Source organism: Kitasatospora sp. NPDC094028, from assembly GCF_049543595.1.
Classification (GTDB): Bacteria; Actinomycetota; Actinomycetes; order Streptomycetales; family Streptomycetaceae; genus Kitasatospora.
The window spans coordinates 55,561-113,231 of record NZ_JBMVFA010000014.1 but is presented as its reverse complement, the minus strand read 5'-3'; the positions used below and the strand labels follow the sequence as shown (position 1 = coordinate 113,231).

Below are 57,671 nucleotides of genomic sequence, written 5' to 3'. Positions count from 1 at the left end.
CGGCCCCGGTGGACGCCCGCGCGCTCGCCCGCACGGTCGGACGGCACCTGCGCAACCCGCTGCTGGTCCGGCTTTACGCGCTCGGCATGCTCTTCATGGCCGTCTTCGGCGCGGTCTACAACACCGCCGGCTACCGGCTGATCGCCGCCCCCTTCCACCTGCCGGAGTCGGTCGCCGCCTCGATCTTCGTGGTCTACCTGGTCGGCACCGGCACTTCCGCCGCGGCCGGGCGCCTCTCCGCCCGCCTCGGCCGCCGCGGCGCGCTCTACGTCGCCATCGGCGTCACCACCGCCGGCCTGCTGCTCTCCCTCGCCGACGACCTGCTCTGCGCCGTACTCGGCCTGGTCCTCATCACCGCGGGCTTCTTCGCCGGCCACGCCACCGCCTCGGCCGCGGTCGGCCGCACCGCCACCGAGGGCCGCGCCCAGGCCTCCGCCCTCTACCTGATCGCCTACTACCTCGGCAACAGCCTCGGCGGCACCCTCGGCGCCGACGCCTACCACGCCACCGGCTGGCCCGGCGCCGCCACCGTCGGCCTCACCGCCATGACTCTCGCCGCCACCGTCACCCTCTACGCCACCCACCAGGCCCACACGGCCAGACGGGCGATCGCGGACGCTTGACAGCGGTCGCCGATAAAGTCCGGGATATGAGCATCGATCCTGCTGTGTACGCCCGGTTGCGTGAGATCGCGGATCAGCTGCCGCAGGTGCCGGGGATAGGGAAGGTCGAGATCGCGGACGGCGAGATCGTCATGACGATGTCGCCGGTGAAGCGCCACGAGCTCGCCGTGCTCCGCATCGCCCGGCAGCTCAACGCCCAACTGCCGACCACCCACCCCGGGTTCATCGCGCACCCGGGCGCCGATCTGGAAGACGCCGGTCTGGGCCGGCTCAGGCGGCCGGATCTCATGGTCTTCGCGGAGGAGACGCTGGAGCAGGAAGACGCCTCCCTCCTGCCCCACGAAGTCCTGCTGGTGGTCGAGATCGTCTCGAAGTCCGATCCGGAGAACGACTACGACGACAAGGTCCGCGACTACGCCGCCATGGGCATCCCGCTCTACCTGATCGTCGATCCCCGCACCGGCACCGGCATCGCACACTCCGAGCCCGGTTACGCGTCCCGAGAGAAGTTCGCGTTCGGCGACACCATCACCGTCGGCCCGTGGACCCTCGACACCAGCGTCCTGCGGACGTACGCCTGAGGTGGGAACGCAGAGCCGCCCGCCGGTACCCACCGGCGGGCGGCTCGTTCATGACCGCTGTCAGGCGATGCGGTCGAGCACGATCGGGTTCGGGGCGAACGCCGTGCCCGCCGGGGAGACCTCGATGCCGCCTTCGAGGGCCGCGATGGCGTAGTCGTAGCGGTCCGGGGTGTCGGTGTGCAGGGTCAGCAGGGGCTGGCCGGCCACCACGGTGTCGCCGGGCTTGGCGTGCATCTCGACGCCGGCGCCGGCCTGGACCGGGTCCTCCTTGCGGGCGCGGCCGGCGCCGAGGCGCCAGGCGCAGACGCCGACGGCGTACGCGTCGAGCTCGGTGAGCACGCCGGAGGCGGGCGCGGGGATGACGTGCTGCTCGCGGGCGACGGGCAGCGGGGCGTCGACGTCGCCGCCCTGGGCGGCGATCATGCGGCGCCAGTGGTCCATCGCGGAGCCGTCGCGCAGCGCGTCGGCCGGGTCCTTGCCGTGCACGCCGGCCGCGGCGAGCATCTCGCGGGCGAGCGCGAGGGTGAGTTCGACGACGTCGGCGGGGCCGCCGCCGGCCAGCACCTCGACGGACTCGCGGACCTCCAGCGCGTTGCCCGCGGTGAGGCCGAGCGGGGTGGACATGTCGGTGAGCAGCGCGACGGTGTTGACACCGGCGGTGGTGCCGAGGCCGACCATGGTGCGGGCGAGCTCGCGGGCGTCGTCGAGGTTCTTCATGAAGGCGCCGGAGCCGACCTTCACGTCGAGGACGAGCGCGCCGGTGCCCTCGGCGATCTTCTTGGACATGATCGAGGAGGCAATCAGCGGGATCGCCTCGACGGTGCCGGTGACGTCGCGCAGCGCGTACAGCTTCTTGTCGGCAGGCGCGAGGCCGTCGCCGGCCGCGCAGATGACCGCGCCCGCGTCGCGCAGCACGTCCATCATCTCCTCGTTGGAGAGCAGGGCGCGCCAGCCGGGGATGGACTCCAGCTTGTCGAGGGTGCCGCCGGTGTGGCCGAGGCCGCGGCCGGAGAGCTGCGGGACGGCGGCACCGCAGGCGGCGACGAGCGGGGCGAGCGGGAGGGTGATCTTGTCACCGACGCCGCCGGTGGAGTGCTTGTCGCTGGTGGGCAGCGGCAGCGAGGAGAAGTCCATCCGGACGCCGGAGCGGATCATCGCGTCGGTCCAGCGGCTGATCTCGTGCGGCTTCATGCCGTTCAGCAGGATCGCCATGGCCAGCGCGGACATCTGCTCGTCGGCGACCTCGCCACGGGTGTAGGCGTCGATGACCCAGTCGATCTGAGCGTCGCTCAGCTCGCCGCGGTCGCGCTTGGTCCGGATGACGGAGATGGCGTCCATGCGTGCTCCAAGAGGGGGTTCAGAAAGGCATCAAATGCGAAGAGTGCCGCGAGATGACCGGGTACCGGCCCACTCGCGACACTCTACGCGCGTAACAGAAACAGAGGCTAGAGCCGCTCCGGCCCGAACGCGTCGGGCAGGACCTCGCGCATCGGCTTCACGCCAGAGGCGAGGTCGACCAGCAGCTCCGGCCCGCCGTGCTCGTAGAGCAGCTGGCGGCAGCGCCCGCACGGCATCAGCAGCTCACCCGCGCCGTCGACGCAGGTGAAGGCGACCAGCCGGCCGCCGCCGGTGGCGTGCAGCGCGGACACCAGGCCGCACTCGGCGCACAACCCGAGCCCGTACGAGGCGTTCTCGACGTTGCAGCCGCTGACCAGCCGGCCGTCGTCCACCAGCGCCGCCGCACCGACCGGGAACTTGCTGTACGGGGCGTACGCGCGGCCCATCGCCTCGCGCGCGGCCTCGCGCAGCCGCTCCCAGTCGATCGCGGCGGCCGCCGGGGCGGTCACTTGCCCTGGCCCTTGCGGTAGATCTGGCCGTCAGCCGCCGGCGGCCGCAGTCGCTGCGAGGCCAGCGCGAGCACCACCAGGGTGATCACGTACGGCGTGGCGACGATCAGCGGGCGCTGCACCTGGTCGGTGAGGGCGTACCAGCAGATCAGGCCGACCGACGCCACGGCGGTGATGGCCGCCGCGGTGTACTTGCGGCGGTACAGCTGCCAGAGCGCGAGCAGGGCCATCGCGATGCCGACGATCAGGATCAGCCCGTGCACCGAGTCCGGGTCGCGCAGCTGGAGGCTGTCGGTGAAGCCGAACAGGCCGGCGCCCATGGCGAGGCCGCCGGGCATCCAGTTGCCGAAGATCATCGCGGCGAGGCCGATGAAGCCTCGGCCGACCGTCTGACCGTCCTTGTAGAAGTGCGCCGCGACCAGCGAGAGGTACGCACCGCCGAGGCCGGCGAAGGCGCCGGAGGCGATGACCGCGATGTACTTGTACTTGTAGACGTTGACGCCCAGCGACTCGGCCGCGGTCGGGTTCTCACCGCAGGAGCGCAGCCGCAGGCCGAACACCGTACGCCAGAGCACGAAGTAGCTGGCCACGAGCAGCGCGGCCGCCAGCACCACGACCACCGAGAGGTTGGTGACCAGGCCGCCGAGCACACCGGCGACGTCCGAGACGAAGAACCAGTGGTGGGCCTCGATGTCCTTCAGGCCGGAGGACAACCCGGGGACGGTGATGTACGGCAGCGGATCGGCCGGCGGGGACTGGTTCTGCCCGGCGCCGAAGGCGACGTAGTCCTTGTAGTAGATCCGGTTGACGTACGCGCAGATGCCGGGGATCAGCAGGTTGATGCCGACGCCGGAGACGATGTGGTCGACGCCGAAGGTGACGGTGACGATCGCGTGCAGCAGGCCGCCGGCCGCGCCGCCGGCCATGCCGGCCAGCAGGCCGACCCACGGGTTGACCAGGTAGCCCGCCCAGGCACCGCAGAAGGTGCCGGCGACCATCATGCCTTCGAGGCCGATGTTGACCACGCCGGCCCGCTCGGACCAGAGACCGCCGAGACCGGCCATGCCGATCGGCACGGCGGCGCCGAGCGCGGCGGTGACCTGCCCGGAGGAGGTCAGCGAGTGGTTGCCGGTGTACATACCCACGGCGGCGAACAGGACCAGGGCGCCCGCGATCAGGAGCAGGACGACCGGCCAGGACAGCTTGCGCTTCTTCGCGGGCGCGCCCGGCGCCTTCGGACGGGCAGCAGTTGCCGTGCTCACGCGGACACCTCCTTGGTCTCAGTGGCCGCGGCGGCCTGGGCGGCGAGCTGGGCGCCGACCCGCTTCTGCTGGCGGACCAGGCCGTAGCGGCGGACCAGCTCGTACGCGACGACGACGCAGATGACGATGGTGCCCTTCATGACGTCGACGATCTCGAAGGGGAACTCGCCGTTCAGGGGCAGCGGCAGGACCGAGCCGGCCGCGTCCAGGAAGGCGAACAGCAGCGCCGCGAAGGCGATGCCGATCGGGCTGTTCCGGCCGAGCAGGGCGATCGAGATACCCAGGAAGCCCAGGTTCTGCTGGAAGGTCTGGCCGAAGTTGTACGAGTTCTGCAGCAGCTCGGGCAGGCCGATCAGACCGGCGATCGCGCCGGAGACGACCATCGAGATGACGATCATCTTCTTGACGTTCACGCCGGACGCGGTCGCGGCGGACTCCGAGCGGCCGGTGGCGCGCAGGTCGAAGCCGAAGCGGGTGCGGGTCAGCGTGAACTGGAAGACCACGCCGACCGCGACGGCGACGAACAGGAAGCCCCAGATCTGGTTGCCGTTGACGTCCACCGTGAAGAAGTGGCTGGACTCGGAAACCGGGTTGGTCTGGATCGAGTTGCTGGTGCCGCTGACCTTGGGCGCGAAGATGCCCGGGACCAGCAGCACGCCGACGATCGCGGTCGCGATCGAGTTCAGCATGATGGTCGAGATGACCTCGCTGACGCCGCGGTAGACCTTCAGCAGACCGGCGACGCTCGCGTACAGACCACCGACCAGCATGGCGGTGATCATCAGCAGCGGGATCTGGATGAACGACGGCAGGTCGAGCTGGCCGCCGACGAAGGCCGCGAACAGCGCCGCCAACTTGTACTGGCCCTCGACGCCGATGTTGAACAGGTTCATCCGGAACCCGAACGCGGCGGCCGCCGCGGCCAGGTAGTAGGTGGTGGTCCGGTTGAGGATCAGCACCTGGTGGTCCGACGTGGTGACGAACTGAATCATCACGTTCCACGCGTCGAACGGGTTCTTGCCCGAGGTCGCCAGCAGCACGGAGCAGATCGCGACGGAGAGCACGATCGCGAGCAGCGGCGCCGAGAGGCCGAGCACGATCCGCTCACCGCTGATCCGCTGCGCCAGGCGCGGCTTGGTGCCGGCCGGGGGGTTGGGACTGGTCATGTGGTTACTCCCCCGCCTTCGGGTCTTCGGCGGTGTCGGACGGGGTGGCGTCGGACGGGCCGTCGCCTTCGGCCTCGGTGCCCTCCACGAGGGTCTCGTGGAACTCCTCGACGGCCTCCGGCTCGGACTCCAGGTGGCCGCTGGCGGCACCGGTCATCGCGGTGCCGAGGTCCTCGGCGGTGACGGTGGCCGGGTCGGCGTCGGCGACCAGGCGGCCGCGGTAGATGACCCGGATGGTGTCGGAGAGGCCGATCAGCTCGTCCAGGTCGGCCGAGATCAGCAGGACGGCCAGGCCGGCCCGCTGGGCGACCCGGATGTGCTCCCAGATCTGCGCCTGCGCGCCGACGTCCACACCGCGGGTCGGGTGGGCGGCGATCAGCAGCTTGGGCTCGTGGCTCATCTCGCGGCCGATGATCAGCTTCTGCTGGTTGCCGCCGGAGAGCGAGGCCGCGGTGACCTCGATGCCGGGAGTGCGGACGTCGTACTCCTCGACGATCCGCCAGGTGTCCGCCCGGGCCGCGGTCGGGTCGAGCAGGATGCCCTTGGAGTTGGGCTCCTCGGTGACGTGGCCGAGGATGCGGTTCTCCCAGAGCGGGGCCTCCAGCAGCAGGCCGTGCCGGTGCCGGTCCTCGGGGATGTAGCCGATGCCGGCCTCGCGGCGGGCCCGGGTCTGGGTGCCGGAGAGGTCCTTGCCGTCGAGGGTGACGGCGCCGGCGTCCAGCGGCAGCATGCCCATGATGGCCTCGACGAGCTCGGCCTGGCCGTTGCCCTCGACACCGGCGATGCCCAGGATCTCGCCCTTGCGGATGCGCAGCGAGATGTCGTCGAGGACGACGCGCTCGATGCCCTCGGCGTCGGTCTTGGCGATCCGCAGGCCCTCGACCTTGAGCATCTCGGTCTCGGTGACGGTCGACTCGCGGCTCTCCGGGGAGGGCAGCTCGGCGCCGACCATCAGCTCGGCGAGCTGGCGGGCGGTGACGGCCTTCGGGTCGGCGTCGCCGACCGTGGTGCCGCGGCGGATGACGCTGATCGCGTCGGCGACCGCCAGCACCTCGTGCAGCTTGTGCGAGATGAAGATGACGGTGACGCCCTCGGACTTGAGCTCGCGCAGGTTGTCGAACAGCGCGTCGACCTCCTGCGGGACGAGGACGGCCGTGGGCTCGTCGAGGATCAGGATCTTGGCGCCGCGGTACAGCACCTTGATGATCTCGACGCGCTGCCGGTCGGCGACGCCGAGGTCCTCGACCAGGGCGTCCGGGCGCACGCCCAGGCCGTACTGGTCGGAGATCTCCTTGATCTTCGCCTTCGCCTTGGCGCCGATGCCGTAGAGGCTCTCGCCGCCGAGGACGACGTTCTCCAGCACGGTGAGGTTGTCGGCGAGCATGAAGTGCTGGTGCACCATGCCGATGCCGCGGGCGATGGCGTCGCCGGGGGTGTTGAACTCGCACTGCTCGCCGTTGATCGCGATGGTGCCCTCGTCCGGCTTCTGCATGCCGTAGAGGATCTTCATCAGCGTCGACTTGCCGGCGCCGTTCTCGCCCATCAGGGCGTGCACGGTGCCGGTGCGGACGGTGAGGTTGATGTCGTGGTTGGCCACGACGCCGGGGAAGCGCTTGGTGATGCCGCGCAGTTCGACGGCCGCTGTCGCCGTCCCCGCGCTGGGGGTGCCGTCCTTGCGCAGGGGGACGGGGTCTGATGCGGTGATGGCGATCTCCTGGTGGTCTGGAGGCGCGTCGTTGCGCTCGGAGGGCCAAGGGGGGAAACGGGGGGAGACGGGACGGGGCCCGGGGGTACGCGTTGAGCGCACCCTGCCGGGCCCCTCCCGTGAACTGTGTCGATCATCGCGCTGCCGGGCAGGCGGCAGGCGCCGTGACGTCCGAGACCAGCGGGCCTTACTGGGCCGGGGTGGTCGGGACGGTGATGGTGCCGCCCTTGATGCCGTCGGCGGCGGCCTTCAGCTTGTCCTGGATGTCGTCGATCTTGCCACCGGTGGTGGCGAGGGAGACACCGTCGGCCTTGAGGTCGAACAGCTTGATGCCGGTCGGGCTCTGGCCCTGCTTGACCGACTGGATGTACGAGTACACCGCGTTGTCGACGTTCTTGACCATCGAGGTCAGGATGGCGTCCTTGTACTTCGCCAGGGCCGGCTGGCTGGCCTGGTCGGAGTCGACACCGATGGCGAGCTTCTTGGCGTTGGCGACGGCCTCGATGGCGCCGTTGCCGGAGGAGCCGGCGGCGGAGTAGATGACGTCCGCACCCTTGTCGAGCTGGCCCTGCGCGGCTTCCTTGCCCTTGTCGGGCGAGGCGAAGCCGGTGAAGTCCGGCGGGGTGGTCAGGTAGGTGGTCTCGATCACGATGTTCGGGTCGACGGACTTGGCGCCCGCCTTGTAACCGGCCTCGAACTTCTTGATCAGCTCGGACTGCACACCACCGATGAAACCGATGTGGTGGGCCTTCGACTTGTTCGCCGCGGCGACACCGGCCAGGTACGAACCCTCCTGCTCGGCGAAGAGCAGCGAGGTGACGTTGGACGGCTGGTCCTTGTCGTTCGAGTCGATGATCGCGAACTTGACGTTCGGGTTGTCCTTCGCGACCTTGTTGACCGCCTGCTGGTAGACGAAGCCGACCGCGACGATCGTCTTGTAGCCGCCGTCGACCAGGTTCTTGAGGCGGGTCTCCTTGTCGGCCTCGGCCTCGCCCTGCTTGGCCTCGGCCTCGGTGACCTGGACGCCCAGGTCGGCCTTGGCCTTGTCGAGGCCGCGGGCGGCGGAGTCGTTGAAGGACTGGTCGCCACGACCACCGATGTCGTAGGCCATGCCGACCTTGAGACCGTCGGAGGCGCCACCGGAGGCGGCGGCCGAGCCCGAGGAGCTGGAGTTGTCATTGCTCTTTGCGCCGCAAGCGGCGAGCGAGGCCATGCCCAGGGAACCCGAGAGCACAACCGCGGCGAGCTTCATTGAACGGCGCAAGGGAGTTTCTCCTTCTCACACGCACCCGATTAGCGTGGTCGGACGCCACCGTAACGCGCGTAGAACACGGTTGTGTTACGGGCTGCCGGAGCATTCGGGTTGTTATCAAACCGTGGTCTGAAGGTCTTCCCGAGGCTCTTTTCCCGTGCGCGGACGGTGATCCGAGACTGGTCCGGCCCAGTTTACGGAACCGGACCGGACCCAGGATCTCGACGTCCCCGCCACGTGTCGATCACGCGCCCGTGGAGAACGATCGGAGAACGATCAGTCCCGGTCGTCCTCCAGGGCCAGCGCCGCGAAGAGTTCGACGCCGATGCCGATCGCCCGTTCGTCCACGTCGAACCGCCCCTGGTGCAGGTCCCGGACGGCGGTGTCGCCGGGGGCGCGGACGCCCAGCCGGGCCAGCGCGCCCGGGGCGTGCTCCAGGTACCAGGAGAAGTCCTCGCCGCCCAGGCTCTGTTCGGTGCCCTCCACCACCCGGGCCCCGTCGCGACCGAAACGGTCGTGCATCACCTCGTCCAAGCGGGTGACGGAGACCGCCTCGTTCACCACCGGCGGCACCCCGCGGTGGTAGTCCAGCGTCCACTTGGCCCGGTGGGTCTCGGCGAGCTTGGCGATCAGCTCGTGCAGCAGGTCCGGCGCCTCGCGCCAGCCGTCCAGCTCCAGGCAGCGGACGGTGCCCTCCAGTTCGGCGTGCTGCGGGATGACGTTGGGCGCGGAGCCGGCGGCGATCCGGCCGAAGACCAGGCTGACGCCCCAGCGCGGGTCCATCCGGCGGGCCAGCGCGCCCGGCAGGTCGGCCGCCATCCGGGCGACCGCGGTCACCAGGTCGGTGGTCAGGTGCGGGCGGGCGGTGTGCCCGCCGGGGCCGTCCAGGTGCAGCACCAGGCGGTCGCAGGCCGAGGTGATCGCGCCGACCCGCAGGGCGATCCGGCCGACCTCCACCTTCGGGTCGCAGTGCACCGCGAAGATCCGGCCCACGCCGTCCATCCCGCCGGCCTTGATCACGTCCAGCGCGCCGCCCGGCATGACCTCCTCGGCCGGCTGGAACACCAGCCGGACGGGCCGGCGCAGTTCGCCGGCGCGGGCGGCCTCGGCCAGTACCAGGCCGGTGCCGAGGACGACGGCGGTGTGCACGTCGTGGCCGCAGGCGTGGGCCCGGCCGGGGACGGTGGAGCGGTACGGGACGTCGGTCTTGGCGTCGTCGATGGGCAGCGCGTCGATGTCGGCCCGGAAGGCCAGGAGTTCGGTGCCGGGGGCGGTGCCGGGCGGGACGATGTCGACCAGCAGGCCGGTGCCGCCCGGCAGCACCCGGGGGTTCAGACCCGCGGCCACCAGCCGGTCGCGGAGCAGCCCGGTGGTGCGGAATTCCTGGCGCCCCAGCTCGGGGTGCCGGTGCAGATCACGGCGGAAGGCGATCAGTTCCGGCTCCAGCGCGCCTACTCGGGCGCGCAGGTCGGCGGCAGGGCGTGCGACGGCGAGAGTGGCACCCGACTGAGCGGGCTCAGGACGGTTCATCTCCCCAAGCGTAGGCCTGTCGGAGGGTTTTGGCCCGACTTCCGGAAAATCAATCCCCGGATGGGCGCATACCGGCCGGACAGGTGGGTATGACATCTCGTTTCAGCCGCCTTCCCGGGTTATCTACCTTGTGCAACGATCACCCGGGCCGGTGGTCACGGATACCTCGCCCTTGACGTCCTCGGGTGATTGACGACGACTCAGAAACGGTCGACCGGCGTGTACGTGCCCCACACCTCGCGCAGCGCGTCGCAGACCTCGCCGACGGTGGCCCGCGCGGCCAGCGCCTCCTTCATCGGCGGGAGCACGTTCCCCGGCCCCTCCGCGGTGCGGCGCAGCGCGTCCAGCCCTCGGGTGACGGCGGCTCGGGAGCGCTCCGCCCGCAGCCGGGCCAGCCGTTCGGCCTGCCGCCGCTCGATCGCCGGGTCCACCCGCAGCGGCCGGTAGGGCTCCTCGGCGTCCAGCCGGTAGCGGTTCACGCCGACCACCGTCCGCGTGCCCGCTTCGGTCTCCCGCTGGATCCGGTAGGCGGTGCGCTCGATCTCGGCCTTCTGGAAGCCCTGCCGGATCGCAGCCACCGCGCCGCCGCGCTCCTCGACCCGGGCCATCAGCGCCAGCGCGGCCTCCTCCACGGCGTCGGTGAGCGACTCGACGGCGTAGGAGCCGGCGAACGGGTCGACGGTGGCGGTCACGTCGGTCTCGTGGGCGAGCACCTGCTGGGTGCGCAGCGCGAGCCGGGCCGCCTTCTCGGTGGGCAGCGCGATCGCCTCGTCGAAGCTGTTGGTGTGCAGCGACTGGGTGCCGCCGAACACCGCGGCGAGCGCCTGCACGGTGACCCGGGCCAGGTTCACCTCGGGCTGCTGGGCGGTGAGCTGCACCCCGGCGGTCTGGGTGTGGAAGCGCAGCTTCTGCGAGCGCGGGTCCCGCGCGCCGAACTCCTCGCGCATGATCCTGGCCCAGATCCGGCGGGCGGCCCGGAACTTGGCCACCTCCTCCAGCAGGGTGGTGCGGGCCACGAAGAAGAAGGAGAGCCGGGGGGCGAAGTCGTCCACCGCCATTCCGGCGGCCAGCGCGGTGCGGACGTAGGCGACGGCGTTGGCCAGGGTGAAGGCGATCTCCTGCGCCGGATCGGCGCCGGCCTCGGCCATGTGGTAGCCGGAGATGGAGATGGTGTTCCAGCGCGGGATCTCGGCCCGGCAGTACCGGAACACGTCCGCGACCAGCCGCAGCGAGGGCTCCGGCGGGAAGATGTACGTACCGCGGGCGATGTACTCCTTCAGCACGTCGTTCTGCACCGTGCCGGTGAGCGCGGCGGGCGCGACCCCCTGGGCCTCGCCGACCAGCTGGTAGAGCAACAGGAGCAGCGCGGCGGGCGCGTTGATGGTCATCGATGTGGAGACGCCGCCGAGCGGGATGCCGTCGAACAGCACCGCCATGTCCTCGACGCTGTCCACGGCCACGCCCACCTTGCCGACCTCCCCGGCGGCGAGCGGCGCGTCCGAGTCGTAGCCCATCTGAGTGGGCAGGTCGAAGGCCACCGAGAGGCCGGTGCCGCCGCCCGCGATCAGCTGCCGGTAGCGGGCGTTGGACTCGGCGGCGGTGCCGAAGCCCGCGTACTGGCGCATCGTCCACGGGCGTCCGGTGTACATCGTCGGATAGACGCCCCGGGTGTACGGGTACTCCCCCGGCCGGCCGAGCCACCGCTCCGGATCGCGGCCGGCCGACGCCTCGGGGCCGTACACCGGCTCGATCTCGAAGCCCGACTCGGCGCGGCGCGGTTCGACTGCCATGGGTTCCTCCAGCGAGGACGGCACGGGGGCGGTCCTCGCAATGTAGAACGCCACCGGGCGGCGGGCGCGCGGACGCGGTTGAGATGATCGGGTGAACGACCGACGAGCCCCAGGGAGTGGCGATGACCGAGCAGAAGGTGGCCGTGGTCACCGGTGCCAGCAGCGGAATCGGCGCGGCGACCGCCCGCCGGCTGGCCGCCGAAGGCTTCGAGGTGGTGCTGACCGCGCGCCGGACGGACCGGATCGAGGCGCTGGCCAAGGAGATCGGCGGCCGCGCCCGCACGCTGGACGTGACCGACCGGGCCGCGGTGGACGCCTTCGCGGCCGAGGTGGGCCGGGTCGACGTGCTGGTGAACAACGCCGGCGGGGCGATCGGCGCCGAGACGGTCGAGCACGGCGACCCGGCCGACTGGCGGGCCATGTACGAGGTGAACGTGCTCGGCGTGCTGCACGTGACGCAGGCGCTGCTGCCCGCCCTGCGGGCGACCGGCGACGGCACCGTCCTGGTGATGTCCTCCACCGCCGCGCTGGCCGCGTACGAGGGCGGCGGCGGGTACGTCGCCGCCAAGCACGCCGCGCACACCATCGCGGCGACGCTGCGGCTGGAGCTGTGCGGGGAGCCGATCCGGGTGATCGAGATCGCCCCCGGCATGGTGAAGTCCGAGGGCTTCGCGATCACCCGCTTCCGCGGCGACGAGGACAAGGCCGCGGCCGTGTACGCGGGCGTGGCCGAGCCGCTGACCTCGGAGGACATCGCGGACACCGTCGCCTGGGCGGTCACCCGGCCGCCGCACGTCAACATCGACCTGCTGGTGGTCCGCCCCCGGGCGCAGGCCGCCAACCACAAGGTCCACCGCGGCTGATCCGGCCGGGCGGTCGGCCCGGGGGGCCATGATCGAACGCGTCACCCACCAGTGGTACACACGTGCGATGAAAACCTTTCGGGCCGCCCGCCCACGCGTCCTGCTGACCGCCGTGGCGGCGGGCACGCTCCTCCTCGCCACCGCGTGCACCGACGACCACGCGTCGTCCCAGGACAAGGCCGCCGCACCCGCGGCCACCGGCACCGCGAGCCCCACGGCCACCCCGGCGCCGACCGCGAAGCCCGCTGGCGAGGCCGACCCGGCCCTCAAGCCCTTCTACGGCCAGCAGATCGCCTGGGCCGACTGCCCGGCCGACCCCAAGGCCGAGAAGGCCAAGGTCGACACCAGCGGCATGAAGTGCGGCAAGCTGCACGTCCCGCTGGACTACGCCAACCCGGCCACCGACGCCATCGACCTCGCCCTGATCAAGCACCCGGCCGCCAAGCCTGACCAGCGGGTCGGCTCGCTGATGGTCAACCCCGGCGGCCCCGGCGCCTCCGGCGTCGAGATGGTCGAGTTCGGCGCCAAGGACTTCGAGGGCACCCTGCACGACCGCTTCGACGTGATCGGCTTCGACCCCCGCGGCACCGGCGCCAGCGCGCCGGTCGTCTGCTACGACGACCAGCAGCACGACGCCCTCAACCAGGAGGACGAGCCGATCGACCCGGCCGCGCGCAAGGCCGCCCGGGTCAAGCAGAGCACCGACCACGCCGCCGCCTGCCAGGCGAAGTCCGGCAAGCTGCTGCCCTTCGTCGGCACCCGCAACACCGCCCGCGACCTGGACGTGCTGCGCGCCGTCGTCGGCGACAGGAAGCTCAACTACCTCGGCATCTCCTACGGCACCTACCTCGGCGCCCTCTACGCCGAGGAGTTCCCGAAGAACACCGGCCGGCTGATCCTCGACGGCGCCGTCGACCCCGCCGAGGACACCCTGGACCACGGCGTCGACCAGCAGGTCGGCTTCGAGAAGTCCTTCGAGCGCTTCGCCGCCGACTGCGTGGAGAACCACGCCGACGAGTGCCCGCTCGGCAAGGACAAGGACCAGGCCGCCAAGAAGGCCGCCGACTTCCTCGACGGCCTGCGCGACCACCCGCTGACCGTCAAGGACGGCCGCAAGCTCGGCCGCGACCAGGCGTGGACCGGCGTCATCTCGATGCTGTACGGCGACGAGAAGACCTCCTGGAAGTACCTGCGCGCCTCCCTCGGCTGGGCGATGGCCCGCGACAAGGGCGACTTCCTGATGGCCTTCGCCGACGACTACAACGGCCGCGACGAGCAGGGCCACTACAGCCCGCTGGACGAGGCCCACACCGCGATCGCCTGCGCCGACGCCGCCCGCCCCGCGCCCACCCCCGAGCACGCCAAGGCCGCCGTCGACCGGCTGCTCGCCGAGGCGCCGCTGCTGTCCAAGGGCGTCACGGTGGACGACTACACCGAGCCGGGCTGCGCCCACTGGCCGTTCAAGACCCCGGAGAAGCCGCACACCATCCGGGCCGAGGGCTCCGCGCCCATCCTCGTGGTCGGCAGCACCGGCGACCCGGCCACCCCGTACGCCTCGGCCGAGGCGCTGGCCAAGGGCTTCGCGAACGCCACCCTGCTCACCCGGGTGGGCGAGGGCCACGGCGCCTTCGGCAAGGGCAACGCCTGCATCGACAAGGCCATGGCGGCCTACCTGACCGAGGGCACGATGCCGGCCGCCGGGACCCGCTGCGAATAGCCGGAGGCCGCGACTACCGGGAGAAAGGGGGAGGGCGCTGACGAAACGGTGTCAACGTCACAACTTGATAGCTCGTCCGGATGAATTCGGCGCGCGCCCTCCCCAACTGATGACCGCTCAACTACCTTTGAGGAGCTGCCAGACCGGCGTCGACCGCCGCCCGCGGCCCCCATACTTCAGCTGTTCCACCACCCCACACCACCGGTACCTTCCCGCCCTCACGAGGAGGACCCGCTGCCCAGCGACATCCCGCCACAGCGGCTCGATCCCACGTCCGAGCCGACCCTCCTCGGGTTGCACCGCTTCAACGAGGCCGACGCCGGCGCGGCCGAGGAGGCCCTGCTGGCCTGCTGCGGCAGCCACCGCTGGGCTCTGCGGCTCACCGCGCACCGGCCGTACCCCGACATAGAGTCCCTGCTCGCCGCCGCCAGCGAGGCCTCCTACGACCTGCGCCCGGCCGACCTGGCCGAGGCGCTCGCCGACGAGAGCTGGATGCCCCAGCCCCTGCTCGGCATGCGGGCGCCCGGCAGCCAGGCCGCGCACACCGCGCTGCGGGCGGCGCACGCCGCGTACGAGGCGCGGTTCGGCCACGTCTTCGTGGTCTGCCTGGACGGCGTCGAGCCGGAGGAGATGCTCGACGCCGTGCTCTCCTCGATCCGGATCCGGCTCGCCAACGACCCGGACGAGGAGCGGCTGATCTCAGCGGACGAGCTGCGCCGGATCGCGCTCACCCGGTTGGAGCACCTGGTCGCGACCCACTCGGAGGCCGGGGCGCGCTGAGCGCGTGCCCCGCTCCCGCGCTACTTCCGCGCGGCACCGCCCTGCGCGGCGCGGAGCTTGGCCACCTGCTGCCGGACGATCCGCTCGTCCGGCACGGCGGCCGGCTCCGCGGCCACGCCGAAGGTGGTGAACACCGCCAGCGCCGTCCCGACCCGGGCCAGTACGGCGCGCTGGGTGAGGACCGCACCGCCCGATTCATTCGTGAGGGTGAATCCGATCGCCGTGTCCGCTCCCTCCGGCGTGGGCGTGTCCTCCCGGCTCAGCCGGTGCCGGGTGCGGATCGGCGCCTTCTTCCCCGGCTTCTCGGCCGGCGGCGCCGGGGCCGTCGAACCGAAGGCCGCGCACGGGCCGAACAGCTGCTCCAGCTCCCCCTGCAGCACGGCCGCCCGCCCCGCCCGGTAGCCGATCAGCCCGCCGTACACCCCGCCCTTGGGGTCGGCGGCCCGGGCCACGCTCAGGTCCGTCTCCGCGTACGGGCGGTCCACCCCCGGCGAGGTCGAGGCCGTGCCGGGGGCGGTGCCGACCGACGCGCCCGGGGCCACCACGTCCAGCAGCGGCTGGCAGGCCGGGACGTCCGCGGCCTCCCGCCCGGCACCGGCCCCGGTGTCGCCGCGCCCGGCCGTCATGACCGTCACCGCGTACCCGGGCCCCAGATCGTTATCGGCCACCGCGGCCGCCCTCAGTTCGGACGCGGACAGTTCCCGGCCCGGCGCGGCCCGGTCCGCGGACGGGGAGCCGCCGACCGTGGCGCAGCCGCAGCTGAGCAGCGGGAACAGGAGCAGGGCGGCGACGGACGGTCGGACGCGGCGCAGTGGCACGGGGGCCTCGGCAGGGTGTCGGCGGCGTGGCGGGCGGCCACCGTAGCGCACCCGAACGGTCACCCTGCGTCGCGAATCCGGGGTTGGTTCCCGTCCGACTAGGCCAGAAGTGGCTGTTTGATCACACCGGAGGCCCCCGGAGGCGGGTGGCGAGAACGCGCCGATAGGATGCTCGCGGCCGGTGGACCGTACCCGGCCGGGCTGACCGACACCGAAGCCGGCCGAGCCCCCAATCGCTTCCGGAGGGTTTTTCCGTGCCGGCTGGAACGCTGTACCGCGGCCGGGAAGGCATGTGGAGCTGGGTGGCTCATCGAGTCACCGGCGTCCTCATCTTCTTCTTCCTGTTCGCCCACGTCCTGGACACCGCCCTGGTGCGGGTGTCGCCGGAGTCGTACGACACCGTCATCAAGACGTACAAGACTCCCCTCGTGAACTTGCTGGAGTACGGCCTCACCGCCGCCATCCTGTTCCACGCCCTCAACGGCCTTCGCGTCGTCGCCGTGGACTTCTGGTCGAAGGGCCCGAAGTACCAGAAGCAGATGCTCTGGACCGTCGTCGGGGTCTGGGTCGTCCTGATGGCCGGCGCCTTCTACCCGATCCTGCAGCACACGCTGATCTCTTGGTTCGGGGAGTGAGCCGACACATGTCCACGGAAATCTCCGACGAGCTCGTCGTCCCCTCCAAGCAGGCGCACACCGGCAAGGGCCTCGGCACCGGCAACCCGGCCGACGCGTTCGTCATCGAGCCGCCGCGCAAGCGCACCGCGAAGACGCCGCGCCGCACCCGCACCAACTTCGAGATGCTGGCCTGGCTCTTCATGCGCCTGTCCGGTGTCGTCCTGACCGCGCTGATCCTCGGCCACCTGATCATCATGCTGGTGCTCGACGGCGGCGTCTCCAAGATCGGCTTCGCCTTCGTAGCCGGCCGCTGGGCCTCCCCGTTCTGGCAGGGCTGGGACCTCCTGATGCTCTGGCTCGCCATGCTGCACGGCGCCAACGGCATGCGACAGGTCATCAACGACTACGCCGAGAAGGACTCGACCCGGCTCTGGCTCAAGGGGCTCATGGGTACCGCCACGGTCTTCACCGTGCTGCTCGGCACCCTGGTGATCTTCACCTTCGACCCCAACATCTGAGCCGCGAGCACCATCGACCATCGGCAGAGGCCAGAGGCGAGTTAACCCCCCATGCAGATTCACCAGTACGACACCGTCATCGTCGGCGCCGGCGGCGCCGGCATGCGCGCGGCCATCGAGTCCACCCAGCGCAGCCGCACCGCCGTCCTGACCAAGCTCTACCCCACCCGGTCCCACACCGGCGCGGCCCAGGGCGGCATGTGCGCCGCCCTCGCCAACGTCGAGGAGGACAACTGGGAGTGGCACACCTTCGACACGGTCAAGGGTGGTGACTACCTGGTCGACCAGGACGCCGCCGAGATCATGTGCAAGGAGGCCATCGACGCCGTCCTCGACCTGGAGAAGATGGGCCTGCCCTTCTCCCGCACCGAGCAGGGCCGCATCGACCAGCGCCGCTTCGGCGGTCACTCCCGCAACCACGGCGAGGCCCCGGTCCGCCGCTCGTGCTACGCGGCCGACCGCACCGGCCACATGATCCTCCAGACGCTGTTCCAGAACTGCGTCAAGCACGGCGTCGAGTTCTTCAACGAGTTCTACGTCCTGGACCTGCTGCTCAACGAGGGCAAGACGGCCGGCGTCGTCGCCTACGAGCTGGCCACCGGCGAGATCCACGTCTTCCAGGCCAAGTCCGTCGTGTTCGCCTCCGGCGGCACCGGCAAGTTCTTCAAGGTCTCCTCCAACGCCCACACCCTCACCGGTGACGGCCAGGCCCTGGTCTACCGCCGCGGCCTGCCGCTGGAAGACATGGAGTTCTTCCAGTTCCACCCGACCGGCATCTGGCGCATGGGCATCCTGCTCACCGAGGGCGCCCGCGGCGAGGGCGGCATCCTGCGCAACAAGGACGGCGAGCGCTTCATGGAGCGCTACGCCCCCGTCATGAAGGACCTCGCGTCCCGTGACGTCTGCTCCCGCGCGATCTACACCGAGATCCGCGAAGGCCGCGGCTGCGGTCCGGACGGCGACCACGTCTACCTGGACCTGACCCACCTGCCGCCGGAGCAGCTGGACGCCAAGCTCCCGGACATCACCGAGTTCGCGCGCACCTACCTCGGCATCGAGCCCTACACGGACCCGATCCCGATCCAGCCCACCGCGCACTACGCCATGGGCGGCATCCCGACCAACGTCGAGGGTGAGGTCCTGAGCAACAACACGGACGTCGTCCCGGGCCTGTACGCGGCCGGCGAGGTCGCCTGCGTGTCCGTGCACGGCGCCAACCGCCTGGGCACCAACTCGCTGCTCGACATCAACGTGTTCGGCCGTCGCGCGGGCATCGCCGCCGCCGACTTCGCCAACGCGAACGAGTTCGTCGAGCTGCCGGAGAACCCGGAGGAGAAGGTGCAGGCGCTGATCGACGGCCTGCGCGAGTCCACCGGCACCGAGTCCGTGGGGCAGATCCGCAAGGAGCTGCAGGAGACCATGGACACCAACGCCATGGTGTACCGCACCGGCGCCACCCTGAAGCAGGCGGTCGAGGACATCGCCGCGCTGAAGGAGCGCTACAAGAACGTCTCCATCCAGGACAAGGGCTTCCGTTACAACACGGACCTGCTGGAGGCCGTCGAGCTGGGCAACCTGCTCGACCTGGCCGAGGTGCTGGCCGTCTCCGCGCTGGCCCGCGAGGAGTCCCGCGGCGGTCACTACCGCGAGGACTTCCCGACCCGTGACGACGTGAAGTTCATGCAGCACACCATGGCGTACCAGGAGGTCGCCGCCGACGGCAGCACCTCCATCCGCCTCGACTACAAGCCGGTCGTCACGACCCGCTACCAGCCGATGGAGCGTAAGTACTGATGAGCACTCCGACTGTGGAGCACTCGGCCGCTCTGGACGCGGTCGAGGCCGGTGGCACCCAGCTGATCACCGTCACCTTCCGGATCCGCCGGTTCAACCCGGAGGAGCACCCGGACCCGGTGTGGGTCGACTACCAGCTGACCCTGGACCCGAAGGAGCGCGTCCTGGACGCGCTCAACAAGATCAAGTGGGAGCAGGACGGCACCCTCACCTACCGCCGTTCCTGCGCGCACGGCATCTGCGGCTCCGACGCGATGCGGATCAACGGCCGCAACCGGCTGGCGTGCAAGACCCTGATCAAGGACGTCAACCCGGAGAAGCCGATCACGATCGAGGCCATCAAGGGCCTGACGGTCCTCAAGGACCTGGTCGTGGACATGGACCCGTTCTTCCAGGCGTACAAGGACGTCATGCCGTTCCTCATCACCAAGGGGAACGACCCGACGCGCGAGCGCCTGCAGTCCGCCGAGGACCGCGAGCGCTTCGACGACACCACCAAGTGCATCCTGTGCGCCGCGTGCACGTCGTCCTGCCCGGTGTTCTGGAACGACGGCCAGTACTTCGGCCCGGCCGCCATCGTCAACGCGCACCGCTTCATCTTCGACTCGCGCGACGAGGGCGGCGAGCAGCGCCTGGAGATCCTCAACGACCGCGAGGGCGTGTGGCGCTGCCGCACCACCTTCAACTGCTCCGAGGCCTGCCCGCGTGGCATCGAGGTCACCAAGGCGATCCAGGAAGTGAAGCGGGCCCTGGTCACCCGCCGCTTCTGATCCACCCCGCCTGAACATGCCGAAGGCCCCCGTCCCGCCGGACGGGGGCCTTCGGCATGTTCGTCAGCTCAGCGCGCCGAGGTCGTTCGGCTCGCTCCAGCCGCTGTACATCACCAGGTGCCGGTCGGCCGTGACCACCGAGCGTTCGGGCACGTGGAAGTGTCATGAAGATCCCCGCCCCTTTGTCATCGGCACGGCTGTTCCGTGCGAGAACCGTGGAGATCCTGTCAGCGGGGTCTGACAGCGGCCAAACACATTTCAGTCGGCGGCCGGGGTGCGGCGGGTGGCGCGCAGGCCGCGGAGGCCGAGGGTGCCGACGGCGATGCCGAGGAGGAAGGAGGTGACGGCGAGGAGGAGGTGGATCCAGAAGAAGGCGGTGGGCTGGGAGTGGTCGCCGTTGGTGAAGGCCTGGCCGCCGGAGTCCTTCCAGAGGTTCTTGACGAAGGTGGTCCAGATGATCATCGACCAGACCCCGAAGGCGGTCAGGAACCAGGAGGCGCGGCGGCTGAGCTTCATGGGGCAGTCCTCGGCGGGGGGGTGTGAAGACGGTGTGCGTCCCCAGTATGCGGGGGCCTCCGATCGGCGTACGGCGGGCCCCTCCTGCGGAGGACCGGCGCCGGGGGGCGGACGGCCGGGGCGCGGACTGGGTACGGTCTGCTGGTGTCAACACGCCGTCAGTCATTCGCGCACCTGTGCGCCGCGGTCACCGCGGCCCTCCCGGTCCTGCTCGCCGCCCCGGCGGCCGTCGCGGCCCCGCACGAGCCGCCCCCGCCGGCCGCCGCGGTCGGCGGCGACCGGCTCGGCCGGCCCGGGGCCCAGGTCGACCCGCTGGCGGGCGCCCCGGCGCTGCCGACCGGTCTCACCGGGCAGTCCTGGATAGTCTCCGACGCGACCACGGGGGACGTGCTCGCGGCCTACAACCCGCACCTCAGGCTGCCCCCGGCCAGCACCCTGAAGATCCTCTTCGCCGACACCGTGCTGCCCAAGTTCGACCGCAACACCGTGCACAAGGTCACCGACGAGGAGATCACCGGCCTCGGCGCCGGCAGCAGCCTGGTCGGCATCAAGGAGAACCTGGAGTACCGGGTCGAGGACCTGTGGCGCGGGGTGTTCCTGAGCTCCGGCAACGACGCCGTGCACGTCCTGGCGCACATGAACGGCGGCGTCCCGCAGACCGTCGCCGAGATGCAGGCCCGCGCGGACGCCCTGCAGGCGAGGGACACCAAGGTGATCTCCCCGGACGGCTACGACATGGACGGCCAGCTGTCCTCGGCCTACGACCTGTCGCTGTTCGCCCGCTCCGGCCTGCGCAACGCCGACTTCCGCGCGTACTGCGCGACCCGGGACGCGCAGTTCCCCGGCGCCGTCGACAAGAACACCGGCCAGCGCGGCAGCTTCGGGATCGCCAACACCGACCGGCTGCTGGGCAAGTACCCCGGCCTGATCGGTGTGAAGAACGGCACCACCACGAACGCCGGCTCGACGTTCGTCGGCGCCGCCGAGCGCGGCGGCCGCACCCTGCTGGTGACGGTGATGCACCCGGCCAGCTACCAGAAGGTGTACGACGAGACGGCCGCGCTGCTGGACTGGGGCTTCGCCGCGGCGGACAAGGTCCGGCCGGTCGGCAAGCTGGTCGACGAACTGCCGCCGGGCGCCGAGCCGACCGGCCAGGCCGGCGGCACCGACGGTGTGCCCGCGCCGCCGCCGCACCCCTCCCCCAGCACCCGGCCGGCCGCCGCGACGGCCCCGGCGGCCGGGGGCGACGACGGCCTGGGCCTCGGCGGCTGGCTGGCCGTGGCGGCGGCGGGCGGCGCGGCCGGGTACGGCGGGCTGGTGCTGCGCCGGCGCCGGGCGGCGCAGACCGGCTGACCCCCGAAGGCCGGCTGCCCCCGGCGGGCCCGGCCCCGGCCGTCAGGCCTGGGACCGGGCCCCGTCGCCGTCCCCGTCACCGTCCCCGTCCCCGTCACCGTCGCCGGGCTCGGGCTCGGCCTCGGGCTCGGCCTCGGGCTCGGACGCGTCGGCCGCCGCCAGCAGGGCCCGCCCGTGCGCGCGAGTGCGCTCCCGGGCCGCCTCCGGGTCGGCGGTCGCCGTCCAGGCCACGCAGTACATCAGCAGCCGGGAGACGAAGTTGATCCACAGCAGCAGCGCCACCGGCGTGGCGAAGGCCCCGTACAGGCTCCGCCCGGCGACCGAGCCGAGGTAGGAGGCGAGCAGCAGCTTCAGCAGCTCGAATCCGACCGCGCCGATCAGCGCGCCGCGCAGCAGGTCGCCGCGGCGCTGGCCGGTGATCCCGGGGAAGGGCCCCAGCAGGTAGGCGAACAGCAGCGTGTCGCAGGCGGCCGCTATGACCAGGCCGATGCCGGTGAGCAGGTAGCCGTTGTGCAGGCCGATCTCGTCGGCGACCCGCCCGGCCAGCGTGGTGCCGACCGTCGAGGCGCCCATCGACACCAGCGAGACCAGACCGAGGCCGGCCAGCACCACGCAGTCCCAGGCCTTGGCGAGGATCGGGTTGCCGTCGTCGTCGGGCAGCTGCCAGACGTCCCGGATCGAGGTGCGCATGGTGTCCACCCAGCCGAGGCCGGAGAGCAGCAGCAGTGCCCCGCCGACCAGCCCGACGGCGCCCGCGTTGGACACCAGGGAGGGCAGGTCGAGGGAGTCCGAGATGCCCGGCAGCTGGTCGGAGATGCGGTGCTGCAGGTCGGCGACCCGGCTGTCGCTGAGCGTCGCGACGGCGATCGCCAGACCGACCGTGAGCAGCGGGAACAGGGCGAGGAAGCCGAAGAAGGTGACGGCCCCGGCCAGCCGGTTGCCGCGGGCGGCGGTGAAGTACTCGTACACCCGGTACGGGCGGCTGCGCAGCACCCGGGTGACGAGCGGGCCGAGGACCGGGAGGCGGGTCAGGAATTCCACCCGACCGGTTATACCGGCCGCTCCCCCGAACGGGCGTCAGCCACGCACCGGTTCGTCAGCCGCGCACCAGGCGGCGGGCCTTGGCGAGGGCGCGGACGGCCTGGTAGGCGCCGTAGCGGCCGCGGCTGAGCAGTTCGAGGCGGATGCCGTCCACCCCGGCGGGCGGGCGGTAGCCGGCCGGGCGCAGCCGGGCGCAGTGCGCGGCGGCGCGGCGGAAGTACTCGCGGCGGTCGCCGGCCGGGACCCGGCCGGGCTTGGCGACCACGGTGTTGAGGTGGTGCAGCATCTTGCCGAAGACGACCGGGCGCCAGCGGTCGAGGTCGGGGCGGCGGTCGAGGAAGGCGAACACCAGGTCGTACTGGGCGAAGACGTCGAAGTGCTTGCGGCTGGCGGTGGCCAGGATGTTGCCGCCCTCCTGGCGCTGGCGGTAGTGCACGCCGACCTCGTCGAGCAGGGTGATCCGCTCGGCGGCGAGCAGCGCCGGGTACGTCCAGGGGGTGTCCTCGTAGTAGCCGGCCGGGAAGACCAGCTGCTGCCCGGTGATGAAGTCGCGCCGGTAGGCCTTGTTCCAGACGACCTGGAGCAGGTCGAGCAGGTCGGGGCGGGCGGCGAGGTCGAAGACGTCTGGGGAGGCGGCGCCGAAGACGTGGGCGGAGGCGGCCCGGGTGATCCGGCCGTCCGCGTAGGTGCGGGCGTAGTCGTAGACCAGGACGTCCGGGTCGCCGGTGGCGGCGAGCCGCTCGTCGACGGCCTTGAGCAGGCCGGGGGTGAGCGTGTCGTCGCTGTCGAGGAAGACCACGTAGTCGCCAGTGGCGACCTCCAGGCCGGCGTTGCGGGCGCGGCCGAGGCCGACGTTCTCCGGCAGGTGGAGCACGGTGACGCGGGGGTCGGCGGCGGCCGCCGCGTCCAGCATCGCGCCGCAGCCGTCCGGGGAGCGGTCGTCCACCGCGATGAGTTCGAGGTCCGGGCCGCCCTGGCCGAGCACCGAGTCGAGGCACTCGGCGAGGTAGTCCTGGACCTGGTACACGGGGACGATCACGCTGAAGCGGGGCACGGGCCCAGGGTAGTGGGCCCGGGGGGCCGGGAAACCCCGGAGGTAGGATCGGGGGCGCACGTACGCACCGAATCAAAGTGCGGCCAGGCCCGTCCCCCGGGTGGCCACGCTCCTCCCGAGAAAGGCCTGCGTAGCCGATGGCTCCCCGCCTCTCCATCGTCGTCCCGATCTACAACGTCGAGCGGTACCTCGTCGAATGCCTCGACTCGATCGCCGCCCAGACGTTCACGGACTTCGAGTGCGTCATGGTCGACGACGGTTCGAAGGACGGCAGCGCGGCCCTCGCCGAGGCGTACGCGGCCCAGGACTCGCGGTTCCGCCTGGTCCGCCAGGTGAACAAGGGCCTCGGCGCGGCCCGCAACACCGGCATCCGGCACATCGACCCGGACTCCGAGTTCCTGTGCTTCGTGGACAGCGACGACTCGATGCCGCCGAGCGCGTACGAGCTGATGATCAACACGCTGGACGAGACCGGCTCCGACTTCTGCACCGGCAACGTGCTGCGGTTCCGCGCGGTGGGCTACTACCAGTCCGGCGGGCACGTGAAGCCGTTCAAGGAGACCAGGCTCAAGACCCACATCACCGAGATCCCGGCGCTGGTCACCGACCGCACCGCGTGGAACAAGGTGTACCGCCGCTCGTTCTTCGACGCGGCCGGCCTGCTCTACCCCGAGGGCATCCTGTACGAGGACGCGCCGGTCAGCGTCCCGCACCACTACCTGGCCGCCAGCGTCGACGTCCTCGCCGAGCCGATCTACCACTGGCGCGAGCGCGAGGTCGGCGAGATGTCGATCACGCAGATGCGCACCAACCCGAAGGGCCTGGTCGACCGGGTCGCCTCGGTCGAGCTGGTCCGCGGCTGGCTGAAGAAGCAGACCGAGCCGCGCTTCGCCGAGTACCTGCGCTCCTACGACGAGAACACCCTCGTCGAGGAGATCCCGATGTTCTTCTGGTCCGTCGTGGACGGCGACCAGGAGTACCGCGCCGCCTACCAGCAGCACGTCAGCCGGCTGCTCCGCTCGATCGGCCCGGACCTGGTCCGCAAGCTGCGCGCGCCGCTGCGGCTCAAGTACCACCTGACCCTGCAGGGCCGGATCGACGAGCTGGTCGAGCAGATCACGTACGAGGGCGAGAGCGGCGGCGGCGTCCAGGCCCGCGGCGTGCTGCGCCCGTACGCCGACTACCCGTTCCTGCGCGGCGGGCGCAAGAGCGTGCCGTCCGGCGTGCTCAAGCTCGACAACTCGCTGGTCATGCGCAGCCGGCTGTACGGCAGCGGCTGGGTCGGCGGGAAGCTGCAGCTGACCGGGCACGCGTTCCCGGAGCAGCTGGGCGCGGCCGGCAAGCACGACATGGTCCGCACCCTGGTGCTGCGCGAGGCCAAGGGCCGCCGGGTCGTCGCGGTGCCGATGAAGACCACGTACAGCCCCGAGGCCACCGCCAGCTGCAACCACGACCTGTACAGCTGCGACTGGTCGGGCTTCAGCGTCTCCGTCGACCCGAAGAAGCTGCGCAACCGCGGGCAGTGGAAGGACGGCAACTGGCGCGTCCTGGTGGCCGGCGCGGGCAAGGGCGGCGTCTACAAGGGCCGGATCTCGGCCGGCTGGAGCGACACCGCGCAGTACATCCCGTCGTACTGGGTCGAGCCGGACGTGCGGATCGTGCCCTGGGTCCGGGACAACTTCGTCTACCTGCGGGTGGAGACGGTCAAGGCCCGGGTGACCGGCCTGGCCGGCCACGGCGACCGGGTCGAGGTCTCCGGCGCCGCCCGCTCCGGCCCGAGCTTCGCCGGGGCCCGGCTGCGGATGACCCACGTCGAGTCGGACCGCGCCGTCTCCTTCCCGCTGGAGCTGGGCGCGCCGGTCGGCACGCTGCAGCCGTTCGCCGCGTCCTTCCCGGTGGCCGAGCTCACCGCCGTCCGCGAGGCCTGGGCCGAGCTGGACCCGGTGGCCGCCGCACGCAGCCGCGACCGCTGGGACACCGTCCTGCTGCTGGCGGACGGCAGCACCGTCCCGCTGGCCTGGGACGAGCGCAACGCGCCCGAGCAGCTGCACCTGCCGCTGAACCCGGACGCCCCGGCCGACCAGCGCCGGGTGCTCTACTCCAAGCCCTCCCCCGGCGGCTACCTGCAGTTCTCCGACCAGGTGCTGCAGCCGATGGTGGACGAGATCACCGCGCGCGGCGCGGACGGCTTCCTGCTCAGCGGCTCGTTCCCGCTGCCCGGCACGCACCGCTGGGAGCTGGTGGTCCGCCACCACTGGCGCGAGGAGGAGCACGTCTACCCGGTGGAGATCGCGGACGGCCGGTTCCGCACCGCCCTGCCCACCGTGCCGACCGCCTCCTTCGCCGGGAACGTGCCGCTCGCGCACGGCACCTGGAACGTCTTCTTCCGCCCGGTCGGCGCGCCGGTCGAGGACCTGCCGGTCTCGGCCGCGCTGATCAGCCCGGACTGCTTCGGCACGCTGCCGCTGGAGGTGGAGTCGCGCGGCAAGCGGATCGTGCTGGAGCGCCGCCACTACGACGGGCTGTCGCTGGAGTCGCACGCGGTGCTGCTGCCCGAGGAGCGCTCCGGCTACCGCCAGCGCCAGCAGCGGTCGGTCGACTACCCGGCCGCCCGGCGCAAGCCGGTGCGCGACGCCGTGCTGTACAACGTCCCCGGTGGCAGCCAGTACGGCGACTCGCCGCGGGCGATCCACGAGGAGCTGGTCCGCCGCGGCCTGCCGCTGGAGCACCTGTGGGGCTCCGACGACATGCAGGCGGACCTGCCGAGCACGGCCCGCGCCCTGCGGCAGTGGAGCCCGGAGTGGTTCGAGGCGCTGGCCACCGCCAAGTACGTCGTGACCAGCACCCACCTGCCCGACTTCTTCGTCCGCCGCCCCGGCCAGGTGGTCGTGCAGACCTGGCAGGGCACCCCGCTGAAGCAGGTCGGCCTCGACTTCGAGAAGGTCTGGTTCACCGACTCGAACTACCTGAAGTCCCTGGCCCGGGAAGTCCCGAACTGGAGCCTGCTGGTGGCCGGCAACAGCTGGTCGGCGCCGGTGCTGCGACGCGCCTTCGACTACCAGGGCGAGATCCTGGAGAGCGGTGCGCCGCGCAACGACCTGCTGTTCGCGGCCGACCGGGAGAAGACCGCCGAGCAGGTCCGCGAGCGGCTCGGCCTGCCCGAGGGCAAGAAGGTCGTGCTCTACGCGCCGACCTGGCGCGAGGACCGGCGGCGGCCGAACGGCGGCTACCAGATCGACCTGCGGATCGACCTGGCGGCGGCCAAGGCCGCGCTCGGCGACGACCAGGTGCTGCTGGTGCGCCGGCACGCCATGATGTGCGGCCAGATCCCGGACGCCGGCAACGGCTACGTGTGGGACGTCGGCAGCTACCCCGACATGGCGGAGCTGCTGCTGATCGCCGACGTGCTGGTGACCGACTACTCGGCCTCCGTGTTCGACTTCGCGTCGACCGGCAAGCCGATGCTGTTCTTCACCTACGACCTGGAGCACTACCGCGACAACCTGCGCGGCTTCAGCCTGGACTTCGAGGCGGAGGCGCCCGGCCCGCTGCTGGCCACCTCCGAGGAGCTGGTCTCGGCGCTGGGCCGGGTGGACGGGGTCGCGGCCGAGTACGCCGACAAGGCGGCCGCGTTCCGCGAGGCCTACTGCGACCTGGACGACGGCAAGGCCTCGGCCCGGGTGGTCGACGCGATGCTCCGCAAGGAGTAGGACACGGGTCTCCGGGGGCGTCCGAGCCGATGGTGTCGGACGCCCCCGGAGACCGTCCGGGAATTCCCCGAACGGAAATTCCGCGCGGATTCCGTCCGGTGCTCGCGCGTTCCCCCGGGACGGCGGGAACGACCTGGTCGGACCGGCCGTGACGGACGAATTTCTGAGGAAATTCGCAGGTCCGTACAGTTGACCCCGGGCATCGCCCCGGTATGGGATGTGGAGTCGGCCCCGGACCGGACACGAACGGATCGGCGGCGGCTCCCGGTTCACCGCCACGCCCGGGAATCCCGTTTTGCTCGAAGGGTCATCCCCCCATGCCTGTGCTCACACGGTTCGTCCTCCCGCACGCGTCCCCCCGTGTGAGCACCGACCGGCCCGCCGTCGACGAGGACGTCACCTTCGGCCTGCTGCGCGCCCGCTGGCACGCCCGCGGCCTGGAGCTCACCGGCTTCGCCCGCCCGCAGCACCAGGACACCGGCCGCCCCGGCTCGGCCTGGACCTGGCTGACCCTGCGCCACGAGGACGCCGACCGCCCGCCCGTGCACCTGCGCTCCAGACCGCGCCGGATGCCCGAGGTCACCGACGACAGCGCCCAGCCCGAGTTCAACCACGACTGGTCCGGCTTCACCGCCCTGATCGAGCCCGCCCGGCTGCGCCACGAAGGCCGCTGGCTGCTCGGCGACTGGCGGATCGAGACCACCCTCTTCACCCGCCCCCGCCCCACCCGGGTGCGCCGCCAGTACGGTGCGCTCGCCCCGCACTGGTGCGGCTCCGGCGAGTACCCGCCGGCCCGCTGGGTGGACCGCGACGTCCGTCTCCAGCCGTTCTTCGAGGACGGCCGGCTGGGCCTGCGGCTGGAGCGCCCGAACGCCCGGCTCGACCACGCCGCCCCGGCCGGCGGCGGCCTCGACCTGAGCGGCACCGCCGACGTCTGCCCGGCGGGCACCGTGCTGCGGCTGCGGCACCGGCAGAGCGAGGCCGTGATCGAGCACCCGGTCACCCGCACCGGCAACACCTTCGCCGTCCACCTGCCGTACCGGCCGTTCACCGCGGACGGCCGCGGCACCGGCGAGCTGGAGCACTGGGACGTCGAACTGGCGCGCCCGGACGGCGGCACCGAGCAGCTCTGCCTGGACGAGCGCGGCGGCCCGGTGGCCGGCCAGCAACCGCTGCCCGGCGCCCCGGACCGGGTGCTCTACCTCAAACACCTCGCGGACGGCCGGCTCCAGGTGTGCGTCCAGCCCGCGGCCGGCTACGTCGACCGGATCACCGCCCGGTCCGGCGGCTTCGAGCTCGCCGGCCACTGCCCGGGCGCGGCCGCCGACCGGCTGGAGCTCGTCCTGCGGCACAGCTCGCAGGCCGGCGAGGTCCGCGCCCCGATCGAGACGTCCGGCGACGGCCGTTTCCTGGCCCGGGTGCCCGCCACCCGCACCGGCGCGGACGGCGTCGCGCTGCCGCTGCGCAAGGGCGTCTGGGACGCCGCGCTGGAGCCGGCCGACCGCGACGGCCCCGCCCGGCCGCTGCTCGCCGCCCCCGCCGCGCTGTCCGCGCTGCCCGCCACCACCGCGGCCGGCGGCAAGCGGGTCGTGCTGCAGCGCCGCTGGCACGACACCCTGCTGGTGGACTCCACCCCGGTGCTCGACGCCGCCGAGCGCAGCGCCTGGAACCAGCACCGGCAGCGCACCGAGCGCTACCCGGCCGCCCGCCGCGAGCCGGTCCGCGAGGCGGTGCTGTACGACGTCTTCGGCGGCCGCGGCTACGCCGACTCGCCGCGCGCGGTGCACGCCGAACTCGCCCGCCGCGGTGAGCCGTTGGAGCACCTGTGGGTGGTCGACGACGCCCAGGCCGAGCTGCCGCCCGGGGTCACCCCGGTGCGGATATGGAGCCCGGAGTGGTACCGCGCGCTGGCCACCTGCCGGTACCTGGTCGGCAACACGCACTTCCCGGACTTCCTGGAGCGCCGCCCCGGCCAGGTCGTCGTGCAGACCTGGCACGGCTCACTGCTGAAGCGGATCGCCCACGACGTCGAGAACCCCTGGCTGGCCGACCACGGCTACCTGGAGGCGCTCGACCGGGAGACCCCGCAGTGGAGCCTGCTGCTCTCCCCCAGCCCCTTCGCCACCCCCGTGCTCCGGCGCGCCTTCCACTACGGCGGCGAGGTGCTGGAGTCCGGCTACCCGCGCGGCGACGTGCTCGCGCGGTCCGACGCGGCCACCGCCGCGGCCGTCCGGCGCAAGCTCGGCATCCCGGACGGCAAGCGGATCGTGCTGTACGCGCCGACCTGGCGGGAGGACCAGCAGCGCCGCGACGGCGACGGCTTCCGGCTCGACCTGAAGCTGGACGTGGAGCACGCCCGGCGCCTGCTCGGCGAGGACCACGTGCTGCTGATCCGCCCGCACTCGCACGTGCGCGACCCGCTGCCCTCGGCCGGCGACGGCTTCCTGTACGACTGCGGGGACTACCCCGACCCGCAGGAGCTGCTGCTGATCGCGGACGTCCTGGTGACGGACTACTCGTCGATCATGTTCGACTTCGCGATCACCGGCCGCCCGATGTACTTCTTCACCTACGACCTGGAGCACTACCGCGACACCCTGCGCGGCTTCTACTTCGACTTCGAGCCGAACGCCCCCGGCCCGCTGGTGCCGACCTCGGCCGAACTGCTCGGCGCGCTGCGCGAACTCGCCGACGGCGGCGGGGAAGTGCCGCCCGGGTACGCCGAGCGCTACCGCCGCTTCCGGGCCGAGCACTGCGCGCTGGACGACGGCGGGGCCTCCGCCCGGGTGGTCGACCGGATGCTCGAACTCGGGCGCCGGGAGCGGTAGTCCGAGCGGCCGCCGAGGGCGGCCCGGCGGGTCGGGCTCACCCGAACGAGTAGTCCCGCCAGGGCCGCCAGACCTCGTCCGCGTCGAACCGGGAGAGCGAGAAGCCGGGCACCCGGAAGGCCGCCCGGTAGCCGCGCGCCTGCTCGTACGCCTGGTCCAGCACGTCGTCCGGCAGGCCGTGCGCGACCGTCACGTGCGGGTGGTACGGGAACGCCAGCTCGCGGGCCAGCGGGCCGGAGCGGACGTCCGCCTCCAGCAGCCGGCACTCCTGCGCGCCCTCCTCGACCCGGACGAACACCACCGGGGAGACCGGGCGGAAGGTGCCGCCGCCGCACAGCAGCATCCGGAACGGCAGGTGCGCGGCCGCCACCTGCGCCAGGTGCTCCTCGATCTTCGGCAGGGCCTCGGCCGGCACCTCGGTCGGCGGCAGCAGGGTGACGTGGGTCGGTATCGACCGGGCCTGCGGGTCGCCGAGCCCCGCCCGGGCGTCCTGGATCTGCGCGCCGTACGGGTCCGGGACGCTCACGGACACGCCGATGGTGAGCAGCTCCGGGAGCCGCTCACCATCGGGCAGGTGTGTGAGGGGAGTCACCGCTTGGCGGCCGGGAGGAAGCCGATCCGGTCGTACACCGTCGCCAGCGTCTCGGAGGCCACCGCGCGGGCCTTCTCGGCGCCGACCGCCAGCACCCGGTCCAGCTCCGCCGGGTCGTCCAGGAAGGTGCGGGTGCGCTCCTGGAAGGGGGTGACCCACTCGGTGAACAGCTCGGCCAGCTCGGTCTTCAGGGCGCCGTACATCTTGCCCTCGAAGTGCTCGACCAGCTGCTCGACCGACCGGCCGCTGAGCGCGGAGTGGATGCGCAGCAGGTTGGAGACGCCCGGCTTCTGCTCCTCGTCGTAGGAGACGACGGTGCCGGTGTCGGTGACGGCGCTCTTGATCTTCTTGGCGCTGACCTTCGGCTCGTCGAGCAGGCTGACCAGGCCCTTGGGCGAGGAGGCCGACTTGCTCATCTTGATCGCCGGATCCTGGAGATCCATGATCTTCGCCGTCTCCTTGAGGATGTACGGCTTCGGGACGTTGAAGGTCGGGGTGTAGCGGGTGTTGAAGCGCTCCGCGATGTCGCGGGTGATCTCCACGTGCTGGCGCTGGTCCTCGCCGACCGGGACGGCGTCCGCCTGGTACAGCAGGATGTCGGCGATCTGCAGGATCGGGTAGGTGAACAGGCCGACCGTGGTGCTCTCGGAGCCGTACCGGGAGGACTTGTCCTTGAACTGGGTCATCCGGGAGGCCTCGCCGAAGCCGGTGAGGCAGTTCATCACCCAGGCGAGCTGCGCGTGCTCGGGCACGTGCGACTGGACGAACAGCGTGCAGTGCTCCGGGTCGAGGCCGGCGCCGAGCAGCTGGGCGGTGGACACCCGGGTGTTCTCGCGCAGCGTCGCCGGGTCCTGCGGCACCGTGATCGCGTGCAGGTCGACGACCATGTAGAAGGCGTCGTTGTCCTTCTGCAGGTCCACCCACTGGCGTACCGCGCCCAGGTAGTTGCCGAGGTGGAACGAGCCGGAGGTGGGCTGGATGCCGGAGAGCACCCGGGGACGGTCCTTGACCGGACCAGTGACGACCGCTGCGTTGACCATGCGGGCCATTGTTCCAGTTCTCCCGCGCGGTCAGGAAACCTCCGGCCCCGCAGCCTCCGCCAGTGTGACCGCACTCACCCCGACCCGGGCGATCCGACGCCCCTCCAGCTTCGCGACCGTCAGCAGCACTCCGGCGTCGCCCTCGGTGGTGACCCGCACCTGGTCGCCCTGCCGGGGCAGCCGCCCCAGCGAGGCGACCAGGCAGCCGGCCACCGTCTCGTACGGGCCCTCGGGCAGGGTGACGCCGGTCTCCTCGGCGAAGTCGGCGAGGTTGAGCAGGCCGTCCAGCTCCACGCCGCCGCCGGCCAGCCGGCGGGTGGTGGCGGTCTCCGGGCGGTCGTACTCGTCCCGGATCTCGCCGATCACCTCCTCGACCAGGTCCTCCAGCGTGACGATGCCGGCGGTGCCGCCGTACTCGTCCACCACGATGGCCAGGTGGTGGCCCTCGCGGCGCATCTCGCCCATCGCCTCCAGCACCAGCTTGGTGCCGGGCAGCAGCTTCACCGGGCGGGCCAGGTCGCGGACCTTGGCGGCCTGCTCGCCGCGCGCGCCGTACAGGTCGCGGACGTGGACGAAGCCGACCACCGCGTCGGCGCTGCCCTCGACCACCGGGTAGCGCGAGTGCGGCGAGGTCTCGGCCTGGTGCCGGACGGCGGCCAGCGGGCGCTCGGCGTCCAGGAAGGTCACCTCGGTGCGCGGGACCATGACCTCGCGCAGCTGGCGCTCCCCGGCGGAGAACACGTCCGCGATCAACGCCCGCTCGTCGCTGCCCAGTTCGGTGTTGGCTGCGACCAGGCCGCGGAGCTCCTCGGAGCTCATCGAGCCGCGGCCGGCCGCCGGGTCGCCGCCGAGCAGGCGCACCATCAGGTTGGTGGAGTGGCCGAGCAGCCAGATCACCGGGCGCAGCACCACCGACATCACGTCCACCACGGGCGCCGCGGCCACCGCGATGGACTCGGCGCGCTGCAGGCCGATCCGCTTCGGGGTCAGCTCGCCGAGCACCAGCGAGACGTAGCTGATCACCAGGGTGAGGCCGACCAGCGCGAGCGCGTCCGCGACGCCCTGGGTGAGCCCGGCCCGGACGAACAGCGGCGCGACCTTGCCGGACAGCGTGTCGGCGCCGAAGGCCGCGGACAGGAAGCCCATGCAGGTCACGCCGACCTGCACGGCGGCGAGGAAGCGGTTGGGGTCGGCGGCCAGGTGCGCGGCCCGGGCCGAGCGCCGGGTGCCGCGCCCCTCCAGCGTCCGGATCTGGCCCTCGCGCAGCGAGATCAGCGAGATCTCGGCGACGTTGAACAGTCCGCCCAGCAGGATGAAGACGAGGACGAGCGCGGCGTCCCCGAGGGTTTCGTTCACAGCGGGCCAGTGTAGGACGGCCGCCCGACGGCGGCGGCCCGCCGCCCCTGTGCGGGGTGGCGGGCCGCCGTCCGGTCGGGAGGGCTCAGATGAGGCCCAGCTCCTGGACCGCGTCGCGCTCCTCGACCAGCTCGTTGACCGAGGCGTCGATGCGGGCGCGCGAGAAGTCGGAGATCTCCAGGCCCTGGACGATCTCGAACTTGCCGTCCTTGGTGGTGACCGGGAAGGAGGAGATCAGGCCGGCCGGGACGCCGTAGGAGCCGTCCGAGACGACACCCATCGAGGTCCAGTCGCCCTCGGCGGTGCCGTTGACCCAGGTGTACACGTGGTCGAGGGCGGCGTTGGCGGCCGAGGCGGCCGAGGAGGCGCCACGGGCCTCGATGATGGCGGCGCCGCGCTTGGCGACGGTCGGGATGAAGTCGCCCTCCAGCCAGGCCTGGTCGCTGCCGACTGCCTCGAAGGCCGGCTTGCCGGCGACCTCGGCGTGGAAGATGTCCGGGTACTGGGTCGCGGAGTGGTTGCCCCAGATGGTGACGCGCTTGACGTCGGAGACCAGGGCGCCGGTCTTGGCGGAGAGCTGGCCGACCGCGCGGTTGTGGTCCAGGCGGGTCATCGCGGTGAAGCGCTCGGCCGGGACGTCCGGGGCGTTGCGCTGGGCGATCAGGGCGTTGGTGTTGGCCGGGTTGCCGACGACCAGGACCTTGATGTCGTCTGCGGCGTTGTCGTTGATCGCCTTGCCCTGCGGGCCGAAGATGCCGCCGTTGGCCTGCAGCAGGTCGCCGCGCTCCATGCCGGCGGTGCGCGGACGGGCGCCGACCAGCAGCGCGACGTTGGCGCCGTCGAAGGCCTGGTTCGGGTTGTCGGTGATCGTGATGTCGCGCAGCAGCGGGAAGGCGCAGTCGACGAGCTCCATGGCGGTGCCCTCGGCGGCCTTGAGGCCCTGCGGGATCTCCAGGAGGCGCAGGTTCACCGGCACGTCGGCACCGAGCAGGTGGCCCGAGGCGATGCGGAAGAGCAGCGCGTAGCCGATCTGGCCGGCCGCGCCGGTGATGGTGACGTTGACGGGGGTGCGAGTCATTTCTACCTTCTCCAGCAAATCGCCAGGCGCCCCAGGCACACCGGCGCTGGAGCCAGGATGGTCTCTCGACATCGAGAAACCGGCGTCAGGTTATCGCAAAGGGAAGCGTACGCCTGGTGTCCGGGCGTGGCTGATGCGTCACAGAAGAAAGGCGACCCCCGCCCGGACCCTTGAATTCGATGGAGACCAGGCGGGGGCCGTCACGGGCCTGCGGATCAGTGCTTGGGCCTGCCGATGAGCTGTCCGATGTTGTCGAGCAGCGGGAACTCCAGCCACGGGTTCGGCTGCGCCACCAGGGTCAGCAGCACGATCGACGCGCCCAGGAAGGTCAGCACGATCACGTCGGTGAACCGGCTGCGCACCGCCAGCATGCCGACCTCGGGCAGCACCAGGCGCAGCACGGCGCCGAGCAGCACGCCGCAGCCGAGGATCAGCAGCCCGTACTTGAAGCCGTCCTTGAAGTCGGCGAACCAGGTGACCGCGAGACCGGCCCCGACCACCGACAGGACCAGCGTTATCGGCCACTGCCGCACCGGCAGGGCGTGCTCGCCGCCGAGGGCCGCGCGTGAGCCCTCGGGCGGCAGGGTGCCGGTGGTCTTGACCGGCCTGCGCCGGGTCCGCGCCGGCCGCGGTTCCGTCATGGTCGCCGTCCCTCGTGGTGGTGTCAGACGCCGGCGCGGCGCTCGGCCGCCTCGACGATGTTGTTGAGCAGCATCGCGCGGGTCATCGGGCCCACGCCGCCCGGGTTCGGGGAGATCCAGCCGGCCACCTCGGCCACGCCCGGGTGGACGTCGCCGACGATCTTGCCCTCGCTGCGGCTGACGCCCACGTCCAGCACCGCCGCGCCCGGCTTGACGTCCTCCGGCTTGACCAGGTGCGGCACGCCGGCGGCGGCCACGATGATGTCGGCCTTGCGCAGGTGGGCGGAGAGGTCCCGGGTGCCGGTGTGGCACAGGGTGACGGTGGCGTTCTCGCTGCGGCGGGTCAGCAGCAGGCCGATCGAGCGGCCCACGGTGATGCCGCGGCCGACCACGACCACCTCGGCGCCGTCGATCTCGACGTCGTGGCGGCGCAGCAGCTCGACGATGCCGAGCGGGGTGCAGGGCAGCGGGCCCTCGATGCCCAGGGCGAGCCGGCCGAGCGAGGTCGGGTGCAGGCCGTCGGCGTCCTTGTCCGGGTCCATCAGCTCCAGGACCGGGTTCTGGTCCAGGCCCTTGGGCAGCGGCAGCTGGACGATGTAGCCGGTGCAGGCCGGGTCGGCGTTGAGCTCGCGGACGACGTTCTCGACGTCCTCCTGGGTGGCGGTGGCGGGCAGCTCGCGCTGGATCGAGGCGAGGCCGATCTCGGCGCAGTCCTTGTGCTTCCCGTTGACGTACCAGCGGCTGCCCGGGTCGTCACCGACCAGGACGGTGCCGAGGCCGGGCGTGACGCCCTTCGCCTTGAGGGCCGCCACGCGGACGGCGAGTTCGGACTTGATCGCGGCCGCGGTGGCCTTGCCATCGAGAATCTGGGCAGTCATGACCCCATTCTCCCGGATCGCGCAGGCCACCCGGCACCTGCCGGGTCCGGACCACGTTGCGGTTGCGCCACAGTCTCGGAGCGGCTCGCCGAACCGGCTGGACACGGCCGTACCGTCCGGATGACGATAAGCGGGCATTCCCTGCCGCGACCGGCCCCGTGACGGGCCGCCGGACGCCGCGGCGGGGCGTACCCGGGGGAAGAAGTGAGCCGACCACAGCACACCGTGCCGCGCGATCGCCGGGGCAGCGGCCCGTCCGCCGCGCCCCCGCCGGCGCCCCGGCCCGCCGTCCGCTCACCTCACCGCTGAGCCGCGGCCGCCGCCCGCCACCGCCGCCGGGCCGCACCCGGGCCCTCCGCCGTACCGTCCCCGCGTCCCCGCAACTGCCCGGAGGCATCCATGAGTTATCCGCCCACGCCGAACAACCCCTACGGCCCGCCGCAGGGCGCCCCGGGCTACGGGTACCCGCAGCAGGCGCCGCAGGCGCAGCCGGCCGGGTACGGCTACCCGCAGCAGCAGCAGCAGGCCGGATACGGCTACCCGCAGGCCGCGCCGGGCTACGCCTTCCCGCCGGCCGCACCGCAGATGTCCATGCCGGGCCTGGTGATCACCACCCGGGTGCTGCTGTTCATCGTGGGCGGCTCGCAGATCCTCCTGACGGCCCTCTTCCTGCTCGGAGCCCTGGGCGCCAAGAACAACGCCAACAAGCACAGCGCGGGCAGCGACTCCGCGATCCTCAACAACATGGCGGCGAGCGTCGCCCTGGTCCTCGGGATCGTCTTCCTGCTCGCCTCGGTGCTCTCCATCACGCTCGGGGTGAAGTTCGGCAAGGGCGGCCCGGCCACCCGGATCACCACCCTGGTGTACGGCTCGATCGCCCTGTTGCTCGGCGCGGCCCTCCTGATCTTCGCGATCACCAAGAGCTCCGAGCTCGCCGCGGCCGCCTGGTTCTTCGAGATCCTCGGCGGGCTGTGGGTCGCGATCTGCATCCTCTGGATCGTCGCGATGACCATCCGGGACGGCGTGGCCTGGTTCAACCGGCCGCGCTACTGACGGCCCACCGCCGGACGGACAGAGCGGCCCGGCTCCCTCCTCGCAGGGGGCCGGGCCGCTCTGTCACGTCGTCAGTGCGTCAGCGTCGGCGTCAGTGGAAGAAGTGCCGCGCGCCGGTGAAGTACATCGTCACGCCCGCCTGCTGCGCGGCCGCGACGACCTCCTCGTCCCGGATCGAACCGCCAGGCTGGACGATCGCCTTCACGCCGGCGGCGATCAGGATCTCCGGGCCGTCCGGGAACGGGAAGAAGGCGTCCGAGGCCGCGTACGAGCCCTTGGCCCGCTCGCCGGCCCGCTCGACCGCGAGCTTGCAGGAGTCGACCCGGTTGACCTGGCCCATGCCGACGCCGACCGAGGCGCCGTCCTTGGCCAGCAGGATCGCGTTGGACTTGACGGCCCGGCAGGCCCGCCAGGCGAAGGCCAGCTCGGCCAGCTCGGCCCCGGACAGCGCCTCGCCGGTGGCCAGGGTCCAGTTCGCCGGGTCGTCGCCCTCGGCGTGCACCCGGTCGGCGTCCTGCAGCAGCACGCCGCCGGAGATCGGGCGCACCTCCTGGCGGTTGGCCGGGGCCTCGGGGGCGAGCAGCACGCGCAGGTTCTTCTTGCGGGTCAGCACCTCCAGGGCGCCGTCCTCGTAGCCGGGGGCCACCACGACCTCGGTGAAGATCGGGGCGATCTGCTCGGCCAGCTCGACGGTGACCGGGCGGTTCACCGCGATGACGCCGCCGTACGCGGAGACCGGGTCGCACTCGTGCGCCTTGCGGTGCGCCTCGGCGACGTCGGCGCCGGTCCCGATGCCGCACGGGTTGGCGTGCTTGATGATCGCGACGGCCGGGCCGGCGTGGTCGTAGGCGGCGCGGCGGGCGGCGTCGGTGTCGACGTAGTTGTTGTACGACATCTCCTTGCCGTGCAGCTGCTGCGCGCCGGCCAGGCCGCCCGTGCCGTCGGTGTACAGCGCGGCGCCCTGGTGCGGGTTCTCGCCGTAGCGCAGCACGTTCTGCCGCTCCCAGGTCGAGCCCAGGAACTCCGGGAAGTGCTCGTCGCTGGGGGCGTAGCCGGCCTCGAACCAGGAGGCGACGGCCACGTCGTAGGCGGCGGTGTGGGCGAACGCGGCACCGGCCAGGCGCTTGCGGGTGGCCAGGTCGAAGCCGCCCTCGCGGACGGCCGTCAGCACGTCCTCGTAGCGGGCCGGGTCGACCACGACGGCCACCGAGGGGTGGTTCTTGGCGGCGGCACGGACCATGCTCGGGCCGCCGATGTCGATCTGCTCGACGCACTCGTCCGGGGTGGCGCCGGAGGCGACGGTGGCCTTGAACGGGTAGAGGTTCACCACGACCAGGTCGAAGGGCTCGACGCCCAGCTCGGCCAGCTGCGCGCGGTGCGACTCCAGCCGGAGGTCGGCGAGCACGCCGGCGTGCACGCGGGGGTGCAGCGTCTTCACGCGCCCGTCCAGGCACTCCGGGAAGCCGGTCAGCTCGGAGACCTCGGTCACCGGGACGCCGGCGGCGGCGATCCGGCCGGCGGTGGAGCCGGTGGAGACGATCGCGACCCCGGCGGCGTGCAGGCCCTGGGCCAGCTCCTCCAGACCGGTCTTGTCGTACACGCTGATCAGCGCGCGACGGATCGGACGGACGTTCTCCGAAACGGGCGTGGTGGTGGAGCTGGCACTCATGCCGGGATCCATACCTTTCGGTCCTCGATGCGGTGACCTTCGCGGGCCAGCCGGCCCACGACGTCGACGAGCAGCTTGCGCTCGACAGTCTTGATGCGCTCGTGCAGCGCTTCGCCGCCATCGGCGTGGTCGGCGTCGACGACCTCGACGACGCCCTGCGCGATGATCGGCCCGGTGTCCACCCCGGCGTCGACCAGGTGGACGGTGCAACCGGTGACCTTCACGCCGTACGCGAGCGCGTCGGTGACGCCGTGGGCGCCGGGGAAGGCGGGCAGCAGTGCGGGATGGGTGTTGACGGTCCGCCCGGCGAAGGCCGCGACGAACGCGGGGCCGAGGATCTTCATGAAACCGGCCGTGACCACCAGGTCCGGCTCGTACGCGGCGACGGAGGCGGTCAGCGCGCGGTCCCAGTCCGCGCGGTCCGCGAAGTCCTTCACCCGGTGGACGAAGGTCGGCAGGCCCGCCTTCGCGGCGCGGTCCAGCCCGGCGATGCCGTCCCGGTCGGCGCCCACGGCGAGGATCTCGGCGCCGTAGGCCGGGTCGGCGACGGCGTCGAGCAGCGCCTGCAGGTTGGTGCCGGAGCCGGATACCAGCACCACCAGACGGGCCGGTCCGGGCGTGCGGGGCGGGAAGAGCTGAGCGGGGGCGGCGGCCACTGCGCGAATCTCCGTAGGTCGGGCGCCGTCCGCTGGTACGTCCACCGGCGGTGGGGCCACTACGAACGGCAGGTCGAGCGAAGGGGAACACCAGGAGAACCCGCCGCGACGCGGGCCCCGGGGAAACCTGTCCGAGCTGCTGACCGTCACCACGATAACGGCTGGTCGGACGGCCTCCGCACCCTCCGGGCGGCGCTACGCGCGTAGTTGAGACCGGGATCTCGCCGCGACCTCCCCACGCGCTCCGCACGGGAGTTGCGGACGGCCGCACCGGGTACCCCGTGGACGGCGGGGCGGGCCGCCGGTGGGCCGACGAACGGCTGCGGGATCATAGGGGGCGCCAGGGTTTGTCTGGAACGAGACCTCCGCCCGAGCCACCGACCGAGAAGGAATGGCCGAACCATGAGCAGCGGTGACGACACCGGCGAGCGCAACCCCTTCGCACCGCCGCCGCCGGACGCCCCGGACCAGCCGTGGCAGCCGCGCGGCCCCTGGCCCGGCGAGGGCCAGGGGAACGGCGGCCAGGGGAACGGCGAGCGCCCGCCGATCCCGCCGCCGTGGGGCGCCGGCCTCGGCGAGGGCCGCCCCGGCCAGCGGCCGCCCGCCCCGCAGCCGCCGCGGCTCGACCCGACCGACCCGGCCCACCGCCGGGCCCGCAACGCCGCGCTCGCCGGGCCGCTCGCACTGGTCAGCCTGCTCGCCGGCTTCCACTGGATCGCGCTGCTCGTCGGGGTGCTGGGGATCGCGTGGGGCATCAGCGCGCTGCGCGCGCCGAAGCCGGCCACGACGGGTGCTGCGGCCGCCGCCGGGGCGGTGCCCGGGGCGCCCGTGCCGAACCCGCTCACCCCGGCCGCGCTGGCGGGCATCCTCACCGGCGCGATGACCGTCGTGGTCGCGACCTCGGTGATCGGCCTCGGGGTCTACTACCACGAGTACGTCACCTGCGTGCAGGACTCGCTGACCTCGGTCGGTGCCGAGAACTGCGACCGCTACGCGCCGCAGTGGTACGTGGACTTCACCGGCGACGCCGAGTAGGGGACCGGGCGCCTCGGCGGGGGGCGCTCAGCCACCGCCCAGGCGCACCACGGCGGCGTACGCGCGGGCGCGCACCAGCAGCCCACCCCGGCGTGCGCGACCGGTGAGCGCCCGGCGCCAGCCCCGGCCGGGCGCCGCCGCCGCCAGCGCCCGGTGCCGGACCAGCAGCGCGCCCGGGACGGCCACCAGCGCGACCCAGCCGGCCGCCGCCAGGCCCGTCCACCACGGCACCGGGCCCAGCCGGGCCATCCGCTCCGCCGCCAGCGCGCCACCGGAGAGCCAGCCCAGCGCCGCCGCGCCCGCCCCGGTCAGCAGCGCCGCGGCGAGGGCCGCCACCGCCGTCGCGGCGGACGACCAGGGGCCGGGGCGGCCGGCCCCGGCCTCGGGATCGGCGGCCTCGGGGTCGGCCCCGGCCCGGGGATCGGCGGGGGCCGGGACGGGGGTGCCGCCGCCGGCCGCCGCCCGGCCCAGCAGGACGGCCGGCACCACCCCCGCCAGCACCGGCAGCAGCAGCGCCGCCCACCGCCAACCGCCCGCGCCCTCGGCCGGCAGCAGCGCGAACAGCGGGAAGTCCGGCAGCGGGCCGAGCACCGCGCCCCCCGGCCACACCGCCGTCCCCGTGCCCACCGCGAACCCCGGCCCCAGCGCGTACGCCGCGCCCCACAGCACCGCGTTCGGCAGCAGCACCACGGCGAGCAGCACCAGCCCCGCCACCGCGGACGGCCCGGCGCCGAGCAGCGCCGCCCCGCGACCGCCGCCCGCCGCCGCGGCCGACACCGCCGCCACCGCCACCAGCACCCCGCCCGCCGCCACCAGGCCCGCCCCGGCCGCCAGCACCGCGCCCCGCACCGCCGCCGCGCCGCCGGACGGCCGGTACGGCGGCGGCAGGCGGTCGAGCGGCCAGCCGGCCGGGCGGCCGTCCACCGGCGGCGGGCCCGCCGCCCGGACGCCCGCGGCCGTCGCCAGCCCGGCGACCACGGCCACCACCAGGACGTCCAGCAGCACCCGGCTGCGGAACAGTCCGGCCCCCGCGCAGTGCAACGCCACCGCGACCGCCACCGCGCAGTACCCGGACCACAGCGCCACCGGGCCGCCCCACCGGGAGCGCAGCCCGCGCCGCCGCTCCAACCCCGCGCCCGCCCGGTACAGCCGCACCACCGCCAGCACGCCGAGCAGCAGCGGAGTGACCGACAGCGGGGCGTCCGCACCCCCGCGCAGCACCGGCGCGCCGTGCCCCAGCAGCCACAGGGCCGCCGCCAGACGGGTGGCACCGGCCGCGCCGTCGTCCGCGTACGGCGTCACCACCCAGAGCCCGAGCACGGGCACCACGACCACCGCGAGGCCGACCAGCGCGGTCCGCACCCCGGCCAACAGGTCCGCCAGCACCGGGCGTCCGCCCAGTTCGCCCGGCACTTCCAGGATCGGACGGCCCATCAGCTGCGTCATGCGCCTCATGGTGCCAAGGCGACTCGCCATGCTCGGTGAAGCGGCAAACCGCCGCCGTGTCCCAGATTATTGGCTTATGCGCCTTTTCAGACCCTGCCCCCAAGCCGCCGGCGCCCCGGCCCGGAGCGTCTGATGACCACGCCCCCCACCGCCGACTCCCCCACCCCGAAGCGGCACACCCGCCCGGCCGCACCGGACGCCGCCGCGCAGGACGCCGCCGGCCTGCCGCGGAAACTGACCCCCCGTGAGGCCCAGACCCTCGCCCACCTCGCCGCCGGCCACGACCTCACCCGCACCGCCGCCGCCCTCGGCATCACCCCGGCCACCGCCCGCGGCCACCTCCACCGCGCGATGCGCAAACTGGGCGTCACCACCGAGGCCGAAGCCGTCGCGCTCGGCGCGGAGCCGGCAGGCGCCGGCACCGAGGCCGAGGCCCGGCCCGCGCGGGCGAAGGCGGCTCCCCGGCCCGGCACCGGAACCGCCGGTACCGGCCCGGCCCGAGCCGGCTCACCCGAACGGCGCACCGCCGCCGGGCCGTCCACGGGCGCGCCCGCCGGGCCGGATCCGAAACCGCGCGCGAACCCGGCGTCCGCGGCCGAGCGCCCCGGAACCGCCGCTGCCGCGGCACCCGGCGGCGCGGCGAAACGGCGCCCCGCCGAGACCGCCGCCGCCCCGCCGAGCCACGCGGTCCGGGCCGAAGCGTCGGCGGAGCACGGCACCGCCGCCGACACCGACGAACGGGCCGAGGCCATGGCGAAACAGAGCACCGCGCCGGACACCGGGACCCGCGGCGCAGGAGCCGCCGCCGACCCCGCCGGGGCGCGGCCCACGCCCGTCCCGCAACGGCGCGCCGCCGCGGCCCCCGCCGCCGGGCGGGCCGGGCGGGCGGCGGGCGGCTTCGAGGAGCTGTACGAGGCGGCGCACACCCGCCTGGTGCAGCAGGTGTTCCTGCTGACGGCGTGCCGGCACCGGGCGGTGCACTGCGTACGGCTGGCGTTCGGGGACGCCCGGCGCCGCTGGGCGCGGGTCGCGGCGACCGGGGACCCGGAGGGCTGGGTGCGGGCGCGGGCGAGCGAGCTGGCGCTGTCGCCGTGGCACCGGGGCGGGCCGCGCCGGGCGCACGTGTGGCAGCTGCCGCATCGTCGGATCAAGGTGCGCCCGGCGGACGAGTCGCAGGCGGTGCTGCCGGACCACGACCGGCTGACCGACCGGGACCGGGCGCTGCTGAAGGCGCTGAAGCGGCTGTCCCGGCCGCAGCGGCGGGCCCTGGTGCTGCACGACGGGCTGGGGCTGCCGGCGGCGGTGGTCGCGGTGGAGGTGGAGTCGTCCCGGGCGGCGGCGGAGGCCCGGGTGTGGGCGGCGCGGACGGCGCTGGCCGGGTGGGTGCCGGACCTGGTCGGGCCGGACCCGGCGGCGCCGGGGTTCGCGGACGGGCTGAGCGGGCTGCTGCACCGGGCGGCGGTGCGCGGCGTGCCGGCCCCGCACCGGCCGCCGGTGCCGGCGCTGCGGGCCCGGTACCGGTTGTGGACGGCGAGCCGGACGGGCGCGGCGGCGCTGCTGACGATGGCGGTGGGCGGGGCGACGCTGGCGACCCTGGCGGGGATCCGCCCGGCGGTGCTGACGCGGCCGCCCGAGCCGCCGGCCCCGGCGCTGTGCGTGCCGGCGGCGGACGCGGCGGAGGAGCCGGGCGTGCCGGTGCCGCCGGGCGGCGGCCCGAACGTGATCAGCAGCCTGTGGTGCAGCCCGTCGCCCGGGCTGGCGGCGGTGCTGGTGGAGCCGCAGCAGCAGGCGCAGGCGGCCGCCCGGTGGACGCTGGTACCGCACGGCGGCCGGGGTGCGGCGGCCCCGCCGCCGCAGGGGCCGGTGGCCTGCCCGCCGCTGACGACCCGTCCCTGCGCGTCCAGGCCGGACCTGGGGTGACACCGTCGTCCGGGCCCCTGCGCGAAGGGCCCGGACGAACGGCGAGCGCCCCCGCCCGGGAAGGGCGGGGGCGCTCGGCGTGCGGCCGGGGAAGGGTCAGCCGGCGATGATCTCGCGCGCCAGGCGGGCGGTCTCGGACGGCGTCTTGCCGACCTTGACACCGGCGGCCTCCAGGGCCTCCTTCTTCGCCTGGGCGGTGCCCGAGGAGCCGGAGACGATGGCGCCGGCGTGGCCCATGGTCTTGCCCTCGGGAGCGGTGAAGCCCGCGACGTAGCCGACGACCGGCTTGGTGACGTGCTCGGCGATGTAGGCCGCGGCACGCTCCTCGGCGTCGCCACCGATCTCACCGATCATGACGATGATCTCGGTCTCCGGGTCCTCCTGGAACGCCTTGAGGGCGTCGATGTGGGTGGTGCCGATGACGGGGTCGCCACCGATGCCCACGGCCGAGGAGAAGCCGATGTCGCGCAGCTCGTACATGAGCTGGTAGGTCAGGGTGCCGGACTTCGACACCAGACCGATCTTGCCGGAGGTGGTGATGTCGGCCGGGATGATGCCGGCGTTCGACTGTCCGGGGCTGATCAGGCCGGGGCAGTTCGGGCCGATGATCCGGGTCTTGTTGCCCTTCGAACCGGCGTACGCCCAGAAGGCGGCGGTGTCGTGCACCGGGACGCCCTCGGTGATGACGACGGCCAGCGGGATCTCGGCGTCGATGGCCTCGACGACGGCGGCCTTGGTGAACGCCGGCGGGACGAAGAGGACGGAGACGTCGGCCCCGGTCTTCTCCATCGCCTCGGCGACGGAGCCGAAGACCGGGATCTCGGTGCCGTCGACGTCGACCGTGGTGCCGGCCTTGCGCGGGTTCACGCCACCGACGATCTGGGTGCCGGAGGCGAGCATGCGGCGGGTGTGCTTCATGCCCTCGGCGCCGGTCATGCCCTGGACGATGACCTTGCTGTCCTTGGTAAGGAAGATAGCCATGGTGTTAAGTCCCCTTCCTTACTTGTTGGCCAGCTCGGCGGCGCGGTCAGCGGCGCCGTCCATGGTGTCCACGCGCTGGACCAGCGGGTGGTTGGCGTCGTCGAGGATCTTGCGACCCAGCTCGGCGTTGTTGCCGTCCAGGCGGACGACCAGCGGCTTGGAGACGTTCTCGCCCTTGCTCGCGAGGAGCTCCAGGGCCTGCACGATGCCGTTGGCGACCGCGTCACAGGCGGTGATGCCGCCGAAGACGTTGACGAAGACCGACTTGACGTCGGGGTCGCCCAGGATGATCTCCAGGCCGTTCGCCATGACCTCGGCGGACGCGCCGCCACCGATGTCGAGGAAGTTGGCGGGCTTGACGCCGCCGTGGCTCTCACCGGCGTAGGCGACCACGTCGAGGGTGCTCATGACGAGGCCCGCGCCGTTGCCGATGATGCCGACCTGGCCGTCGAGCTTGACGTAGTTCAGGCCCTTGGCCTTGGCAGCGGCCTCCAGCGGGTTGGCCGCGGCCTTGTCCTCCAGGGCCTCGTGCTCCGGCTGGCGGAACTCGGCGTTCTCGTCCAGGGAGACCTTGCCGTCGAGCGCGATGATCTTGCCGTCACCGGACTTGATCAGCGGGTTGACCTCGACGAGGAGGGCGTCCTCCTTGATGAAGACGGTCCACAGCTTCTGCAGGACCTCGGCGACCTGGTCGGCGACCTCGGCCGGGAACTTCGCCGCGGCGACGATCTCGGCGGCCTTCTCCGGGGTGCAGCCCTCGTTGGCGTCGACCGGGATCTTCGCGAGCGCGTCGGGGTTCTGCTCGGCGACGACCTCGATCTCCACGCCGCCCTCGACGCTGGCCATGGCCAGGAAGGTGCGGTTGGTGCGGTCCAGCAGGAACGAGACGTAGTACTCGTCCTTGATGTCCGCGGTCTGGGCCAGCATCACCTTGTGAACGGTGTGGCCCTTGATGTCCATACCGAGGATCGCCTCGGCCTTGGCAACGGCGTCGGCCGGGTCGGCGGCGAGCTTGACGCCACCGGCCTTGCCGCGGCCGCCCACCTTCACCTGAGCCTTGACGACGGCGCGGCCGCCGAAGCGCTCCGCGATGGCGGCAGCGTCTGCGGCGGTCTCGATGACATCGCCGTCAAGCACGGGCACGCCGTGCTTGGCGAAGAGGTCCCTCGCCTGGTACTCGAACAGGTCCACGTGTTTGTCCTTGTTCGTGGTCGCGGATTGTGTCTCTACGAGCGTGCCACGGCAGGATCTTCGCTGCGGGTCGTCGGGGCTGCTGCGGGTACGCAGAGGTACGGCCTTGCGGCCCACACAGCCACGGGCGCACACGTCAATCAACACGCGGGTCACGTCCGTCTGGCAGGTTATCCCCGTCGGACGGGCGTGTTCCGCCCGGGGCCTGCCCATAGTGGGTGATAACCGTCACAGCCCGGCCGTAAGGCGGTGGCGGGCGCGTGATCCGTCGATCGGGTGAGTTAGCGCGTACGGGTGAACGCTCAGGCCCCCTGGTCGGGCACCGGGATCGGTCGCTTCTCGATCGCCGCGGCCATGATCTCCGGGAAGGCGTCCGGGGTGCAGGCGAAGGCCGGCGCGCCGAGCGAGGCCAGCGCCGCGGCGTGCGCGTGGTCGTAGGCCGGGGCTCCCTCGTCGGAGAGCGCGAGCAGCGCGATGAACTGGACGCCGGCCGCCTTCATCGCGGCGACCCGCCGGAGCATGCCGTCCCGGATGCCGCCCTCGTACAGGTCGCTGATCAGCACCACGATCGTCTCGGACGGGCGGGTGATCTTCGACTGGCAGTAGGCGAGCGCGCGGTTGATGTCGGTGCCGCCGCCGAGCTGGGTCGCGAACAGCACGTCCACCGGGTCGGTCAGCTGCTCGGTGAGGTCGACCACCGAGGTGTCGAAGACGACCAGCCGGGTATCCAGGGTGCGCATCGAGGCGAGCACCGCGCCGAACACCGCCGAGTGGACGACCGAGGGTGCCATCGAACCGGACTGGTCGATGCAGAGGATGACGTCCTTCTTCACCGCGCGCTGGGCGCGGGCGTAGCCGATCAGCCGCTCGGGGACGACGGTGCCGTGCTCGGGCAGGTAGTTCTTCAGGTTGGCCCGGATGGTCCGGTCCCAGTCGATGTCGCGGTGCCGGGGGCGGTTGACCCGGGCGCTGCGGTCCAGCGCGCCGCTCAGCGTGGAGCGGGTCCGGTCGGCGAGCCGGCGCTCCAGGTCGGCGACCACCTTGCCGACCACGGCCCGGGCGCTCTCCCGGGTGGTCTCCGGCAGCGCGTGCTTGAGCGACAGCAGGGTGCCGACCAGATGGACGTCCGGCTCGACGGCCTCCAGCATCTCCGGCTCCAGCAGCAGGCGGTCCAGGCCGAGCCGGGTGATCGCGTCCTGCTGCATCAGCTGGACGACGGTCGACGGGAAGTACTCCCGGATGTCGCCCAGCCAGCGGGCCACCTGCGGGGCCGAACCGCCGAGCCCGGCGCTGCGCCGGCCGGCGCGGCCCGGGCGGGCCCCCTCCTCGGGGGCGCCCCGGTAGAGCGCGGCGAGGGCGCCGTCCATCGCGGCGTCGCGGCCGCGCAGGGTGCGGCCGGTGCCGTCCGCCTCGCCGCCGAGCACCAGTCGCCAGCGGCGCAGCCGTTCGTCGGTCGTGGTCGCCATCGGGTTCTCCTCGGGTGGTGTCAGGTGTTGCGGCCGGCGGCCTGGCGGGGGATCTTCGGGCGCACGCCCAGCAGCAGGGCCAGCACCGGGACGGCGGCGTCGGCGCGCGCCGCGTCGAGCTCGCCGCCCGGGGCGTCCGCGGCCGGTGCCTCGCCCAGCGGGCCGGCCGCGACCCGGCCGCCGATGGTGTTGCGCACGCCCGCCTCCAGGCCGGCGAAGGTGCGGCGCAGCAGCGGCAGGACGTCGGTGAAGACCTCGGCGCCGACGCCGGTCAGCCACTCGTCGAGCAGGGCCAGCAGCCGGGGGTCGTGCAGCAGCAGGGCGCCACCGCCGGTGAGGAAGCCCTCCACCCAACCCGCCGCGTCCGCCGGTGAGTTGGCGGCGGACAGGACGAGCCGCAGGCGGCGGGCCGCCTCCGCCGAGTCGAGCCGGCCGTCGTCCAGCAGCAGCCGGACGGCCCGGCCGCGCAGCAGGCCCGGGGCGCCGGTGGCCGGGCCCGCGGTGGGCTCGCGGCGGGCGAGCGAGTGCAGGGCGGCGGCCCAGCGCCCGGCGAGCGCGTCCCGGTCGGCGGCCGGGCCGTCCACGCCGTCCGCGTCGTCCGCGTCGTCCGCGTCGTCCGCGTCGTCGGTGCCGGGGTCGAGCAGCCCGATCGCGCCGTGCACCTCGTCGATCCGGGCGCGCATCGCGGTGGCGCTCTCGGCGTCCAACCCGACGCAGGCGGGCGGCAGTCCGACGCAGACCCGGTCGGCCAGGCCGACTGCGGCCTCGGCGAGCGCGCCGTGGTCGGTGCCGCGGACGTCGCCGTAGCGCAGCGCCCGGACGAGCGCGGGCAGCGCGCCGGCCAGGTGCGCCACGTCGGTGTCCAGCGCGGCGCAGTCGGCGAGCACCCGCATCACGGCGGGCAGCGCACCGGACAGCCCGGCGAGCAGGCAGGTCTCCACCAGGCCGGTCAGCTCGGCGAGTTCGCCGGCGGCGCGGGCGGTGCCGACCGCCTTGTTGACGGCCGCCTCCTCGACCGTGGTGCCCCACTGGGCGGCCTCGGCGATCCGCACGGCGAACTCGGGCTGCCAGTGCAGCCGCCAGCTCTCCCGGAACGTCCCGGTCGAGTTGACCGCGGAACGGGCCGGCACGCCCCACTCGACGCCCAGCAGCCGCAGCCGGTGCAGCAGCCGGGAGCGGGCCGCGTCGGTGTCCTTGCGCAGGTCGAGGTCGAGCTCCTTCGGCTTGGCCTCGGGCTTGAGCCGCAGCGAGCGCTGCAGCCGGGCCAGGTCGCGCTGCAGCGGCACCGCCGGTGCGGCGTCCGGGACTTCACCGAGCGCGTCGCCGACCACCAGGCCGTCCCGGACGAGCTCCAGGGCGACGTCCGAGCCCTCGCAGAGCACCGCGCGGACGGCGTCCATGGTCTCGGTCAGCCCGGCGAGCGGGCGGCCGCGCAGGACGGCCAGCGTCTCGGCGAGCCGGACGGCCTCGATGACGTGCGCGGAGGACACCGGGTGGTCCTGGGCGCGCAGCAGGTCGGCGGCCCGGGTGAGCCAGCGCGGCACCGGATCGCCCTCGGTGGTGAACAGGTGGTGGTACCAGCCGGGCGACTGGATGCCGGCGCCGTAGCCGGTGGCCTGGGAGAGCCGGCGGTGCGTCCACGGGATCCAGGTGACGTCCGTCTTCACCTTCTTCGGCAACTCGGCGAGCAGCGCCCGGTCGTGGGCGACGGTGGGCATCGTCGCCAGCGCGGGGACGTGGAAGGCGCCGCAGACCACGGCGATCCGCCGGTGCCCGGCGCGGCGGGCGGCGCGGATCTGCTGGCGCATGTGCGCCTCGCGCAGCAGGTCGCGGCGGGACTCGCCGAGGCCCTCGGCGCGCAGTGCGCCCATCGCCTCGGCGACGGCGGCGAACGGCGCGAGGACGGCTTCGATGTCGGCCTCGGTGTCCGCGTCGGTCTCGGTGTCCGCGTCCGCGTCGGCGTCGGCCGCGGAACCGGTGCCGGCCGCGGGGGCGCGGTGCTCGACCACGTCCTCCCACCAGCGCTCCGCGTCGTCGTGGCCGGCGGCCTCGGCGAGCAGCGCCAGCGGGTCGGCGGGCGCCTGCGCCGCGTCCGCCCCGGCCGGTTCGGCCGCCTCGGCGGCCGCGAAGCCGTACCCGGCCGGCAGGTCGATGAAGCGGACCGGCAGGTCGTGCTCGACGCCGTACCGGATCGCCACCCACTCCGGGGAGAACTCGGCGTACGGCCAGAAGGCGGCCTTCGCCGGGTCGTCCACCGCGTGGGCGAGCAGGGCCACCGGCGGCACCAGGTCCTTCTCGGCGGCGAGGTGGACGACCGCGTCGGCCTCCGGCGGGCCCTCGATCAGCACCGCGTCCGGCCGCCACCGGGCCAGCGCGGCGGCCACCGCCCGGGCCGAGCCGGGGCCGTGGTGCCGGACGCCGAGCAGGGCGAGCTCGGGGGCGGTCATGCGGTGACCTCGCGGGCGGCCCGGTAGAAGTCCTTCCAGCCGTCGCGCTCGCGCACCACCCCTTCGACGTACTCGCGCCACACCGCCTGGTCGGCCACCGGGTCGCGGACGACGGCGCCGAGGATGCCGGCCGTGACGTCCCCGGCGCGCAGCACGCCGTCGCCGAAGTGGGTGGCGAGCGCGAGTCCGTTGGTGACCACGGAGATCGCCTCGGCGGTGGAGAGGGTGCCGCTCGGGGACTTGACCTTCGTCCGGCCGTCCGTGGTGAGGCCGGCCCGCAGCTCGCGGAAGACGGTGACCACCCGCCTGATCTCCTCGGCGCCGCCGGGCAGTTCGGGCAGGTCGAGGGAGCGGCCGAGCTGGTTGACCCGGCGGCTGACGATGTCGACCTCCTCCTCCAGCGAGCCCGGCAACGGCAGCACCACGGTGTTGAAGCGGCGGCGCAGCGCGCTGGACAGCTCGTTGACGCCGCGGTCGCGGTCGTTGGCGGTGGCGATCACGTTGAAGCCACGCACGGCCTGCGTCTCGGTGCCCAGCTCCGGGATCGGGAGCGTCTTCTCGGACAGGATGGTGATCAGGCTGTCCTGCACGTCGGCCGGGATGCGGGTCAGCTCCTCGACCCGGGCGATCCGGCCCTCCGCCATCGCCCGCATCAGCGGCGAGGGCACCAGGGCGTCCCGGCTCGGGCCGTTGGTGAGCAGCTGGGCGTAGTTCCAGCCGTACCGGACGGCCTCCTCGGGCGTGCCGGCGGTGCCCTGCACCAGCATCGTGGAGTCGCCGCTGATCGCGGCGGCCAGGTGCTCGGACACCCAGGTCTTCGCGGTGCCGGGCACGCCGAGCAGCAGCAGCGCGCGGTCCGTCGCCAGGGTGGTGACGGCGACCTCCACCACCCGGCGCGGACCGATGTACTTGGGGGTGATCGCGGTGCCGTCCGGCAGCTCGCCGCCGAGCAGGTAGGTCGCGACGGCCCACGGCGACAGCTTCCACCGCTCGGGGCGCGGGCGGTCGTCCTGGGCGGCCAGGGCGGCCAGTTCACCGGCGAAGGCGTCCTCGGCGTGCTGCCGCAGAACGTCGGTCATGTCGGGCTCCTTCGGGTCGGCCGCCGGGCACACGGGTGCCCCGGCGGCGGGGTGATCGGGGGGAGCCAGGTCGGCGTCCCGGCCTGTGGGACCAACCCTGCAACGTGCCACTGACAACGCCGGGGACCGGCCGCGACGGGCCGCCAGTCGTTGTCAGTGCCGCCGCCTACGGTCGGTCGCATGGAGGAACGCTGGAGCACCGAACACGTCCTGTCCCTGGCCCCTGACGCCGCGTCGCAGAAGGCGGCGGGCAAGCTCTCCTCGCCCGCGCCGTGGTCCGGCGCGGGCACCGACGGCACCGCGCTCTGGGGCGAGTGCAAGGGCAGCGGCAGCACGCCGTACCGCACGGTGATCGAACTCGCCACACCCGCCTACCAGTGCAGCTGCCCCAGCCGGAAGTTCCCGTGCAAGCACGCGCTCGGACTCCTCCTGCTCTGGAGCGGCACCCCCGAGGCCGTCCCGGTCGCCGAGCCGGCCGACTGGGCCGCCGACTGGCTGGAGGCCCGTCAGGAGCGCGCCGAGAAGGCCGCGGAGAAGCGCGCCGAGAAGCCCGCCGCCGATCCGGAGGCCGTCCGCCGCCGGGCCGAGAAGCGCGGTGCCCGGGTCGCGGCCGGCGCGGCCGAGCTGCGGCTGCGGCTCGCCGACCGGGTCCGGCACGGCCTGGCCGACCAGTCCACGGCCGGCCCCTGGGAGGAGGTCGCCGCCCGGATGGTCGACGCGCAGGCCCCCGGCCTGGCCACCAGGGTGCGGGAGCTGGACGCCCTGCCGCAGGAGCGGCTCCTGGAGGAGTACGCGCTGCTGCACCTGCTGGCCACCGCCGCCACCCGGGTCGACGAGCTGCCGCCCGAGCTGGCCGCCACCGTCCGCAGCCGGGTCGGCTACACCCTGGACGCGGCCGAGGTGCTGTCCGGGCCGACCGTCCGGGACCGCTGGCTGGTCCTCGGCTCACGGGACACCGCCGACGAACGGCTCACCACCCGCCGGGTCTGGGTGCGCGGCGCCAAGACCGGCCGGCCCGCCCTGCTGCTCGCCTTCGGCCGCCCCGGCCAGGCCCCCGACCTCGCCCTGCCCACCGGCCGGCTGCTGGAGGCCGAACTGGCCTTCCACCCCGGCGCCCGCCCGCTGCGCGCCGTCCTCGGCACCCGGTACGGCGCGCCCGAGCCCGGCCCGCAGGCCCCGCCGGACGGGCTCACCGTCGCCGAGGCGGTCGCCGGGTACGGCATGGCGGTGGCGGACGACCCGTGGCTGGACAGCTGGCCGACCGTGCTGGCCGGCGTCGTGCCGGTCCGCACCCCGGACGGCTGGCACCTGACGGACGGCCACCACACCGTGTCCGTCCGCCCCGCGGCCGTACCGGAGGCGGCGCTGTGGCGGCTCACCGCGGTCTCCACCGGCCGCCCGCTGACCGTCTTCGGCGAGTACGGCCACCAGGGCTTCGCCCCGGTCACGGCCTGGTCCGCCGACCGGCACCCGGTCGGCCTCACTTCTTAGGAGCACCCAGCATGACGATCACCCAGGACCCGTGGGAGACCCTGCAGACCACCGCCCTGCTCGGCACCGACCGCCGCCCGCTCCCGGCCGCCGCCCTGCCGCTCGCCGACGCCGTGGACCGCACCGACCCGGCCGCCGCCCTGCTGGAGCTGGCCGCGCTCGCCGCCGTCCGCCGCCGGGCCGGCGCACTGCCCGTCCCCGCCGCCGAGCCGCCCGGGCCCCCCGCGCCCGAGGACCACCGCCCCGAACTCCCCGCGGCGGCCGCCCGCCGGCTGAGCGTCCTGCTCACCGGCCGCTCCGGCGGCGGCGCCACCCTGGCCAACCTGGCCGAGCTGCTGCCGCAGTGGCTCGGCACCGCCCGCGACCGGGGCCTGCGGGCGCCCGCCGCGCTGATACCCGGCCTGCTCGACGCCGCCCGGGCCCGCAGCGAGCTGCGCGCCGACGCCGTCGCACTGGCCGGCCCGCTGGGCCGCTGGCTGGCCGAGCGGAACCCGGACTGGCGGTTCGTGCTGCGCACCGCCGCCGACCGGCCGGCGGCACGGCCCGGCGACCAGCACGACGAGGGCGCCCGGAATGCCCACCAGCCGTGGCACGAGGGCCTGTTCGCCGAGCGGGTCACCCATCTGACGCTGCTGCGCCGCAGCGATCCGGCCGCCGGGCTGGAGCTGCTGCGCAGCACCTGGCCGACCGAGCGCGCCGAGGACCGGCTGCTGTTCCTGGACGCCCTGCAGGACGGCCTGTCCCCCGCCGACGAGCCCTTCCTGGAGGCCGCCCTCGGCGACCGCAGCAAGAACGTCCGGGCCACCGCCGCCGAGCTGCTCTCCACGCTGCCCGGTTCGGCCCTGGCGCACCGGATGGCGGAGCGGGCCCGGGCCGCCGTCCGGCTCTCCGAGGCCGGCACCCACCTGCTGGTCACCCCGCCCGCCGAGTGCGACGCGGCCATGCAGCGGGACGGCATCACGCCCAAGTCGCCGACCGGGCGCGGCGAACGGGCCTGGTGGTTCGGCGAGGTGGTGGCCGCCGCGCCGCTGTCGGCCTGGCCGGAGAGCACCGGGCTGACGCCCGACCAGCTGCTCGCGCTGCGGGTCGGCGACAGCATCGACGAGACCAGCAGCAGCTGGGCCGACGACCTGCGGGAGGCCTGGGCGCGCGCCGCCGTCCGCCAGCACGACGCCGACTGGGCCCGGGCGCTGCTCGGCCCGGCCCCGACCGGGCCCGCGCGCGGCGGCCGGGCCCGCGCACCGCGCGCCACCGGCGCCCCGGCGAAGCTGCTGGCCGTCCTGCCGCCCGAGGAGCGCGCCGCCTGGACGGCCGCGTTCATCGAGGTGCACGGCCTGGGCGAGGCCTTCCAGCTGCTCGGCGCCTGCGCGGCCCCGTGGACGCCGCCGCTGTCCACCGCCGTGGTGACGGCGCTGGCCCGGGCCGCCTCCTCCGGTGGCTACCCGTGGAGCCACAGCGGGGTGCTCGGGATGACGGAGCGCGCGCTGGCGCCCGAAACGGCCGCCGCCGTCGAGGAGTTGGCGGCCGGGGCGACGCCGGACTCGGCCTGGTCGGAGACCTTCGGCCGGCTGGCCGGCACCCTGCGGTTCCGGGCGGCGATGCTGGCCGAACTGGAGGGCTGAAGCCCTGCGCCGACAGGCCGGCGCACGAAGCCGGCCGCCCGACCGACCGGCACACGAAACGGCGGGCCGGCCCCCGCGGTGAGGGGCCGGCCCGCCGTCGACGTCCCTGCGGTCAGACCGCCGTGCGCAGGTTGGCCTCGACCCAGGCGACCACGTCCCGGGTGGGCGTGCCCGGGGTGAAGATGTCCGCGACGCCCATCGCCTTCAGCTCGGCGATGTCCTCGTCCGGAATGATCCCGCCGCAGAAGACCTTGATGTCGGCCGCGTCGCGCTCCTTCAGCAGCTCCAGCACCCGGGCGCACAGCGTCATGTGCGCGCCGGACAGGATCGACAGCCCGATGCCGTCCGCGTCCTCCTGGATCGCGGTGTCGACGACCTGCTCGGGGGTCTGGTGCAGCCCGGTGTAGATGACCTCCATACCGGCGTCGCGCAGGGCGCGCGCGATGACCTTGGCGCCACGGTCGTGACCGTCGAGCCCCGGCTTGGCGACCACCACACGGATCGGCCCCGACACACTCATCACTGCCTCCTGGACCTCGTCGTCCACCATCCGACCGGACCTCGTGGGCCATCGGCGCGGTTAACGGTCAATAACCAACCTGAGGGGAGGGTAGCGCCACCGGGGCCGGTAGACCGAGCCGCCTCCCAAGACGAGGGCAAAGTCACAGCCCAAAGCCTTGCTACCGGCGAGTAACGCCGCTCCCAGGCCCAACACCGCCCCCCGGGCGACCTCTTGACAAGCGGAGGGTTTTCGGGGGCGTCGGCCTTGCGGCTACAGTCACGGCTGTTTTCCCCTCGCCCGACGACGTGCCCGAGGCCCACCGAGGAGGCAGCCCCCGATGGCTCCCGACGCAGCCGCCCGCCCGACCCGTGCGGAGCTGCGCCTCGCCGCCCGCGAGCAGTCCCGTGCCCACCGCCGCGGCGCCGCCAAGGCCGCCACCCGGGCCGCGCTGTTCCGCGTCGCCGTCCCCTCGGTGGCCGCGCTCGGCGTGGCGGGAGCCGCGGCGATCACGGTGGTGCAGCAGGAGGACGGTCGGGTGCCGGCCCAGGCCTCGGCCGCCGACGCCCCGGACCACACCGCCGCCGCCGAGGCCGCCCGGCAGGCCGTCGCGGCGGACGGGCCCGGCCAGGCCTCGCGCGGCGACGCCCGGCAGCCGCTGGCCGGCGCCCAGCCCGCCACCGACAGCACCGCGCAGCCCGCGGCCCAGCCGGCCGCGGCCAAGGTGGTCATGCCGGTCGCCAAGCACGGCCTCGGCGAACTGTTCGGCGCCTCCGGCACCCACTGGATGCGCCGCCACACCGGCATCGACTTCCCGGTGGACGGCGGCTCCGAGGTCTACGCCGTCACCGACGGCACGATCCGCACCCAGTGGAACCCGTTCTACGGCTACATGTCGATACTCAAGATGCCGGACGGCACCGAGGCCTGGATGTGCCACCTGCAGAAGTACAAGGTCCGCAAGGGGCCGGTGAAGCAGGGCGACGTGATCGCCTTCGTCGGCAGCAGCGGCAACAGCACCGGGCCGCACCTGCACTTCGAGATCCGCCCGGCGGACGGCAGCGGGCCGGTCGACCCGCTGCCGTGGTTCCTCCAGAACGGCCTGGACCCCCGCTAGTTCACAGCTTCTCGACGGGCGCGTAGCGCAGCAGCAGCTGCTTGCGCCCCTCGGTGCCGAAGTCGACGGTGGCCTGCGCCCGGTCGCCGACGCCGGTGACGGCCACCACGGTGCCCAGCCCGAAGCTGTCGTGGGTGACCCGGTCGCCGACCGCGAGCGAGACCCCCTCGCGTTCCACGACCTGGCCGCCGCGCCGCGCCGACTGCCCCCAGCCCGCCTTCGGCTTGGCCGCGGACGAAGCCCCGGCGGAGCGCGAACTCCCGCCCCCGGACGAGGACTTGCCCCAGGACGAGCCCGAGGAGAAGCCCCGCGGGGCGGGCGCCTGCGCCGCACCCATCCGCTTCCACTCGACCAGCGTGTCCGGGATCTCGTCCAGGAACCGCGAGGCCGGGTTGTAGGCCGGCTGCCCCCAGGCGCTGCGCAGCACCGAGCGGGTCAGGTAGAGCCGCTCGCGCGCCCGGGTGAGCCCGACGTAGGCGAGCCGGCGCTCCTCCTCCAGCTCCTTGACCTGGTTGAGCGCCCGCATGTGCGGGAAGATCCCGTCCTCCATGCCGGTCAGGAAGACGACCGGGAACTCCAGGCCCTTGGCGGTGTGCAGGGTCATCATCGTGATGACGCCCTGCCCGTCCTCGTTCTCGTTCTCGTCCGGACTTCCTCCTTCCGTCCCGTACTGCTTCGCGTCCGGGAGCTGGTCCGAGTCGGCGACCAGCGCGACCCGCTCCAGGAAGTCGGCCAGCGAGCCGACCGGCGGCGTGCCCTCCTCGCCGGCGTCCGGCCGCTCGCCCGGGTCCTGCTCGTACTCCAGGGCGACGGAGGCGAGCTCCTGCAGGTTCTCCACCCGGGTCTCGTCCTGCGGGTCGGTGGAGGACTGCAGCTCGGCCAGGTAGCCGGTCTCCTCCAGGACGGCCTCCAGCACCGCCGCCGGGCCCGCGCCCGACTCGACGACCTGGCGCAGCCCGGCCATCAGGACGTTGAACTTCTTCACCGCGTTGGCCGAGCGCGCGGCCATCCCGTACGCCTCGTCGACCCGTACCAGCGCCTGGGCGAAGGAGATCCGCTCCCGCGCGGCCAGCGCGTCGATCATCGCCTCGGCGCGCTCGCCGATGCCGCGCTTGGGCACGTTGAGGATCCGGCGCAGCGGCACGGTGTCCTCCGGGTTGGAGAGCACCCGCAGGTACGCCAGGACGTCCCGGACCTCCTTGCGCTCGTAGAAGCGCACCCCGCCGACCACCTTGTACGGCAGGCCGACCCGGATGAACACCTCCTCGAACACTCGGGACTGCGCGTTGGTCCGGTAGAAGATCGCGACGTCGCCGGGCTTGGCCTCGCCCTTGTCGGTGAGCCGGTCGATCTCGTCGGCGATGAACTGGGCCTCGCCGTGCTCGTCGTCCGCGACGTAGCCGATGACCTTCTCGCCGTGCTCGCCGGCCGTCCACAGCTTCTTCTCGCGGCGGTTGGCGTTGCGCTCGATGACGGCGTTGGCGGCGCTCAGGATGGTCTGCGTGGAGCGGTAGTTCTGCTCCAGCAGGATCGTGGTCGCGTTCGGGTAGTCCTCCTCGAACTGGAGGATGTTGCGGATGGTCGCGCCGCGGAAGGCGTAGATCGACTGGTCCGCGTCACCGACCACGCACAGCTCGGCGGGCGGCACCTCGGCCAGCTGCGCGGCGGCCGGGTTCACGAAGTCCCCGTCCGCGGTGCGCTTGGGCGCGGCGGCGACGGAGCCCCCGCTCAGCTCGCGGACCAGCATGTACTGGGCGTGGTTGGTGTCCTGGTACTCGTCGACCAGGATGTGCCGGAACCGGCGCCGGTAGTGCTCGGCGACGTCGGGGAAGGCCTGCAGCAGGTTCACCGTCGTCATGATGATGTCGTCGAAGTCCAGCGCGTTGGCCTCGCGCAGCCGCCGCTGGTACAGCGCGTACGCCTCGGCGAGCTTCTTCTCCATCGGGTTGGCGGCCTGGTCGGCGAAGGTCTCCTCGTCGATCAGCTCGTTCTTCAGGTTGCTGATCTTCGCCGTGAAGGACTTCGGCGGGAACTGCTTCGGGTCCAGGTCGAGGTCGCGGCAGACCAGCGCCATCAGCCGCTGCGAGTCGGCCGAGTCGTAGATCGAGAAGCTGGAGGTGAAGCCCAGCTGCTTGGACTCGCGGCGCAGGATCCGCACGCAGGCGCTGTGGAAGGTGGACACCCACATCGCCCGGGCGCGCGGGCCGACCAGCGCCTCGACGCGCTCGCGCATCTCGCCCGCGGCCTTGTTGGTGAAGGTGATCGCCAGGATCTCGCCC

46 protein-coding genes (2 of these 46 only partly in view) are annotated in these 57,671 nt (G+C 73.1%); 18 read left to right on the top strand and 28 right to left on the bottom strand.

Going from position 1 to position 57,671, the window contains the following annotated elements:
- Both ACPC54_RS21820 and ACPC54_RS21815 read left to right on the top strand, forming a co-directional pair.
- A protein-coding gene (locus ACPC54_RS21820; protein WP_498966911.1) for an MFS transporter crosses the window boundary here: on the top strand, positions 1-623 show its 3' end. 667 nt of this gene lie to the left of the window's left edge; only the last 623 of its 1,290 coding nucleotides appear in the window; the start codon falls outside the window, past its left edge; its stop codon occupies positions 621-623.
- 26 nt (positions 624-649) lie between these two features.
- The gene (locus tag ACPC54_RS21815) at positions 650-1,204 is read left to right on the top strand and encodes a Uma2 family endonuclease (RefSeq protein WP_498966909.1); all 555 of its coding nucleotides are present in this window, start codon (positions 650-652) and stop codon (positions 1,202-1,204) included.
- Positions 1,205-1,264: 60 nt separating this feature from the next.
- On the opposite strand, the gene ACPC54_RS21810 is transcribed toward ACPC54_RS21815, so the two are convergent.
- The 8 genes from ACPC54_RS21810 to ACPC54_RS21775 form a co-directional block, all read right to left on the bottom strand.
- A complete protein-coding gene (locus ACPC54_RS21810) occupies positions 1,265-2,542 on the bottom strand; it encodes a thymidine phosphorylase (protein WP_498966908.1) in 1,278 nt (425 codons plus the stop codon).
- A gap of 107 nt (positions 2,543-2,649) precedes the next feature.
- Positions 2,650-3,051, bottom strand: coding sequence for a cytidine deaminase (locus ACPC54_RS21805; RefSeq protein WP_498966906.1), 402 nt, complete (start codon positions 3,049-3,051; stop codon positions 2,650-2,652).
- Positions 3,048-4,313 carry an ABC transporter permease gene (locus tag ACPC54_RS21800; protein WP_498966904.1) on the bottom strand — a complete coding sequence of 422 codons (1,266 nt, stop codon included), beginning with the start codon at positions 4,311-4,313 and terminating at the stop codon, positions 3,048-3,050. Before ACPC54_RS21800 ends, ACPC54_RS21805 begins: the two co-directional genes overlap by 4 nt.
- On the bottom strand, positions 4,310-5,479 hold the full coding sequence (locus ACPC54_RS21795) for an ABC transporter permease (protein WP_498966903.1): 1,170 nt from the start codon (positions 5,477-5,479) through the stop codon (positions 4,310-4,312). The genes ACPC54_RS21800 and ACPC54_RS21795 overlap by 4 nt, the downstream gene beginning before the upstream one ends.
- A 4-nt stretch (positions 5,480-5,483) precedes the next feature.
- On the bottom strand, positions 5,484-7,022 hold the full coding sequence (locus tag ACPC54_RS21790; RefSeq protein ID WP_498967019.1) for an ABC transporter ATP-binding protein: 1,539 nt from the start codon (positions 7,020-7,022) through the stop codon (positions 5,484-5,486).
- 349 nt (positions 7,023-7,371) lie between these two features.
- Positions 7,372-8,448 carry a BMP family lipoprotein gene (locus tag ACPC54_RS21785; protein WP_498966902.1) on the bottom strand — a complete coding sequence of 359 codons (1,077 nt, stop codon included), beginning with the start codon at positions 8,446-8,448 and terminating at the stop codon, positions 7,372-7,374.
- Positions 8,449-8,712: 264 nt separating this feature from the next.
- A complete protein-coding gene (locus ACPC54_RS21780; RefSeq protein ID WP_498966901.1) occupies positions 8,713-9,966 on the bottom strand; it encodes an amidohydrolase in 1,254 nt (417 codons plus the stop codon).
- 200 nt (positions 9,967-10,166) lie between these two features.
- Positions 10,167-11,756, bottom strand: coding sequence for an acyl-CoA mutase large subunit family protein (locus tag ACPC54_RS21775; protein WP_498966900.1), 1,590 nt, complete (start codon positions 11,754-11,756; stop codon positions 10,167-10,169).
- Positions 11,757-11,878: 122 nt separating this feature from the next.
- Between ACPC54_RS21775 and ACPC54_RS21770 the strand changes: the two genes are divergently transcribed.
- From ACPC54_RS21770 to ACPC54_RS21760, 3 genes are all read left to right on the top strand, one after another.
- Positions 11,879-12,619, top strand: coding sequence for an SDR family oxidoreductase (locus ACPC54_RS21770; RefSeq protein WP_498966898.1), 741 nt, complete (start codon positions 11,879-11,881; stop codon positions 12,617-12,619).
- 67 nt (positions 12,620-12,686) lie between these two features.
- Positions 12,687-14,336 (top strand): alpha/beta hydrolase, encoded by a 1,650-nt coding sequence (locus tag ACPC54_RS21765; protein ID WP_498966896.1) that lies wholly within the window; start codon positions 12,687-12,689, stop codon positions 14,334-14,336.
- Between the two features lie 294 nt (positions 14,337-14,630).
- Complete coding sequence (locus ACPC54_RS21760) at positions 14,631-15,116, top strand: 2-oxo-4-hydroxy-4-carboxy-5-ureidoimidazoline decarboxylase (RefSeq protein ID WP_498966894.1); 486 nt, start codon at positions 14,631-14,633, stop codon at positions 15,114-15,116.
- A 20-nt stretch (positions 15,117-15,136) separates the two neighbouring features.
- Here the strand turns inward: ACPC54_RS21760 and ACPC54_RS21755 are convergent, their stop codons facing one another.
- Complete coding sequence (locus ACPC54_RS21755) at positions 15,137-15,934, bottom strand: hypothetical protein (protein WP_498966893.1); 798 nt, start codon at positions 15,932-15,934, stop codon at positions 15,137-15,139.
- Positions 15,935-16,188: 254 nt separating this feature from the next.
- Between ACPC54_RS21755 and sdhC the strand changes: the two genes are divergently transcribed.
- Genes sdhC through ACPC54_RS21735 form a run of 4 tightly spaced genes read left to right on the top strand, consistent with a single transcriptional unit; the run spans position 16,189 to position 19,633 of the window.
- The gene (sdhC, locus tag ACPC54_RS21750; protein WP_078859697.1) at positions 16,189-16,569 is read left to right on the top strand and encodes a succinate dehydrogenase, cytochrome b556 subunit; all 381 of its coding nucleotides are present in this window, start codon (positions 16,189-16,191) and stop codon (positions 16,567-16,569) included.
- An 8-nt stretch (positions 16,570-16,577) separates the two neighbouring features.
- Entirely contained in the window at positions 16,578-17,069 is a 492-nt protein-coding gene (sdhD, locus tag ACPC54_RS21745) for a succinate dehydrogenase, hydrophobic membrane anchor protein (protein WP_498966891.1), read from the top strand.
- Between the two features lie 51 nt (positions 17,070-17,120).
- The gene (gene sdhA / locus ACPC54_RS21740; protein ID WP_498966890.1) at positions 17,121-18,863 is read left to right on the top strand and encodes a succinate dehydrogenase flavoprotein subunit; all 1,743 of its coding nucleotides are present in this window, start codon (positions 17,121-17,123) and stop codon (positions 18,861-18,863) included.
- Positions 18,863-19,633 carry a succinate dehydrogenase iron-sulfur subunit gene (locus tag ACPC54_RS21735; protein WP_498966888.1) on the top strand — a complete coding sequence of 257 codons (771 nt, stop codon included), beginning with the start codon at positions 18,863-18,865 and terminating at the stop codon, positions 19,631-19,633. The genes sdhA and ACPC54_RS21735 overlap by 1 nt, the downstream gene beginning before the upstream one ends.
- A 258-nt stretch (positions 19,634-19,891) precedes the next feature.
- On the opposite strand, the gene ACPC54_RS21730 is transcribed toward ACPC54_RS21735, so the two are convergent.
- Entirely contained in the window at positions 19,892-20,149 is a 258-nt protein-coding gene (locus tag ACPC54_RS21730; protein ID WP_498966886.1) for an SCO4848 family membrane protein, read from the bottom strand.
- Between the two features lie 144 nt (positions 20,150-20,293).
- On the opposite strand from ACPC54_RS21730, the gene ACPC54_RS21725 reads away from it, so the two are divergent.
- A complete protein-coding gene (locus ACPC54_RS21725) occupies positions 20,294-21,502 on the top strand; it encodes a D-alanyl-D-alanine carboxypeptidase family protein (RefSeq protein ID WP_498966885.1) in 1,209 nt (402 codons plus the stop codon).
- Between the two features lie 42 nt (positions 21,503-21,544).
- Here ACPC54_RS21725 and ACPC54_RS21720 read toward each other — a convergent pair whose 3' ends face one another.
- Positions 21,545-22,543, bottom strand: coding sequence for a YihY/virulence factor BrkB family protein (locus tag ACPC54_RS21720; protein WP_498966884.1), 999 nt, complete (start codon positions 22,541-22,543; stop codon positions 21,545-21,547).
- A gap of 55 nt (positions 22,544-22,598) precedes the next feature.
- On the bottom strand, positions 22,599-23,597 hold the full coding sequence (locus ACPC54_RS21715; RefSeq protein WP_498966882.1) for a glycosyltransferase family 2 protein: 999 nt from the start codon (positions 23,595-23,597) through the stop codon (positions 22,599-22,601).
- Positions 23,598-23,734: 137 nt separating this feature from the next.
- Here ACPC54_RS21715 and ACPC54_RS21710 point away from each other — a divergent pair, with 137 nt between their 5' ends.
- Positions 23,735-27,307 (top strand): bifunctional glycosyltransferase/CDP-glycerol:glycerophosphate glycerophosphotransferase, encoded by a 3,573-nt coding sequence (locus tag ACPC54_RS21710; protein WP_498966881.1) that lies wholly within the window; start codon positions 23,735-23,737, stop codon positions 27,305-27,307.
- Between the two features lie 317 nt (positions 27,308-27,624).
- Entirely contained in the window at positions 27,625-30,135 is a 2,511-nt protein-coding gene (locus ACPC54_RS21705) for a CDP-glycerol glycerophosphotransferase family protein (RefSeq protein WP_498966880.1), read from the top strand.
- A gap of 37 nt (positions 30,136-30,172) precedes the next feature.
- On the opposite strand, the gene ACPC54_RS21700 is transcribed toward ACPC54_RS21705, so the two are convergent.
- The 6 genes from ACPC54_RS21700 to ACPC54_RS21675 form a co-directional block, all read right to left on the bottom strand.
- Positions 30,173-30,661 (bottom strand): 2'-5' RNA ligase family protein, encoded by a 489-nt coding sequence (locus ACPC54_RS21700; RefSeq protein ID WP_498966879.1) that lies wholly within the window; start codon positions 30,659-30,661, stop codon positions 30,173-30,175.
- Positions 30,662-30,723: 62 nt separating this feature from the next.
- Positions 30,724-31,767 (bottom strand): tryptophan--tRNA ligase, encoded by a 1,044-nt coding sequence (gene trpS / locus ACPC54_RS21695; RefSeq protein ID WP_498966878.1) that lies wholly within the window; start codon positions 31,765-31,767, stop codon positions 30,724-30,726.
- A gap of 30 nt (positions 31,768-31,797) precedes the next feature.
- On the bottom strand, positions 31,798-33,123 hold the full coding sequence (locus tag ACPC54_RS21690; protein ID WP_498966876.1) for a hemolysin family protein: 1,326 nt from the start codon (positions 33,121-33,123) through the stop codon (positions 31,798-31,800).
- Positions 33,124-33,208: 85 nt separating this feature from the next.
- Positions 33,209-34,201: a malate dehydrogenase gene (locus tag ACPC54_RS21685; protein WP_498966875.1), complete on the bottom strand. Its 993-nt coding sequence runs from the start codon at positions 34,199-34,201 to the stop codon at positions 33,209-33,211.
- Between the two features lie 215 nt (positions 34,202-34,416).
- The gene (locus tag ACPC54_RS21680) at positions 34,417-34,842 is read right to left on the bottom strand and encodes a DUF3017 domain-containing protein (protein ID WP_045693525.1); all 426 of its coding nucleotides are present in this window, start codon (positions 34,840-34,842) and stop codon (positions 34,417-34,419) included.
- Between the two features lie 23 nt (positions 34,843-34,865).
- The gene (locus ACPC54_RS21675) at positions 34,866-35,720 is read right to left on the bottom strand and encodes a bifunctional methylenetetrahydrofolate dehydrogenase/methenyltetrahydrofolate cyclohydrolase (protein ID WP_045693527.1); all 855 of its coding nucleotides are present in this window, start codon (positions 35,718-35,720) and stop codon (positions 34,866-34,868) included.
- A 399-nt stretch (positions 35,721-36,119) separates the two neighbouring features.
- Here ACPC54_RS21675 and ACPC54_RS21670 point away from each other — a divergent pair, with 399 nt between their 5' ends.
- The gene (locus ACPC54_RS21670; protein ID WP_498966873.1) at positions 36,120-36,773 is read left to right on the top strand and encodes a hypothetical protein; all 654 of its coding nucleotides are present in this window, start codon (positions 36,120-36,122) and stop codon (positions 36,771-36,773) included.
- 91 nt (positions 36,774-36,864) lie between these two features.
- Here the strand turns inward: ACPC54_RS21670 and purH are convergent, their stop codons facing one another.
- Entirely contained in the window at positions 36,865-38,442 is a 1,578-nt protein-coding gene (gene purH / locus ACPC54_RS21665) for a bifunctional phosphoribosylaminoimidazolecarboxamide formyltransferase/IMP cyclohydrolase (protein ID WP_498966871.1), read from the bottom strand.
- Positions 38,439-39,098 (bottom strand): phosphoribosylglycinamide formyltransferase, encoded by a 660-nt coding sequence (gene purN / locus ACPC54_RS21660; RefSeq protein ID WP_498966869.1) that lies wholly within the window; start codon positions 39,096-39,098, stop codon positions 38,439-38,441. The genes purH and purN overlap by 4 nt, the downstream gene beginning before the upstream one ends.
- Before the next feature lie 402 nt (positions 39,099-39,500).
- On the opposite strand from purN, the gene ACPC54_RS21655 reads away from it, so the two are divergent.
- The gene (locus ACPC54_RS21655) at positions 39,501-40,133 is read left to right on the top strand and encodes a hypothetical protein (protein ID WP_498966867.1); all 633 of its coding nucleotides are present in this window, start codon (positions 39,501-39,503) and stop codon (positions 40,131-40,133) included.
- 27 nt (positions 40,134-40,160) lie between these two features.
- On the opposite strand, the gene ACPC54_RS21650 is transcribed toward ACPC54_RS21655, so the two are convergent.
- On the bottom strand, positions 40,161-41,579 hold the full coding sequence (locus ACPC54_RS21650; protein ID WP_498966866.1) for a cell division protein PerM: 1,419 nt from the start codon (positions 41,577-41,579) through the stop codon (positions 40,161-40,163).
- A 132-nt stretch (positions 41,580-41,711) separates the two neighbouring features.
- On the opposite strand from ACPC54_RS21650, the gene ACPC54_RS21645 reads away from it, so the two are divergent.
- A complete protein-coding gene (locus ACPC54_RS21645; RefSeq protein WP_498966865.1) occupies positions 41,712-43,499 on the top strand; it encodes a LuxR C-terminal-related transcriptional regulator in 1,788 nt (595 codons plus the stop codon).
- Positions 43,500-43,595: 96 nt separating this feature from the next.
- Here ACPC54_RS21645 and sucD read toward each other — a convergent pair whose 3' ends face one another.
- From sucD to ACPC54_RS21620, 5 genes are all read right to left on the bottom strand, one after another.
- Positions 43,596-44,480: a succinate--CoA ligase subunit alpha gene (gene sucD, locus ACPC54_RS21640; protein ID WP_030280912.1), complete on the bottom strand. Its 885-nt coding sequence runs from the start codon at positions 44,478-44,480 to the stop codon at positions 43,596-43,598.
- 18 nt (positions 44,481-44,498) lie between these two features.
- On the bottom strand, positions 44,499-45,671 hold the full coding sequence (gene sucC / locus ACPC54_RS21635) for an ADP-forming succinate--CoA ligase subunit beta (protein ID WP_498966863.1): 1,173 nt from the start codon (positions 45,669-45,671) through the stop codon (positions 44,499-44,501).
- A gap of 302 nt (positions 45,672-45,973) precedes the next feature.
- Complete coding sequence (locus ACPC54_RS21630; protein WP_498966862.1) at positions 45,974-47,137, bottom strand: VWA domain-containing protein; 1,164 nt, start codon at positions 47,135-47,137, stop codon at positions 45,974-45,976.
- Positions 47,138-47,157: 20 nt separating this feature from the next.
- On the bottom strand, positions 47,158-49,584 hold the full coding sequence (locus tag ACPC54_RS21625; RefSeq protein ID WP_498966861.1) for a DUF5682 family protein: 2,427 nt from the start codon (positions 49,582-49,584) through the stop codon (positions 47,158-47,160).
- Positions 49,581-50,663, bottom strand: a complete 1,083-nt coding sequence (locus ACPC54_RS21620; protein WP_498966859.1) for an ATP-binding protein — start codon at positions 50,661-50,663, stop codon at positions 49,581-49,583. The genes ACPC54_RS21625 and ACPC54_RS21620 overlap by 4 nt, the downstream gene beginning before the upstream one ends.
- A 180-nt stretch (positions 50,664-50,843) precedes the next feature.
- Here ACPC54_RS21620 and ACPC54_RS21615 point away from each other — a divergent pair, with 180 nt between their 5' ends.
- Together ACPC54_RS21615 and ACPC54_RS21610 are read left to right on the top strand one after the other, a co-directional pair.
- Positions 50,844-52,154, top strand: coding sequence for an SWIM zinc finger family protein (locus ACPC54_RS21615; RefSeq protein WP_498966858.1), 1,311 nt, complete (start codon positions 50,844-50,846; stop codon positions 52,152-52,154).
- A gap of 11 nt (positions 52,155-52,165) precedes the next feature.
- A complete protein-coding gene (locus ACPC54_RS21610; RefSeq protein ID WP_498966856.1) occupies positions 52,166-53,776 on the top strand; it encodes a DUF5691 domain-containing protein in 1,611 nt (536 codons plus the stop codon).
- Positions 53,777-53,888: 112 nt separating this feature from the next.
- Here the strand turns inward: ACPC54_RS21610 and icmB are convergent, their stop codons facing one another.
- Positions 53,889-54,296, bottom strand: coding sequence for a coenzyme B12-dependent isobutyryl CoA mutase small subunit (icmB, locus tag ACPC54_RS21605; protein WP_498966854.1), 408 nt, complete (start codon positions 54,294-54,296; stop codon positions 53,889-53,891).
- 319 nt (positions 54,297-54,615) lie between these two features.
- On the opposite strand from icmB, the gene ACPC54_RS21600 reads away from it, so the two are divergent.
- Positions 54,616-55,392, top strand: coding sequence for a M23 family metallopeptidase (locus ACPC54_RS21600; RefSeq protein ID WP_498966853.1), 777 nt, complete (start codon positions 54,616-54,618; stop codon positions 55,390-55,392).
- A 1-nt stretch (position 55,393) separates the two neighbouring features.
- Here the strand turns inward: ACPC54_RS21600 and pcrA are convergent, their stop codons facing one another.
- On the bottom strand, positions 55,394-57,671 hold the 3' portion of the coding sequence (gene pcrA / locus ACPC54_RS21595; protein WP_498966851.1) for a DNA helicase PcrA. The gene runs 410 nt beyond the window's last position; 2,278 of the gene's 2,688 nt are visible here — the last part of the coding sequence; its start codon lies off the right edge, out of view — the gene reads right to left on this strand; the stop codon is at positions 55,394-55,396.

What these genes read in the sequence shown, in the direction of transcription:
- ACPC54_RS21815 (WP_498966909.1), top strand. Translation starts at nt 650, where the DNA reads ATGAGCATCGATCCTGCTGTGTACGCCCGGTTGCGTGAGATCGCGGAT.
- ACPC54_RS21810 (WP_498966908.1), bottom strand. Translation starts at nt 2,542, where the DNA reads ATGGACGCCATCTCCGTCATCCGGACCAAGCGCGACCGCGGCGAGCTG.
- ACPC54_RS21795 (WP_498966903.1), bottom strand. Translation starts at nt 5,479, where the DNA reads ATGACCAGTCCCAACCCCCCGGCCGGCACCAAGCCGCGCCTGGCGCAG.
- ACPC54_RS21790 (WP_498967019.1), bottom strand. Translation starts at nt 7,022, where the DNA reads ATGGGCGAGAACGGCGCCGGCAAGTCGACGCTGATGAAGATCCTCTAC.
- ACPC54_RS21780 (WP_498966901.1), bottom strand. Translation starts at nt 9,966, where the DNA reads ATGAACCGTCCTGAGCCCGCTCAGTCGGGTGCCACTCTCGCCGTCGCA.
- ACPC54_RS21775 (WP_498966900.1), bottom strand. Translation starts at nt 11,756, where the DNA reads ATGGCAGTCGAACCGCGCCGCGCCGAGTCGGGCTTCGAGATCGAGCCG.
- ACPC54_RS21770 (WP_498966898.1), top strand. Translation starts at nt 11,879, where the DNA reads ATGACCGAGCAGAAGGTGGCCGTGGTCACCGGTGCCAGCAGCGGAATC.
- ACPC54_RS21765 (WP_498966896.1), top strand. Translation starts at nt 12,687, where the DNA reads ATGAAAACCTTTCGGGCCGCCCGCCCACGCGTCCTGCTGACCGCCGTG.
- sdhD (WP_498966891.1), top strand. Translation starts at nt 16,578, where the DNA reads ATGTCCACGGAAATCTCCGACGAGCTCGTCGTCCCCTCCAAGCAGGCG.
- sdhA (WP_498966890.1), top strand. Translation starts at nt 17,121, where the DNA reads ATGCAGATTCACCAGTACGACACCGTCATCGTCGGCGCCGGCGGCGCC.
- ACPC54_RS21735 (WP_498966888.1), top strand. Translation starts at nt 18,863, where the DNA reads ATGAGCACTCCGACTGTGGAGCACTCGGCCGCTCTGGACGCGGTCGAG.
- ACPC54_RS21730 (WP_498966886.1), bottom strand. Translation starts at nt 20,149, where the DNA reads ATGAAGCTCAGCCGCCGCGCCTCCTGGTTCCTGACCGCCTTCGGGGTC.
- ACPC54_RS21710 (WP_498966881.1), top strand. Translation starts at nt 23,735, where the DNA reads ATGGCTCCCCGCCTCTCCATCGTCGTCCCGATCTACAACGTCGAGCGG.
- ACPC54_RS21705 (WP_498966880.1), top strand. Translation starts at nt 27,625, where the DNA reads ATGCCTGTGCTCACACGGTTCGTCCTCCCGCACGCGTCCCCCCGTGTG.
- trpS (WP_498966878.1), bottom strand. Translation starts at nt 31,767, where the DNA reads ATGGTCAACGCAGCGGTCGTCACTGGTCCGGTCAAGGACCGTCCCCGG.
- ACPC54_RS21685 (WP_498966875.1), bottom strand. Translation starts at nt 34,201, where the DNA reads ATGACTCGCACCCCCGTCAACGTCACCATCACCGGCGCGGCCGGCCAG.
- ACPC54_RS21680 (WP_045693525.1), bottom strand. Translation starts at nt 34,842, where the DNA reads ATGACGGAACCGCGGCCGGCGCGGACCCGGCGCAGGCCGGTCAAGACC.
- ACPC54_RS21675 (WP_045693527.1), bottom strand. Translation starts at nt 35,720, where the DNA reads ATGACTGCCCAGATTCTCGATGGCAAGGCCACCGCGGCCGCGATCAAG.
- ACPC54_RS21670 (WP_498966873.1), top strand. Translation starts at nt 36,120, where the DNA reads ATGAGTTATCCGCCCACGCCGAACAACCCCTACGGCCCGCCGCAGGGC.
- purH (WP_498966871.1), bottom strand. Translation starts at nt 38,442, where the DNA reads ATGAGTGCCAGCTCCACCACCACGCCCGTTTCGGAGAACGTCCGTCCG.
- ACPC54_RS21655 (WP_498966867.1), top strand. Translation starts at nt 39,501, where the DNA reads ATGAGCAGCGGTGACGACACCGGCGAGCGCAACCCCTTCGCACCGCCG.
- ACPC54_RS21650 (WP_498966866.1), bottom strand. Translation starts at nt 41,579, where the DNA reads ATGACGCAGCTGATGGGCCGTCCGATCCTGGAAGTGCCGGGCGAACTG.
- ACPC54_RS21645 (WP_498966865.1), top strand. Translation starts at nt 41,712, where the DNA reads ATGACCACGCCCCCCACCGCCGACTCCCCCACCCCGAAGCGGCACACC.
- sucD (WP_030280912.1), bottom strand. Translation starts at nt 44,480, where the DNA reads ATGGCTATCTTCCTTACCAAGGACAGCAAGGTCATCGTCCAGGGCATG.
- ACPC54_RS21630 (WP_498966862.1), bottom strand. Translation starts at nt 47,137, where the DNA reads ATGGCGACCACGACCGACGAACGGCTGCGCCGCTGGCGACTGGTGCTC.
- ACPC54_RS21625 (WP_498966861.1), bottom strand. Translation starts at nt 49,584, where the DNA reads ATGACCGCCCCCGAGCTCGCCCTGCTCGGCGTCCGGCACCACGGCCCC.
- ACPC54_RS21620 (WP_498966859.1), bottom strand. Translation starts at nt 50,663, where the DNA reads ATGACCGACGTTCTGCGGCAGCACGCCGAGGACGCCTTCGCCGGTGAA.
- ACPC54_RS21615 (WP_498966858.1), top strand. Translation starts at nt 50,844, where the DNA reads ATGGAGGAACGCTGGAGCACCGAACACGTCCTGTCCCTGGCCCCTGAC.
- ACPC54_RS21610 (WP_498966856.1), top strand. Translation starts at nt 52,166, where the DNA reads ATGACGATCACCCAGGACCCGTGGGAGACCCTGCAGACCACCGCCCTG.
- icmB (WP_498966854.1), bottom strand. Translation starts at nt 54,296, where the DNA reads ATGAGTGTGTCGGGGCCGATCCGTGTGGTGGTCGCCAAGCCGGGGCTC.
- ACPC54_RS21600 (WP_498966853.1), top strand. Translation starts at nt 54,616, where the DNA reads ATGGCTCCCGACGCAGCCGCCCGCCCGACCCGTGCGGAGCTGCGCCTC.